45 protein-coding genes (2 of these 45 cut by a window edge) are annotated in these 57671 nt (G+C 59.5%); 23 read left to right on the forward strand and 22 right to left on the reverse strand.

What is annotated here, in order from left to right; translation table 11 throughout:
• The 3 genes from ICA16_RS17475 to ureC all read left to right on the forward strand — a co-directional run.
• Positions 1–26, forward strand: the final stretch of a protein-coding gene (locus ICA16_RS17475) for a GNAT family N-acetyltransferase (RefSeq protein WP_210701140.1). 508 nt of this gene lie to the left of the window's left edge; 26 of the gene's 534 nt are visible here — the last part of the coding sequence; its start codon lies off the left edge, out of view; its stop codon occupies positions 24–26.
• On the forward strand, positions 26–331 hold the full coding sequence (locus tag ICA16_RS17480; protein WP_150602591.1) for an urease subunit beta: 306 nt from the start codon (positions 26–28) through the stop codon (positions 329–331). Before ICA16_RS17475 ends, ICA16_RS17480 begins: the two co-directional genes overlap by 1 nt.
• A 139-nt stretch (positions 332–470) precedes the next feature.
• A complete protein-coding gene (gene ureC, locus ICA16_RS17485) occupies positions 471–2171 on the forward strand; it encodes an urease subunit alpha (protein ID WP_150602592.1) in 1701 nt (566 codons plus the stop codon).
• Between the two features lie 202 nt (positions 2172–2373).
• Here the strand turns inward: ureC and ICA16_RS17490 are convergent, their stop codons facing one another.
• Both ICA16_RS17490 and ICA16_RS17495 read right to left on the reverse strand, forming a co-directional pair.
• Positions 2374–2679, reverse strand: a complete 306-nt coding sequence (locus tag ICA16_RS17490) for a chaperone modulator CbpM (protein WP_150602593.1) — start codon at positions 2677–2679, stop codon at positions 2374–2376.
• A 23-nt stretch (positions 2680–2702) separates the two neighbouring features.
• Positions 2703–3653, reverse strand: a complete 951-nt coding sequence (locus ICA16_RS17495; RefSeq protein ID WP_042557436.1) for a DnaJ C-terminal domain-containing protein — start codon at positions 3651–3653, stop codon at positions 2703–2705.
• 292 nt (positions 3654–3945) lie between these two features.
• Between ICA16_RS17495 and ICA16_RS17500 the strand changes: the two genes are divergently transcribed.
• Entirely contained in the window at positions 3946–5220 is a 1275-nt protein-coding gene (locus ICA16_RS17500; protein WP_210701141.1) for an Hsp70 family protein, read from the forward strand.
• Between the two features lie 133 nt (positions 5221–5353).
• Here the strand turns inward: ICA16_RS17500 and ICA16_RS17505 are convergent, their stop codons facing one another.
• The 3 genes from ICA16_RS17505 to ICA16_RS17515 form a co-directional block, all read right to left on the reverse strand.
• Entirely contained in the window at positions 5354–6367 is a 1014-nt protein-coding gene (locus tag ICA16_RS17505) for an AI-2E family transporter (protein ID WP_150602595.1), read from the reverse strand.
• 249 nt (positions 6368–6616) lie between these two features.
• Positions 6617–6922, reverse strand: coding sequence for a PsiF family protein (locus tag ICA16_RS17510; protein ID WP_042557433.1), 306 nt, complete (start codon positions 6920–6922; stop codon positions 6617–6619).
• Between the two features lie 63 nt (positions 6923–6985).
• Positions 6986–7780: an AraC family transcriptional regulator gene (locus tag ICA16_RS17515; protein ID WP_210701142.1), complete on the reverse strand. Its 795-nt coding sequence runs from the start codon at positions 7778–7780 to the stop codon at positions 6986–6988.
• A gap of 96 nt (positions 7781–7876) precedes the next feature.
• On the opposite strand from ICA16_RS17515, the gene ICA16_RS17520 reads away from it, so the two are divergent.
• Entirely contained in the window at positions 7877–8764 is an 888-nt protein-coding gene (locus ICA16_RS17520) for a DMT family transporter (RefSeq protein ID WP_210701143.1), read from the forward strand.
• A gap of 146 nt (positions 8765–8910) precedes the next feature.
• Here ICA16_RS17520 and ICA16_RS17525 read toward each other — a convergent pair whose 3' ends face one another.
• Together ICA16_RS17525 and ICA16_RS17530 are read right to left on the reverse strand one after the other, a co-directional pair.
• Positions 8911–9789 carry an esterase/lipase family protein gene (locus ICA16_RS17525; RefSeq protein ID WP_210701144.1) on the reverse strand — a complete coding sequence of 293 codons (879 nt, stop codon included), beginning with the start codon at positions 9787–9789 and terminating at the stop codon, positions 8911–8913.
• A gap of 120 nt (positions 9790–9909) precedes the next feature.
• The gene (locus tag ICA16_RS17530) at positions 9910–10557 is read right to left on the reverse strand and encodes an FMN-dependent NADH-azoreductase (protein WP_210701145.1); all 648 of its coding nucleotides are present in this window, start codon (positions 10555–10557) and stop codon (positions 9910–9912) included.
• 120 nt (positions 10558–10677) lie between these two features.
• On the opposite strand from ICA16_RS17530, the gene ICA16_RS17535 reads away from it, so the two are divergent.
• Together ICA16_RS17535 and ICA16_RS17540 are read left to right on the forward strand one after the other, a co-directional pair.
• On the forward strand, positions 10678–11604 hold the full coding sequence (locus ICA16_RS17535) for a LysR substrate-binding domain-containing protein (protein WP_210701146.1): 927 nt from the start codon (positions 10678–10680) through the stop codon (positions 11602–11604).
• 100 nt (positions 11605–11704) lie between these two features.
• Complete coding sequence (locus tag ICA16_RS17540; RefSeq protein ID WP_150602601.1) at positions 11705–12238, forward strand: ferritin-like domain-containing protein; 534 nt, start codon at positions 11705–11707, stop codon at positions 12236–12238.
• Between the two features lie 184 nt (positions 12239–12422).
• Here the strand turns inward: ICA16_RS17540 and ICA16_RS17545 are convergent, their stop codons facing one another.
• Positions 12423–14498 (reverse strand): AsmA family protein, encoded by a 2076-nt coding sequence (locus ICA16_RS17545; protein ID WP_210701147.1) that lies wholly within the window; start codon positions 14496–14498, stop codon positions 12423–12425.
• Positions 14499–14884: 386 nt separating this feature from the next.
• On the opposite strand from ICA16_RS17545, the gene ICA16_RS17550 reads away from it, so the two are divergent.
• From ICA16_RS17550 to ICA16_RS17580, 7 genes are all read left to right on the forward strand, one after another.
• Positions 14885–15262 carry a hypothetical protein gene (locus ICA16_RS17550; protein ID WP_210554235.1) on the forward strand — a complete coding sequence of 126 codons (378 nt, stop codon included), beginning with the start codon at positions 14885–14887 and terminating at the stop codon, positions 15260–15262.
• Positions 15263–15433: 171 nt separating this feature from the next.
• A complete protein-coding gene (locus tag ICA16_RS17555) occupies positions 15434–16066 on the forward strand; it encodes a TetR family transcriptional regulator (protein WP_150602604.1) in 633 nt (210 codons plus the stop codon).
• Between the two features lie 240 nt (positions 16067–16306).
• Entirely contained in the window at positions 16307–16807 is a 501-nt protein-coding gene (ureE, locus tag ICA16_RS17560) for an urease accessory protein UreE (RefSeq protein WP_210701148.1), read from the forward strand.
• Positions 16804–17478 (forward strand): urease accessory protein UreF, encoded by a 675-nt coding sequence (locus ICA16_RS17565; RefSeq protein WP_150617982.1) that lies wholly within the window; start codon positions 16804–16806, stop codon positions 17476–17478. The genes ureE and ICA16_RS17565 overlap by 4 nt, the downstream gene beginning before the upstream one ends.
• A 38-nt stretch (positions 17479–17516) precedes the next feature.
• Positions 17517–18131, forward strand: coding sequence for an urease accessory protein UreG (gene ureG, locus ICA16_RS17570; RefSeq protein WP_150594068.1), 615 nt, complete (start codon positions 17517–17519; stop codon positions 18129–18131).
• A gap of 27 nt (positions 18132–18158) precedes the next feature.
• Positions 18159–18731 carry a HupE/UreJ family protein gene (locus ICA16_RS17575; RefSeq protein ID WP_210701149.1) on the forward strand — a complete coding sequence of 191 codons (573 nt, stop codon included), beginning with the start codon at positions 18159–18161 and terminating at the stop codon, positions 18729–18731.
• A 199-nt stretch (positions 18732–18930) separates the two neighbouring features.
• Positions 18931–20064, forward strand: a complete 1134-nt coding sequence (locus tag ICA16_RS17580) for an AGE family epimerase/isomerase (RefSeq protein WP_210554239.1) — start codon at positions 18931–18933, stop codon at positions 20062–20064.
• Positions 20065–20265: 201 nt separating this feature from the next.
• Here the strand turns inward: ICA16_RS17580 and ICA16_RS17585 are convergent, their stop codons facing one another.
• The 9 genes from ICA16_RS17585 to amaB form a co-directional block, all read right to left on the reverse strand.
• Entirely contained in the window at positions 20266–21171 is a 906-nt protein-coding gene (locus ICA16_RS17585; protein ID WP_150602608.1) for a cation diffusion facilitator family transporter, read from the reverse strand.
• 215 nt (positions 21172–21386) lie between these two features.
• On the reverse strand, positions 21387–22151 hold the full coding sequence (locus ICA16_RS17590) for an SDR family oxidoreductase (RefSeq protein WP_150617986.1): 765 nt from the start codon (positions 22149–22151) through the stop codon (positions 21387–21389).
• Positions 22152–23080: 929 nt separating this feature from the next.
• The gene (locus tag ICA16_RS17595) at positions 23081–23797 is read right to left on the reverse strand and encodes an ABC transporter ATP-binding protein (protein ID WP_150594063.1); all 717 of its coding nucleotides are present in this window, start codon (positions 23795–23797) and stop codon (positions 23081–23083) included.
• Positions 23794–24666 (reverse strand): ABC transporter ATP-binding protein, encoded by an 873-nt coding sequence (locus ICA16_RS17600; protein ID WP_016985385.1) that lies wholly within the window; start codon positions 24664–24666, stop codon positions 23794–23796. The genes ICA16_RS17595 and ICA16_RS17600 overlap by 4 nt, the downstream gene beginning before the upstream one ends.
• On the reverse strand, positions 24663–25964 hold the full coding sequence (livM, locus tag ICA16_RS17605) for a high-affinity branched-chain amino acid ABC transporter permease LivM (protein WP_210701150.1): 1302 nt from the start codon (positions 25962–25964) through the stop codon (positions 24663–24665). The genes ICA16_RS17600 and livM overlap by 4 nt, the downstream gene beginning before the upstream one ends.
• A gap of 3 nt (positions 25965–25967) precedes the next feature.
• Positions 25968–26882, reverse strand: a complete 915-nt coding sequence (locus ICA16_RS17610) for an ABC transporter permease subunit (RefSeq protein ID WP_042557415.1) — start codon at positions 26880–26882, stop codon at positions 25968–25970.
• Between the two features lie 240 nt (positions 26883–27122).
• Positions 27123–28256 (reverse strand): ABC transporter substrate-binding protein, encoded by a 1134-nt coding sequence (locus ICA16_RS17615; protein WP_042557414.1) that lies wholly within the window; start codon positions 28254–28256, stop codon positions 27123–27125.
• 368 nt (positions 28257–28624) lie between these two features.
• A complete protein-coding gene (gene amaA, locus ICA16_RS17620; protein WP_150617989.1) occupies positions 28625–29908 on the reverse strand; it encodes an L-pipecolate oxidase in 1284 nt (427 codons plus the stop codon).
• Between the two features lie 146 nt (positions 29909–30054).
• Entirely contained in the window at positions 30055–31545 is a 1491-nt protein-coding gene (gene amaB, locus ICA16_RS17625; protein ID WP_042557412.1) for an L-piperidine-6-carboxylate dehydrogenase, read from the reverse strand.
• Positions 31546–31708: 163 nt separating this feature from the next.
• Between amaB and ICA16_RS17630 the strand changes: the two genes are divergently transcribed.
• The 3 genes from ICA16_RS17630 to nadE all read left to right on the forward strand — a co-directional run bounded on the left by ICA16_RS17630 (position 31709) and on the right by nadE (position 34885).
• Complete coding sequence (locus ICA16_RS17630; protein WP_150602614.1) at positions 31709–32608, forward strand: LysR family transcriptional regulator; 900 nt, start codon at positions 31709–31711, stop codon at positions 32606–32608.
• A gap of 221 nt (positions 32609–32829) precedes the next feature.
• Positions 32830–34053 carry a nicotinate phosphoribosyltransferase gene (gene pncB, locus ICA16_RS17635; protein WP_210701151.1) on the forward strand — a complete coding sequence of 408 codons (1224 nt, stop codon included), beginning with the start codon at positions 32830–32832 and terminating at the stop codon, positions 34051–34053.
• A 4-nt stretch (positions 34054–34057) separates the two neighbouring features.
• Complete coding sequence (gene nadE / locus ICA16_RS17640) at positions 34058–34885, forward strand: ammonia-dependent NAD(+) synthetase (protein ID WP_150602616.1); 828 nt, start codon at positions 34058–34060, stop codon at positions 34883–34885.
• Between the two features lie 211 nt (positions 34886–35096).
• Here the strand turns inward: nadE and azu are convergent, their stop codons facing one another.
• The gene (gene azu, locus ICA16_RS17645) at positions 35097–35543 is read right to left on the reverse strand and encodes an azurin (RefSeq protein ID WP_042557408.1); all 447 of its coding nucleotides are present in this window, start codon (positions 35541–35543) and stop codon (positions 35097–35099) included.
• Between the two features lie 344 nt (positions 35544–35887).
• Between azu and ICA16_RS17650 the strand changes: the two genes are divergently transcribed.
• The gene (locus ICA16_RS17650; protein WP_150602617.1) at positions 35888–36475 is read left to right on the forward strand and encodes an LOG family protein; all 588 of its coding nucleotides are present in this window, start codon (positions 35888–35890) and stop codon (positions 36473–36475) included.
• Positions 36476–36543: 68 nt separating this feature from the next.
• Positions 36544–36741, forward strand: a complete 198-nt coding sequence (locus ICA16_RS17655; RefSeq protein WP_150617990.1) for a hypothetical protein — start codon at positions 36544–36546, stop codon at positions 36739–36741.
• Positions 36742–36923: 182 nt separating this feature from the next.
• On the opposite strand, the gene ICA16_RS17660 is transcribed toward ICA16_RS17655, so the two are convergent.
• The 4 genes from ICA16_RS17660 to ICA16_RS17675 all read right to left on the reverse strand — a co-directional run bounded on the left by ICA16_RS17660 (position 36924) and on the right by ICA16_RS17675 (position 46256).
• On the reverse strand, positions 36924–37814 hold the full coding sequence (locus ICA16_RS17660) for a transglutaminase family protein (protein WP_210701152.1): 891 nt from the start codon (positions 37812–37814) through the stop codon (positions 36924–36926).
• Positions 37814–40300, reverse strand: coding sequence for a circularly permuted type 2 ATP-grasp protein (locus ICA16_RS17665; RefSeq protein ID WP_210701153.1), 2487 nt, complete (start codon positions 40298–40300; stop codon positions 37814–37816). The genes ICA16_RS17660 and ICA16_RS17665 overlap by 1 nt, the downstream gene beginning before the upstream one ends.
• Before the next feature lie 88 nt (positions 40301–40388).
• Positions 40389–43664, reverse strand: coding sequence for a transglutaminase family protein (locus ICA16_RS17670; RefSeq protein ID WP_210701154.1), 3276 nt, complete (start codon positions 43662–43664; stop codon positions 40389–40391).
• Positions 43665–43943: 279 nt separating this feature from the next.
• A complete protein-coding gene (locus ICA16_RS17675) occupies positions 43944–46256 on the reverse strand; it encodes a YgiQ family radical SAM protein (protein ID WP_150617994.1) in 2313 nt (770 codons plus the stop codon).
• A 218-nt stretch (positions 46257–46474) separates the two neighbouring features.
• Between ICA16_RS17675 and ICA16_RS17680 the strand changes: the two genes are divergently transcribed.
• From ICA16_RS17680 to ICA16_RS17695, 4 genes are all read left to right on the forward strand, one after another.
• Positions 46475–49045 (forward strand): beta-propeller fold lactonase family protein, encoded by a 2571-nt coding sequence (locus ICA16_RS17680; RefSeq protein WP_210701155.1) that lies wholly within the window; start codon positions 46475–46477, stop codon positions 49043–49045.
• Between the two features lie 98 nt (positions 49046–49143).
• Complete coding sequence (locus tag ICA16_RS17685) at positions 49144–51888, forward strand: leucine-rich repeat domain-containing protein (protein WP_210701156.1); 2745 nt, start codon at positions 49144–49146, stop codon at positions 51886–51888.
• A gap of 95 nt (positions 51889–51983) precedes the next feature.
• Positions 51984–52793, forward strand: coding sequence for a leucine-rich repeat domain-containing protein (locus ICA16_RS17690; RefSeq protein WP_210701157.1), 810 nt, complete (start codon positions 51984–51986; stop codon positions 52791–52793).
• A 395-nt stretch (positions 52794–53188) separates the two neighbouring features.
• Positions 53189–57671, forward strand: partial view of an NEL-type E3 ubiquitin ligase domain-containing protein gene (locus ICA16_RS17695; protein WP_228734197.1) — the 5' portion only. It continues 14 nt past the right edge of the window; 4483 of the gene's 4497 nt are visible here — the first part of the coding sequence; the start codon lies at positions 53189–53191; its stop codon lies beyond the right edge, outside the window.

The raw sequence follows: 57671 nt of genomic DNA on the forward strand, positions 1-57671 counted from the left end.
ACAAAGTTCTGCAAGGAGCCCAGTGATGATTCCTGGCGAATACCAGATCCAGCCCGGCGACATTGAACTCAACGTCGGCCGCCGTACCGTCAGCCTGAAAGTCGCCAACAGCGGCGATCGGCCGATCCAGGTCGGCTCGCACTATCACTTTTTCGAAACCAACGACGCCCTGACGTTTGATCGCGCGGCCAGCCGTGGCATGCGCCTGAACATCGCGGCCGGCACAGCGGTGCGCTTCGAGCCGGGGCAAAGCCGGGAAGTCGAGCTGGTGGATTACGCCGGGCATCGGCGGGTGTTCGGTTTTGCCGGGCGGGTCATGGGTGATCTCTAAGTCATCAGGTGACTGCAAGAAAGCCATCGCGAGCAGGCTCACTCCTACATGAGACCGCGATCAAATGTAGGAGCGAGCCTGCTCGCGAAAGCGAGTAATGCGAGCGATTTCAAAACCAATTGAATCCCAAGGCGAGCACATGAAGATTTCTAAACAGGCCTACGCCGACATGTTCGGCCCCACCGTCGGCGACAAGGTGCGCCTGGCCGACACAGAGCTGTGGATCGAAGTCGAACAGGACTTCACCACTTACGGCGAGGAAGTGAAATTCGGTGGCGGCAAAGTCATCCGCGACGGTCAGGGCCAAAGCCAACTGCTGGCTGCCGAAGTCGTCGACACGCTGATCACCAATGCGCTGATCATCGATCACTGGGGCATCGTCAAGGCTGACGTTGGTCTCAAGGATGGGCGCATCGCCGCAATCGGCAAGGCCGGCAACCCGGACGTGCAGCCCAACGTGACCATCGCCATCGGCGCCAGCACCGAAGTCATTGCCGGCGAAGGCATGATCCTCACCGCGGGCGGCATCGACACGCACATCCACTTCATCTGCCCGCAGCAGATCGAAGAAGCGCTGATGAGTGGCGTCACCACCATGATCGGCGGCGGCACCGGCCCGGCCACTGGCACCAACGCCACAACCTGTACCTCCGGGCCGTGGCACCTGGCGCGCATGCTTCAGGCGGCCGACGCGTTCCCGATGAACATCGGCCTCACCGGCAAGGGCAACGCCAGCCTGCCGGAGCCGTTGATCGAGCAGGTCAAGGCCGGCGCCATCGGCCTCAAGCTACACGAAGACTGGGGCACCACCCCGGCGAGCATCGATAACTGTCTGAACGTCGCCGATCAGTACGACGTGCAGGTGGCGATCCACACCGACACGCTCAACGAATCCGGTTTTGTCGAAACCACCCTCGGCGCGTTCAAGGGCCGCACCATCCACACCTATCACACCGAAGGTGCCGGTGGCGGCCATGCGCCGGACATCATCAAGGCCTGCGGTTTCGCCAACGTGCTGCCGAGCTCGACCAATCCGACCCGACCGTTCACCCGCAATACCATCGACGAACACCTCGACATGCTGATGGTCTGCCACCACCTCGACCCGAGCATTGCCGAAGACGTGGCGTTCGCCGAAAGCCGCATTCGCCGCGAGACGATTGCCGCCGAAGACATCCTCCACGACCTCGGCGCATTCTCGATGATCAGCTCCGACAGCCAGGCCATGGGCCGCGTCGGCGAAGTCATCACGCGCACCTGGCAGACTGCCGACAAGATGAAAAAGCAGCGCGGCCCGCTGCCACAGGACGGCGCAGGCAACGACAACTTCCGCGCCAAACGCTACATCGCCAAATACACGATCAACCCGGCGATCACTCACGGTATCAGCCATGAAGTCGGCTCGATCGAAGTGGGCAAATGGGCGGATCTGGTGCTCTGGCGTCCGGCGTTTTTCGGCGTGAAACCGACGTTGATTCTCAAGGGCGGCGCCATTGCGGCAAGCCTGATGGGCGACGCCAACGCCTCGATTCCTACGCCGCAACCCGTGCATTATCGGCCGATGTTCGCCAGCTATGGCGGTTCACTGCATGCCACCAGCCTGACGTTTATCAGTCAAGCGGCGCAGGCAGCCGGGTTGCCGGAAGCCTTGGGTCTGAAAAAGAAAATCGCGGTGGTCAAAGGTTGCCGCGAGGTGCAGAAAACCGACTTGATCCACAACGATTACCTGCCAAACATCGACGTTGATCCGCAGACGTATCAGGTCAAGGCTGACGGTGTGTTGCTCTGGTGTGAGCCTGCGGAAACATTGCCGATGGCGCAGCGCTATTTCCTGTTCTGACAAAAAAGGCCCATCCGGGCCTTTTTCATTCTGTCTGTCGTACCGCTTAATCGTTCATCGCGAGCAGGCTCACTCCTACAAGGGCCTGCGTACACCAATCCCTGTAGGAGCTGTCGAAGACTGCGATCTTTTGATCCTGCTTTTAAAAAACAAGGTCAAAAGATCGCAGCCTTCGGCAGCTCCTACAGGGGCCGCGATTCGGTTATTCGACCACCAACCGTCCCAACCGCTGGCGCAACATACTGTTCTCGGCGCGCAGTTCGCGAACCTCTTCAAGCAGGTCCAGCGCCAGTGCGACGCCTTCCCATTCCAGATCGAGATCGCGCCGCAGCTTCGCGGCGCGCTTGGCCAGGGCCAGTTCGTAATCGGTGAAGCGCCATTCCCGGGGCTGCGCGCCCTGAGGTTCGAGGATGCCGTGTTCGACGATTTCGATCACGTAGACGTCCGACAAATCGGCCGCCTCGCAGAATTCTGCCATGTCCAGTTGAACGATCAGGGGGCTGCTCATGATGGGCTACTCCGTCGCTGGGTTCAGAAGTTCTCTCGCGGATTGAAAGCGGCTTTCTTCGCCAGTTCCTGCCACAGCGCCTTGACCTCGTCGTCGGCGGTCTTTGGCATGACGGCTTTGAGCTGCACGAACAGATAACCACGCTCACCGGCCTTGTTTTTCAGACCATGGCCCTTGGCGCGCATGCGCTGGCCGTTCTGGCTGCCGGCCGGCACCTTGAGGTTGATCTTGCCGGTCAGGGTCGGCACGGCCACTTCGGCACCCAGCGCCAGCTCCCACGGTGCCAAAGGCAGCGTGATGATCAGGTTCTCGCCTTCGACATCAAATTTTGGGTGCGGCGCCAAACGGATGGTCAGGTACAGATCGCCACTCGCGCCACCACCCACACCCGGTGCACCCTGGCCCTTGAGGCGGATGCGCTCGCCGTCGGTCACACCCGCAGGGATCTTCACGTTCAGGCTTTTGCTGGTGTTGCTGACGTGCTGGCCCGCCGCGTTGTATTGCGGCACCTGGAAGGTGACCTTTTTCGATTCGTTCGAAAGGGTTTCTTCGAGGAAGATCGGCAGTTCCATTTCCACGTCTTGCCCTCGGCGCCCTGCACTGCGTTGTTGCCGACCGTCACCGCCACCGAAACCGGGGCCGCGATTGCCGAAGATCGAACTGAAAAAGTCCGAGAAGTCGCCGGTGTCCTGACCGCCGCCACCAAAACCGCCACGGCTCTGCCAGCCCGGCGGTCCCTGGAACGGCTGACCGTGCTGGCCGTAGCGGCGCAGCTCGTCGTATTCGGCGCGTTTGTCGGCGCTTTTCAGCGCTTCATAGGCTTCCGACGCGTCCTTGAATTTGGACTCGGCGTCTTTTTCCTTGCTGACATCGGGGTGGTACTTGCGCGCCAGCTTGCGATAGGCAGCCTTGATGGCCTTGTCGTCTGCTGTCGGCTCCACGCCGAGTATCTTGTAATAGTCTTTGAAGTCCATTGAAGGAATCACCATCCGTTATCGATTTCGCGCCCATGCCAGCATGCGCCGATTCGCGCGTGCCGGGTTGACCGATCTCAAGTTTGTGACCGGGTGGCGCTGCAGAAGTTTATCGGCAGTGGACGGCGGTTCTTGCGACCGCCGGTGTATCTGCCGGCCCATGCCAGCAAGTTTGGGGCAAAGCTGCGAGTTTCAAGCAAGATTAGTCATCAAATAGCAGATGACCGGCCTACGAATCTGCCGCGCACTGACATACACTGCGCGGCCGTTTTTTTGACCGGAACCGAAAGACATGAAAGACGCCTCTCCAGCCCGTGCCTGCGGCATCGACTTCGGCACGTCCAACTCCACCGTCGGCTGGCTGCGCCCCGGCATGGAAACGATGATCGCGCTGGAAGACGACAAGATCACCCTGCCGTCGGTGGTCTTCTTCAACTTCGAGGAGCGCCGCCCGGTGTACGGTCGCCTGGCGCTGCACGAGTACCTGGAAGGCTACGAAGGCCGCCTGATGCGCTCGCTGAAAAGCCTGCTCGGCTCCAAGCTGATCAAGCACGACACCAGCGTCCTTGGCACGGCGATGCCGTTCAAGGACCTGCTCGGCCTGTTCATCGGCCAACTGAAGAGCCGCGCCGAAACCGCCGCCGGTCGGGAGTTCGAGCAAGTGGTGCTCGGCCGCCCGGTGTTTTTCGTCGATGACGATCCGCTGGCCGACCAGGAAGCCGAAGACACGTTGGTGGACGTGGCGAAAAAGATCGGTTTCAAAGACGTGTCGTTTCAGTACGAACCGATCGCTGCGGCCTTCGACTACGAGTCGACCATCGAAAAGGAAGAGCTGGTCCTGATCGTCGACATCGGCGGTGGTACATCCGACTTCTCGCTGGTCCGCCTGTCGCCCGAGCGTCGCGGTGTGGATAACCGCCACGACGACATTCTCGCCACCGGCGGCGTGCACATCGGCGGGACCGACTTCGACAAACAGCTGAGCCTGCAAGGCCTGATGCCGCTGTTCGGCTACGGCAGCCGCATGAAGAGCGGCGCCTACATGCCGACCAGCCATCACATGAACCTGGCAACCTGGCACACGATCAACTCGGTGTACTCGCAAAAATCGAGTCTGGCGCTGGGCAGCATGCGCTACGACATCGAAGACACGGGCGGCATTGATCGTCTGTTCAAGTTGATCGAACAACGCGCCGGGCACTGGCTGGCGATGGAAGTCGAGGAAACCAAGATCGAGCTGACCCACGCCGACAGCCGCCACGTGCCGCTGGACCGCATCGAAGCCGGGTTGAGCGTGGAGCTGACGCGGGCGTTGTTTGAATCAGCGATCGATGCCCTGCTGGAGCGGGTGCGCGGCAGCGTCACGAACCTGCTGAACGATGCCAATGTGCGCGTGGATCAAGTGGATACGGTGTTCTTCACCGGTGGTTCCAGCGGCATCCCGGCGCTGCGCAACAGCGTTTCGGCGATGTTGCCGAAAGCGCGGCACGTCGAGGGGAATATCTTCGGCAGCATTGGCAGCGGTTTGGCGATTGAGGCGATGAAGCGCTACGGCGCCATGGACTGATCAGATACCCAGTTGCGCCTATCGCTGGCAAGCCAGCTCCCACAGAACTGACACCGCTTTCGAAAGCGGCGCATGACCTGTGGGAGCTGGCTTGCCAGCGATGGCGTCAGATCAGGCAACCCAGGCCCATCGGTCAGACCATCCCGCCCAGCTTCAACTCACTCTTCAGATACGCATAATAAATCGGCCCCGCCACTACGCCCGGCAGGCCGAATGCGGCCTCGAACACCAGCATCGCCAGCAGCAATTCCCACGACTTGGCACTGATCTGCCCGCCGACAATGCGCGCGTTGAGGAAGTATTCGAGTTTGTGGATAAAAATCAGATAACCCAGTGCGGCCATCGCCACCCAGATCGACAGCGACAGGCCGACGATGGTGATCAGCGTGTTCGATATCAGGTTGCCGATCACCGGCAACAGGCCGAGCAGGAAGGTCAGGACGATCAGTGTCTTGGTCAGCGGCAAATGGACGCCGAACATCGGCAGGATCACCGCGAGGAAAATCCCGGTGAAGAAGGTGTTCAGCAGGGAGATCTTGATCTGCGCGAAAACAATGTTGCGAAAGGCCTGAACCAGCAGGTGCAGACGATCGAACAGCGCGGCCGCCAGCGGTTTGCGTTTGGTCACGTCCGGTATGCGCTGCAAGGCGATGATCGCGCCGAGCACCATGCCGATCAGCAACGTCACGAACATGTGCGCCGCATCTTTGCCCACCAGTTGCAGATCGGACAGGTGTTTGCTCATCCATTCGCCGATGGCCACACGAAATTCAGCGGCGCTGGCCGGCAAATAGGCGTCGATGAATGGCGGTAATTGACCGCGCGCACGGTCGACCACGCCCATGAATTTGTCCAGAGAGGCGCCGGGGTTTTCCGCTTCGTGCAGGAGGAAACTGATAGCCCCGGCGAAGAGCAACGCCAGCACACTGACCACCAGCGTACCGAGCAGTGCCACCGCCAGCCAGCGAGCGCGGCGACCTTCGATCAGCCGTTGCAGTTGTGGGGTGAGCATGTTGACCAGTTCGAACACCAGCAACCCGGCCAGCAGGCTGGGCAACAAGCGCAGCGGCAGGACGAGCAGCAACCCGCCGAAAATGATGATGCAACTGACCCAGAACACAACATGACGCTCAGAAAACGTTGGCATACAGCCTCAAAACGAACGGCGTAAAAGGATTGGCAGTCTGCCAGCGTTCCGGGGGGAGCACTAGGGATATGCTGGGGCAAGCCTGATCGGGGCCATGAGTCAAAAGCTCAGAGGGCTATCTGGCCTCATCGCTGGCAAGCCAGCTCCCACAGTGATTGCGTCGTACACAAATTATCTGAGCCGACCAAAACCCTGTGGGAGCGGGCTTGCCCGCGATGAGGCCGGCACGCTCACCACAAGGTCAGAGGATCACTTTTTCTTCAGGCACTCACTCATGAACGCCTTGCGCGCATCGCCGCTCAGGGCTTTGGTTTTCGCGTCGGCGTTGCAGGTGGTCATCTTCTGCTGTTGCGGGGTCAGGGCCTTGGCATCATTGGCCGCCGGCGCTGCCTTGAGGCAAGTGCTCATGAAGGTTTTGCGCTCATCGCCTTTCAGACTCTTGGCGGTCGCATCGGCATTGCAGGTGGTCATTTTGTTCTGTTGCGCCGTGGCGGCGAAACCCTGGGAACACAGGAGCAAACCAATCATCAACAACGGGACACGCAACATCTTCATGGAGTTTTCTCCTTGTCGCCGCTTCGATGGAGGCGGCCTCTGCTGGAGTGTAGCCAAATCCTGTTACATCTTCCTGCCTTCCAGGTGGCTGCGGCGGTACTGCTCCGGCGTGCAACCGGCCTGCCGCGCGAACATGGCGATAAACGCCGAGCCGCTGCTGTAGCCGAGATCAAAAGCGATTTCCTGCACGCTGTGCGACGTTTCCAGCGCTTCAATTGCGGCGAGATAGCGCAGACGCTGGCGCCACTCACCGAAACTCATCCCCAGCTCTCGAACAAACTGCCGCGCCAACGTGCGCTCGCTGACATGCACCTGCGCAGCCCAGTGCGCCAGCGGCTGGTTGTTGCCTGGCTGCGCTTGCAGCGTTTCAAGAATCGCCAGCAATCCGGGGCTGCTTGCATACGGCAGATAACACTCATGCACCGGCGCCTGTTGCAGTTGATCGACCAGCACCTGAGCCAGACGCTGATCAGCATCCAGCTCGGGAATCTTCACGTCACGGGCGGCGAAGTCTTTGAGAATCGCCTTGAGGATATCGCTGATCGCCAATGTGCAGGCCCGCGCCGGCAACTCGGCGCAAACCTTGGGATCGAGACAGACCGCCCGGTAATTGACCGGTTGATGACTGTAGAAACTGTGTTCGACCTGCGGCGGCACCCACACCGCGTATTGCGGCGGCGACATGAAACGACTGCTATCGACGTCCATGTGCAACACCCCGTGAGCGGCGTATTCCAGAGTGCCCCACGGATGGCGGTGCGGCGCGGCAAACTCATGGGCGTTGAAATCGGCGTAACGGAAGTACACCGCTGACGGCAGTTCGCTGAAATCGAGCAGATCGATGTGTTTACTGTTCATGCTGTCCGCTTTCAGTGCCAGGTTGTCTGGTTCGAAGTATAGGGCTGCATCCAGACAGGGGATAATCACGTTTCATCAACGTACTGGTTTCAACGCATGCAATACGCTTTTCCCCTGCTGGCGATCTTTATCTGGGCCGGCAACACCGTGATCAACAAACTCGCGGTCGGCGCGATCTTTCCGGCCGAGATCGGTTTCTACCGCTGGCTGTTAGCCGGTTTGCTGTTCACCCCGTTCATGCTCAAACAAGTGATCGCGCACTGGCCGCAGATCCGCCCCAACCTGGGCAAGATTTTCGTCCTCGGCGTGCTCGGCATGGCGGTGTATCAAAGCCTCGCCTACTTCGCCGCGACCCTGACCACGGCAACCAACATGGGCATCATCCTGTCGCTGATGCCATTGATGTCGCTGGCCATGGCAATCATCAGCCTCGGCCAGCGCCTGACTGCCGGTGCGTTGGTGGGTGCGGTGCTGTCGTTTGCCGGTGTGCTGGTGGTGGTGTCGTCGGGCAGCCTCGGCGCGTTGCTGCAACACGGCGTGAATTTGGGCGATGCGATGATGCTGATCGCCACGCTCGCCTATGCGATTTACAGCACCTTGCTGAAGAAATGGCAGCTGCGCCTGCCCCCGCTGGTGTTGCTGTATTTGCAGGTGCTGGTAGCGATTGTGGTGTTGTTTCCGCTGTATGCCGCCTCACCGAAAACCGGGCTGACGCTGCAGAATATTCCGCTGGTGTTGTATGCGTGCCTGCTGGCATCGATGGTCGCGCCGCTGGCGTGGATGCAGGCGGTGATGCGCCTCGGGCCGAGCCGGACCACACTGTTCTTCAACTTGCTGCCGTTGATTACCGCGCTGATTGCGGCGCTGGTATTGAAGGAACGACTGGCGATGTATCACCTGGTGGGTGGTTTGCTGACGTTGGGCGGGGTGATTCTTTCCGAGCGCTGGACGACGGTGTTGGGCCGCAAACTCAGCGTTGCCTGATGTGACCTTTTGTAGGGTTTGTGGTCTCTGTGGCGAGGGGATTTATCCCCGATGGGTCGCGCAGCGTCCCCCGCTTTTTTGGGGCCGCTGCGCGACCCATCGGGGATAAATCCCCTCGCCACACCTAATTCACTGCACCTCAACGGTTACAGCCCGGCAGCCTTCAGGCGCGCCGCATGCTCGACAAACAACCGCACCGGATCCGCGCCCTTGCCCACCAGCCCCAGCGACTGGTTGACGATGTCGAAGTGATCCAGCGGATAGTCGTCGCCAATCACCGTGCCCAGATGCGAGCTGTAACGCCCGACCATCCCGTCGCACTGTCCCGGCTCACGGACAAAGGTTTTCGCAAACAACCGACAGCTGCGATTGGTCCCGTCGAACAGATTGCCGCCACGATCCGTCTTGCCCGGCTGCAACGTCCCCGACCACGAGTAATAGCGCACGCCGTTGACCTCTTCCGGCCCGTGGCCACCCCAGGTTTCAGGCAGGCCCTGTGGATAACGCTGATTGAACAGCGCCACGCCTTCAGTGGTCAGCGAATGATGCGAGGCGTGGATATCCACGGGCAGTTTCGGCCCGTGATAACCGGTATCCAGCAACGCCATCAGCCAGCCGACAAAACGCAGCAGCACTTCGAGGATACGACCCTTGGCGCTGTCTGCGGGGTAGTGTTTGTGCAGATAGTCGGCCAGTTCCGAACCATGATTGGGCCCGGCCACCGAAGTGACCGACGCCACCAGATCCGGGCGTTTCGCTGCGGCATAACGCGCCGTCAACGAGCCCTGACTGTGGCCAAACAGATTGACCTTCTGCGCCCCGGTTTCGCGCAAAATCTCGTCGATGAGCGCGAGTAACTGCTCGCCACGCACCTCGGTCGAATTGAGCGGCGACACCTGCACCGCAATCACAGTTGCACCACCACGGCGCAACGCCTTGATAATCCCGTACCAATACGGATAAAGCACCAGCCGGATAAACCCGAGCATTCCCGGCACCAGCACCAATGGATAACGCGTCGACATGGGCAAACATCCTTGTGGTCGGTAAGTGGATGCAAGGCGTGCAAAACACCCGCCAAGCATCCGCTGTAATGATGACAACGCAGCGTTCAGCCTACTTCAGCCCTGCAACCCCCGCCACAATCAGGCCACCTGGAACTCCCTCGCGAGTTCAAGCAAGCGCTGCTCAGCCTCGGCCACCGATACCGCGAAAGTGCGTTCGGCAGACTCCTCACCTTCGGCCGCGACCACCGTGACGTCGTTGATGCCGATAAAACCCAGCGCCGTGCGCAGCCATGGGTCGGCGTGATTCAGTGCCTCCAGCTCACCGCCCGGACCGAACCCGAAACCGCCGCGACTGGTGACGATCAACGCCCTCTTGCCCTGCAACAACGGTGTGTACTGGGCCACACCGTTGTCGAGCGTGTGATCGAAGGTCAGGCCCAATCGCACAATCTGATCGACCCAGGCCTTGAGGCCGCTGGGCACGCTGAAGTTGTACATCGGCGTGGAAATCAGCAACAGATCGTGGTCGAACAACTCGCCAACCAGTTGATCGCTGAGTGCCAGATCAGCCTGCATCGACAGCGACCGAGCATCGGGCTCGGGATGGAATGCCGCCGCGACAAAGGCCTCGTTGACCGCCGGAATCAGCGCCCGGCCGACTTCACGACGCGTCACTTGAGCCTGTGGATGACGCACCTGCCAGGCGCTGAGAAAACCTTCCGCCAGACGCCGCGAGTGCGAACGGTCGCCGCGCGGGCTGGCATGGATCACAAGAATTTTGCTCATCTGTACTTCCTCCGGACTAGAATCCAACTGCTTGTGGCTTGCAGCTTGAAGCTCGTAGCCGCCCGACTTCAAATGAGCAAAAATCAGTCGGGATGAATCCATTTCATCCATGGAGTTTCAATGTTCGCTTCCTTGCCGTTGACCGCCCTGCGCGCCTTTGAGTCCGCTGCACGCTTGCTGAGCTTCAAGGCCGCAGCCGAAGAATTGTCGGTAACGCCAACGGCGGTCTCCCATCAGATCCGTGTGCTGGAGGATTGGCTCGGCGTGGCCCTGTTCGAACGTCTGCCGCGCAAGGTGCGCCTGACAGAGGGCGGCGAGCGGCTGTTCCGCAGCCTGCATGGCGCGTTGCTGGACGTGGCGCAAAGCGTCGACACCTTGCGCCCGCAACGCAGTGGCAGCAGCCTGATGCTGTCGACCACTGCCGCGTTTGCCGCGCTGTGGCTGGTGCCGCGCCTCGGGCGGTTTTATGCCAGGCACCCGAACATCAATGTGCGCCTGGACACGCATTGCGAAGTCATCGATCTGCATCAGGACGCCAGCGTAGATCTCGTGCTGCGCTACAGCCTCGACGATTACCCGAATCTCTACGGTTTGTGCCTGTTCGATGAATCGTTCGGGGTTTACGGCTCGCCAGAACAAGTGGCGCTGGCGGCGCGGCGCACGCCGGCGCTGATCAGCGTGCGCTGGCACAACTCGAAACTGTATGCCCATGGCTGGGACGCGTGGTGCGCAAAGTCCGGTGCGAACTGGCTGAATCAGCATCCGGCGATTCGCGAATACGATGAAGAGCATTACGCGTTGCAAGCGGCGATCGCCGGGCAAGGCTTGGTGCTGGCGAGCAATATTCTGGTCTCGGAAAGCATCGCCAGCGGTTTGCTGGTGCCATTTCAAGGCGATGTGCAGGTCGACGGTGCCGGCTACAGCGCGCTGTGTGTGCCGGGGCGCGAGCGGCATCCGCCGGTGCGGGCGTTTTTTGCGTGGTTGCAGGAAGAAGCACTTTTGTCTGGCCTGGCGCCAAGATCGCAGCCTTCGGCAGCTTCGGTGTAGATCCGATAAAACTTTTCCGCTCGCGCATCACTCACAACCTGGGTAGGCGATCGCGCCTGTAGAGCGTGGCGCCAATCGGATTAGCCTCCAGGAGACTGAAATGAGCGACGACCTGCATCTGTCAGATGTCAAAACACTGCGCGAACGCGCACGGCTACACGTGGAAAACGGCGCAGTGACCGAGAGTTACAGTGCCAACCGTGAAGAGGTGCTGCGCTTGCTCAACGAATCGCTGGCCACTGAACTGGTCTGCGTCTTGCGCTACAAACGTCACTACTTCATGGCCAGCGGTCTGAAGGCCAGCACGGCCGCCGATGAGTTCCTTGAGCATGCCGTTCAGGAAGCCCAGCACGCCGACCGACTGGCCGAGCGCATTGTGCAATTGGGCGGCGAACCGGAGTTCAATCCGGACATGCTGTCGAAACTGTCCCATGCACAATATGTAGCCGGCAACAGCTTGAAGGAGATGGTCTACGAAGACCTGGTCGCCGAGCGGATCGCGATTGATAGTTATCGCGAGATCATTCAGTACATCGGCGAGAAAGATCCGACCACCCGCCGCATCTTCGAAGACATCCTCGCGCAGGAAGAAGAGCATGCGGATGACATGGCTGACATTCTGAAAGATCTGTAAACCTTCAAAATCGCCATCGCGGGCAAGCCCGCTCCCACATTTGGAACGCATTCCAGATGTAGGAGTGAGCCTGCTCGCGATGGGTCGAAAATCAGAAACAAAAGATCGCAGCCTTCGGCAGCTCCTACAGGGAAATGCGTTCCTCTGTAGGAGCTGCCGAAGGCTGCGATCTTTTGATCTTGGCCTACTTGGTTGGTTTGACGGTAACCGGTGCCTTGCCGGCCTTCATCTGCTCCAGCAACGGCGCGCACTGATTCGGCTCGCCACCGCTCGGCGCCACCAACGCCAGCAGCCCCGCCGCCGGTGCGGCAATCACGCCCAACGCCACCATCCCCGCGCCGCGCAACAACAGCGGGACTGGTTTGACGCCGGCGCTGGGTTTGATGAACTTGCCGCGCACATACAGCGGCGAACGTAGCGAGATCAAACGCCAGCCCTTGGATTCTGGCGTCACCGTCAGGTCCAGTTGCTCGGTCGCCATGTTCGCCGTGCCGTCGATATAGATAATCGCGTTCTCGGTATCGAAGACAAACAGCTGCGTAGTCGCCAGACCAGTCTTGATATCGAAGTCCGCCGCTGCGCAGTTGATCTTCACTTCCTTGTCGCCAAAGATTTTGCCGACCACGTAGTTGCCGACGTTGAGGCCTGCCAGTTCCATCAGTTCACGACTGATCGCGCCGTCATTGATCAGCATCTTCAGATTTCCGTTGGCGCCGCCCAGCAACTTCGCTACCGAGTTACCGCGTCCGCTGATATTGGCGTCACCGTTGAGCTCGCCGAAACTGGTTTTCATCGGCTCGAAGGTCGGGAACAGCTCCTTGAGTTTGAACCCGCGCGCCGTCAATTTGGCCCGGCCTTCAAGCGGCTCGGTGCGACCATTCAGGCGAATTTGCGCATCGAGTTTGCCGCCAGCCACGCCGAAGCGCAGCGGCTCCAGACTGAGTTCGCCGTCGTTGAGTATCAAGTGGGTATAAAGGTCGGTGAACGGCAGTTTTTCGCTGTGGACGATACGCTTGCCGGTGAACTCGACATCGGCGTCCATCGCGCGCCAGCGGTCAGTTTTGAACTCGTCTACCGGCAACACTTTGTCTGCCGGTTGCTTGCTCTCGCCGCTGCCAGTCTTTTGCTTGTCGTTCGAGTCGGCGCCGATCAACGGCCCGAGGTCAGCGAACAGCAGTTGGTTGGACACCAGCGCGCCGCTGAGTTTTGGCCGTGGCTGGCTGGCGACGTAGGTCAGGTCACCGTGAATGTCACTGCTGCCGATCTTGCCGTTGAATTTCTCATAAGTGAATTTTGCGCCGGCCTCGTCATGCAACCTGGCGATCAGGTGACCGTCGGTGGCGTACGGTGGCGTGTCCGGCAGGGTCACACCGGTCAGCGGGTAGAGGTTGCCGAGGCTGTCACCGGCCAGTTTCAGACGCAGGTCGAGGGCGCCCAGGTTGAGCGGGTCGGTCAGGGTGCCGGCCAGCTCAATGCTGGTATCGCCAATTTTCGCTTGGGCTTGCAGCGGGAACGGTTTGCTCGAGTCCTGCAAGGCCAGCAGCCCGCCGACCTTGCCCTGGCCGCTGAGTTTCTGGCCGTGATACTGACCTTTTACCTTTAAGGCAAACGCATAGTCCTGCGGTGCGCCGACCTTGTCCTGCGTGGTTTTCGCCGCTTTGTCGCCGACGATATCGCTGTACGGAATCGGCTTGCCCAGAGGATCGATCAGCACATCAAGGTTGGTCTTCAAGGTCTGGTCATCAAGGGTGACGTGGCCCTTGTCGAACTTGATGGCGCCGATATCGACGACCCAGTTCGACGGCTCGGCATTCGGATCCTTGGGATCGAACTTAAACGTCCAGTTGGCGCGGCCGTCGGCCAGACGTTGCAACTCGGCATTGGGTTCGGTCAGGTCGATGCGCGGGATCACCACGCGCTGCCCCAGCAAGGCCAGCGGCGAAATACGCAACTCGACGCGCTTGAGCGTGACCATCTGCGGCTGCTTCGACCAGTCCGGGTTGCCTAGGCTCAAATCCTCGGCGACCACATGCGGCCAAGGCACCCAGGCGCGCCAGCCGCCTTCATCCGGCTCGCGCTGCCAGACCACCGCGAGGTTGCCGTTGATGGCAAACGGTCGGTGCAGTTCTTCCGAGACTTTGGCGTTGAGCGGCGGTTTGATCCGGTTCCAGTCGAAGAACACGATGATCAGTACCAGTACGGCCAGAAGCAGTACGAGGATGGCGAAGGTCCAGCTGAAGATTTTTCCGGTGCGCGTCATGCACATAACTCCTGATCACCACCGCACGCCAAACACACGACGCACAGCTGAAACGGCGGGCCAAAGCGGCCCAATATGAAATCTGTGACTGGCAAAAGGCCCGCAGGTTTAATCGAAAGACCGATTAAGACGCAAAAAGCCGCGCCAAATCCGACCGATCGGTCAGGCAGCGTTACCGCCACCCGCACTTTTGCGAGGCGCGAGTGGGTCGAAAATACCCACTGCGGTGCAAAAGCGCCCCTCTGGAAGGCCCGTTCTAGAGCCTTCCGCCAGAACAATCAATTCTGTTGATTATTACCATTGCGTTTATGAACTTTTATATCGACTTATCGAGAGTAGCATTGCCCTCGTACCCACTTTATCGCCCTCCCAAGGAGCAACCCATCATGAAACGCCAATTACTGCTTAGTCTTACCCTTTCGATGCTAGCCAGCACTGCCTTCGCTCTGCCCGCTGCCGAACAAGCCACTCCGCAAGTCAAAGACAGCCACTCGGTGTTCAGCCAAACCCTGGCCGAAGACGGCTACGACAAAACTCCACAAGGTCAACTTGCCGAGAACGGTCGCAATCGTCTGGAAGAAAAAGGTCTGGTTGAAGACGGCTACGACAAAACCCCACAAGGCCAGGCTCTCGCCGAAAACGGTCGCAATCGCCTGGAAGAAAAAGGTCTGGTCGAAGACGGCTACGACAAAACACCACAAGGCCAAGCTCTCGCCGAAGGTGGTGGTGACCGTGTGATCGAACGCAACAGCGCTGTGAGCTAAGCCCATGGCGGCCCTGAAAAAAAGCCCAGTCCCCGGATTGGGCTTTTGCCTTTTTGGCCGCAGCCATTAATAAGTCGCTATTTCCCCGCTACCTGCCCCGCTGCCGTTCGACGCCGATAAAGCCGATTTGCTAGAGTGCGGCGCTTGTCTTGCCAAAGAACACACCTTGCGATGCTGCCCCGCGCCGAACAGAAACAACAGACCCGCAACGCCCTGATGGACGCTGCCCGCCATTTGATGGAAAGCGGCCGAGGATTCGGCAGCCTGAGCCTGCGCGAAGTGACGAAGACCGCCGGCATCGTGCCCACCGGTTTCTATCGGCATTTTGCCGACATGGACGAACTCGGTCTGGTACTGGTCAGCGAAGTGGGCCAGACCTTCCGCGAAACCATCCGTTTGGTGCGCCATAACGAATTCGTCATGGGCGGCATCATCGATGCGTCGGTGCGGATCTTCCTCGATGTGGTCAGCGCCAACCGTTCGCAGTTCCTGTTTCTGGCGCGCGAGCAGTACGGTGGTTCGTTGCCGGTGCGCCAGGCGATTGGCCGTCTGCGCGAGAACATCAGTTCCGACCTCGCGGCCGATCTGACGATGATGCCCAAGCTCCAGCATCTGGACGCCGAAGGCCTGAGCGTGGTGGCCGACCTGATCGTCAAATCGGTGTTCGCCACCCTGCCGGACATCATTGATCCGCCAGCCGAGGCCTTGCCCGAGCATTTGACGGCGCAGGCGAAGATCACCCAGCAACTGCGCTTCATCTTTATCGGGCTCAAGCACTGGCAAGGGCTGGGCAGTACCGAGTAAAAATCAAAAGATCGCAGCCTTCGGCAGCTCCTACACCGATCTATGTAGGAGCTGCCGACGGCTGCGATCTTTTCTTCGCCGCAAATTGGTGCATGTAAAAATCTTCATGCACCAAAACGCTTCAAATCCCCGCAACATCCTGCAACACCATCTACGATCCGACAGGGATTTCCTACAGATCGCCCGATTGGCAAGCCCCTTGCTCTAGCCTGAGTATTGTCCACTGCTGGAAGCTTTCCGATGCTGGTGATTCATCGCAGAATCGACCCTCAACCCTTCTGGGCCGCCGAGTTGCACCTGACCTTCGAAGCGCGCAGCAAGAGCCGTTTGCGCTGTTTCAGTGCCGAGAACGAAGACGTCGGGTTGTTTTTGGAGCGCGGTCAGCCGCCCCTATATGACGGCGAATGCCTACAGGCCGAAGACGGCCGCATCGTCCGTGTCTGCGCCCGCGCCGAACAACTGCTGCATGTCACCTGTGCCAACGCCTTTGAACTGACCCGCGCCGCGTATCACCTGGGCAATCGCCACGTCGCCCTGCAAGTCGGCGATGGCTGGCTGCGTCTGCTCGACGACTACGTGCTCAAAGCCATGCTGGAACAACTCGGCGCGCAGGTCGAAGCGCTTGAAGCGCCGTTCCAGCCGGAACACGGCGCCTACGGCGGTGGCCATCACCATTCGCGGCACGGCGACGAAGACTTCAACTACGCGCCAAAACTGCACCAGTTCGGCGTGCGTTTATGAACCCAGCCTGGGCGCTGCTGCGCCTGGCCAGTCCGCAATTGCCGATTGGCGGCTACAGCTATTCGCAAGGCCTGGAAATGGCTGTGGATAACGGCCGCGTCAACAACCCGGACAGCGCCCGCCGTTGGATCAGCGATCAGTTGCTGCTCAACCTCGCCCGGTTCGAAGCGCCGCTGCTGCTTGCCCATTGCCAGGCAGCCGCCGAGGAAAACTGGGGCGAATTATTGCAAATCTGCGAAACCCACCGTGCCAGCCGCGAGACTCGCGAGTTGCATCTGGAAAGTCGGCAGATGGGTTATTCGCTGCAGCAGTTGCTCAACGGCTTGCCAGAACTCGACGCGCCGGCCCGAACCTTTCTCGAACAATGCAGCGAACCGCATCTGGCGCTCGGCTGGGCGCTGGCTGCTCGCGCCTGGGGGATCAGCCCGCAGGACGCCCTCGCTGCGTGGCTGTGGAGCTGGCTGGAAAACCAGCTCGCCGTGCTGATGAAAACCTTGCCGCTGGGCCAGCAAGCCGCCCAACGCCTGACCAGCGAATTGCTGCCGTTGCTGCAACAGGCGCAGCAAGACGCGACCCACATCAAACCCGAACACATTGGCAGCGCCGCGTTCGGCCTGTCCCTGACGTGCATGGCCCATGAGCGCCAGTACAGCCGTCTGTTCCGTTCCTAGGGCCCGTCATTTTGAGCCTTTTATTTTGGAGAAGCTGTATGAACACACAACCTCTGCGCATCGGTATCGGCGGCCCGGTCGGTTCCGGTAAAACCGCGTTGACCCTCGCCCTGTGCCTTGCCTTGCGCGAGCGCTACAACCTCGCCGTGGTCACCAACGACATCTATACCCGCGAAGACGCCGATTTTCTGGTGCGCAACGAAGCGCTGGCGCCGGAGCGGATCATCGGTGTGGAAACCGGCGGCTGCCCGCACACGGCGATCCGCGAAGACGCCTCGATCAACCTCGAAGCGGTCGATCAGTTGAACCGGCGTTTTCCGGGGCTGGACCTGATTCTGGTGGAGTCCGGCGGCGACAACCTGTCGGCGACGTTCAGCCCGGAACTGTCCGACCTGACCATCTACGTGATCGACGTCTCGGCCGGCGACAAGTTGCCGCGCAAGGGCGGGCCGGGGATCTGCAAGTCCGACCTTCTGGTGATCAACAAGATCGACCTGGCGCCGCTGGTCGGTGCCTCGCTGGAAATGATGGATAGCGACACCAAACGCATGCGCAACGGCAAGCCGTTCGTGTTCAGCAACCAGAAGACCGGTCAGGGTCTGGACGCAATCATCGCCTTCATCGAACGCCAGGGCTTGCTGACCGCAGCCTGATTCACTTATCAACAAGGAAGCTTATCCATGACACTCAAACGTATTCTCGGCGCCGTTGCGCTGCTGCTGACCCCGGCACTGGCCTTCGCACATCCGGGCCACGGCGACAGCGGCTTGATCGCGGGCATCAGCCACCCGATTGGCGGCCTCGATCACCTGTTGGCGATGGTCGCCGTCGGCTTGTGGGCTGCGCAGCAACAAGGCGCGGCACGCTGGGCGCTGCCGTGCACCTTTGTCGGCACCATGCTGATCGGCGGCATGCTCGGTTTTGAAGGGCTGGAACTGCCGGCGCTGGAAAGCGGGATCGCCGCATCGGTGCTGGCGCTGGGCCTGGCCGTGGCGCTGGCGGTGCGTCCGCCGCTGGTTATGGCGGTGGCGGCGACGGCGCTGTTTGCGTTGTTCCATGGTGTTGCGCATGGGCTGGAATTGCCGGAGATGAGCAATCCGTGGGCGTATGCGGCAGGTTTTGTAGCTGCCACTGCTGCGCTGCATGCCGCCGGTTATGGCGTGGTGCGCTTGTTGCCGCAAGCGGCAGCGCCGTTGGTGCGGTTGGCGGGTGCGGCTTCGGCCATGACTGGTGCCTGGTTGCTGGCCGGCTGATCTCTATTGCCTGATCCGGCCTCATCGCTGGCAAGCCAGCTCCCACAGGTTATTTGGTGCATCCACAATCGTGTAGACACCCAAGATCACTGTGGGAGCTGGCTTGCCAGCGATGACGACCGATCAGACTCCGAGCCTCTAAAGGCTGCCGCTCTGCTACCATGTCGCGCAATCGCCCCAGCCGTGACGACGTCCGCCAATGCCCCATGCTTCCCGCTCCAAATCCCTGCCTGAATTGACCGCCCTGTTCACCGAGGTGCAGCAGCACTTCGTCAACGTGATCGTGCCGCTCTGGCAAGGCCCGGGCTGGAATGCCGACATGGCACTGCCCTACGAAGCACTCGACGCCGCGCACCATCCGTTGCCAGCGCAACGTTATCGGGCGATGGCCTGTGCGCGGCAGCTGTATCTGTTTTCCAGCCTGATCGGCGTTGTGGATAACGCAGCAGAACGCGCGGCCGCGCTGTTCCGTTCTCTGCAACGACACTTCCACGATGCCGAGCACGGCGGCTGGTTCTACAGCATCGATGCGCAGGGCAAACCGCTGGATCAGCGCAAGGATCTCTACACCCACGCGTTCATCCTTTTTGCCTGCGCGCATTACTGGGAAAAGTCCCGCGAGCCGCTGGTGGAATCGACGTTGAACGCCGCGCTGGAAGTCATCGGTCAGCGTTTCGCCACCGGCGATGGCTTGTACGAAGCCTGCCTCGACCGCGACTGGATGACGTTGCAAACCGGCCCGCTGCAAAACCCGCTGATGCACCTCGCCGAAGCCTTCCTCGCCACTCTGCAAGTTCGCCAGGACAGCGCGACGCAACAGGCGCTGCTTGAGTTATGCACAGCCATGCACAAGCGTTTCATCGACCCGCAACATGGTGTGTTGATGGAGAAACCGTTGGGCGTTGTGGATAACTGGTACGAGCCCGGGCACCAGTTCGAATGGTATTTCCTGCTGCAATCGTCAGCGCTGCTGCGCGGTTCGAAATTGCATGCGGCGCTTGATAAGGCCTTTGCCTTCACCGAGCAATTCGGCGTGGAGCAGCCGTCCGGTGCGGTGCGCGCAATGCTTGATCTGGAAATGGACGAACGTGCGAAAGATTCAACCCAGCGCATCTGGGCCCAGGCCGAATACCTGCGTGCGCTGACCTTGCGCCCCGACAGCGAAGCCGTGGTGCTGCATCAATTGCAGGCGTTGCAACAGCGCTTTCTGCATGCCGGTGGCTGGCATGAGTGCCGCGATGAGCAGGGCGAGGTCAGCCGCAAGGACATGCCCTCGACCACGCCGTATCACTTGGCGACGTGCTATCGCGGATTGGCTGACTATCTTCGCTGACGTTTCGCGCAAAGGGATCTGCTGTTGCAAAGGGAATCTTTGTGGAACAGGGGCCTTTGTGGCGAGGGGATTTATCCCCGATGGGTTGCGCAGCAGCCCCGGCTTTTGGGGTCGCTTCGCAACCCATCGGGGATAAATCCCCTCGCCACAGTAAACCCCTTCAGCACAACATTCCCTTACACAATTCCCATCAGCCGTTCTTCAGGCAATCCACTTCTTGTCGCCCGTGAAGCTGATGGTCAACCATCGCGCCGCATCCGGTTTGCCCAGCTTCGCGGAAATCTCTTCACGCAGCGCATCGAGTTGCCCGACGTGCTCCAGTCGGTAATCCGCCGGCAACACCACATGAATCTCGATAAACCGCGCCCGCCCGTGCTTCTGCACGTAGGACACATAATCGTCGAAACCATGCTCGACCTTCACCTCGTCCATTACCTGGCGCACGTGGTCATTCAGCGTGTCCGGCGCGATGCCAAGCACATCGCGTAGCGCCGGGCCGAGGATCTTGAAGGCCGGCGGCAGCATGGTCAGGGCCAGTACGATCAGGATCAGCGGATCGACGTAAACCGCCCACTCGCCATAGCCCTGGGACTTGAGCAGCAGCGCCGTGAGAAAACTGATCAGCAGGCCCACAGAAAGCATCGCATCCACCAGCCAACTGATGTTGTCGAACTGGATCAGGCTGGATTTGAGCTTGCGATTGCGCCGGCGTACATAGAAGAAGTAGGCGAACTCGACCACGGTAAACACGGCGGCATAGATGATCACCAGACCCAACTCAATGTCTCGGCCACCGTCGATGATGCCGAACACGCCGTTGAGAAACGCGTAGATGGCAATCAACAGCAGAAAACTGCCTTCAATCAGCAGCACCATGGGTTCCAGATGCCAGAAGCCGAACTGGAAACGGTGATTGCTTTCCTTGGCGATCAGCTTGGCAGTGATCAGCATCAGTACTTTGATGAATGTTGCGATCAGCGAGAAAAAACCATCGAACAGGATGGATTGGGAACCTGAAACAAAACCGGTGACGATCCCGGCAATCGACACGGCGAACATCAGGATGGTCGATTGTTTGAGCAGCGACTGCTCACCTCGGTTACTCACGTAGCCTCCTCTGAAAACCTTGAAAACCGCGGGGTGCGGTGGGGTTGTTGGGAGAGGAGTCTACCTTATCGGGATTTATTGGCTGTTATGACCCCATCGCTGGCAAGTCGAATCGTCGCACCGCAGCTCCCACAGGTATCGAGTCGGTCACAAGATTATGTCTAGGCCGAAGCCCCTGTGGGAGCTGGCTTGCCAGCGATGGCCGTTATGCGGTCTTAAGCCTTGTTACGCTCGATGGCAAACCCGGCCCAGGTCTGGCTCACCGGCATCAATTCCAGGCTATTGATGTTGATATGCGCCGGCGCATTCATCACCCAGAAAATCGTCTCGGCGATGTCCTGCGGCTGGATCGGCTCGGCTCCGGCGTAGGTGGCGTTGTAGCGCTCCTGATCACCGGCGAAACGCACCAGCGAGAATTCGCTCTCGCACAGCCCCGGCTCAATGTTGCTGACACGCACGCCGGTGCCCTGCAAGTCGCAGCGCAGGTTCAGCGAAAACTGTTTAACAAACGCTTTGGTCGCGCCGTACACATGACTGCCGGGGTAAGGGTAGTTGCCGGCGATGGAGCCGAGGTTGACGATGCCGGCGCCACGACCGTGGGCGATCAGGCGCGGCAGCAGCAAGCGAGTGGCATACATCAGGCCTTTGACGTTGGTGTCGACCATGGTGTCCCAGTCATCCAGATCGCATTTCGGCGCAGGATCAACGCCCAGCGCCAGGCCCGCGTTGTTGATCAGGCCACGCAGTTTGGCGAACGATGGCGGCAGGTTGGCAATCGCCTCCTCCATTGCCTTGCGGTCCCGGACATCAAGCACCAGGCCATGCACTTCGGTCTGTTTCGACAAATCGGCGCACAGAGCGTTGAGGCGTTCTTCACGACGACCGGTCAGCACCAGTTTCCAGCCAGCCTCGGCAAAACGACGGGCGCATGCTTCACCAAAACCGGACGTCGCGCCGGTGATAAACAGGGTGTTGGACATCGTGTTCTCCTTGCTTCGACCGCGAGGGCAGCCATTGGAATAGAAAATCAGCAGGCAGCATGCCCGGCCCGAGATTAACCAGCAACCGTTGCCCGTCCAGGAGCTGCCGCAGGCTGCGATCTGTTGATCTTAAAAACAAGAATCAACAGATCGCAGCCTGCGGCAGCTCCTACAAAAGCGTAAACACTGTATGAAATTTGATCAGTCGTCGCTACGCCATATGCACCGTGGCCTGTAGCCATGTGCACGCATGTTATCCACAGTCCCTTCCACAGTTTCCGGGGGCAAGTGGAAGCGCGCAAAGCCACGCCACACAAGGCTTTGCGGGCGAAATAGAAAGTTTTTTGCTTGACCCTGGAGCGATACCTGTGCGGGACATGGCATTTTGCACGACAGCCCGGTTGGCGAAGTGATTGCGCGAGGCCAGTAACTACGGCCCTTAGCGGGGTCTTTCCAGAGTTTAATCACAGACTTATCCACAGGCTTGTACGCATCAAACCTGCTGCCATGCTGCGCCCACAAAAAGGTTGACAAAGACGTCTGTCGCTCCCGCAAAAACGCCTGATCAAAAAACAACCACACGCCTGCACGCCACGGTTTTAAAGGGCTTCAGCCAGCTACTCCCACGTTATTCACAGCCAGTTCCACAGCAAACGGGGACAAGTCAAAACTGTGGAAAAACAGCCATTTGCAGCGTCTATATGTCGCGCTTTGGCAGGTTGCGGAATTTGTTTTCCACAATTTCAAAATCCGCTTGATGTCACGGCTGGATTCCATGTAGGAGCTGCCGCAGGCTGCGATCTTTTGATGTTGTTTTTAAAGATCAAAAGATCGCAGCCTGCGGCAGCTCCTACAGGGGATTGTGTTGAATTTGAGGAATAAAAAAGCCCCGAGGCTTTCGCGTCGGGGCTTTTGTATAACGATGAGAATCAGTGCCCGCCCAGATAGGCGTTACGCACCTCCTCGTTCACCAGCAACTCCTTACCGGTACCCGTCAGGCGAATCTCGCCGTTGACCATCACATACGCGCGATCCGACAGCTTCAACGCATGGTTGGCGTTCTGCTCGACGAGGAAAATCGTCATGCCGGTTTTCGCCAGTTCCCGCAGGGTCGCGAAGATCTGCTTCACCACGATCGGCGCCAGCCCCAGGCTCGGCTCATCGAGCAGCAACAGCTTGGGTCGGCTCATCAATGCGCGAGCAATGGCGAGCATCTGCTGTTCGCCGCCGGACATGGTCATCGCCCGTTGCGTGCGCCGCTCTTCAAGCCGTGGGAACAGCTCGAACATGCGCTGCATATCCTCTTTGGCGTACTTGTCGCCAATCGGGATGGTGCCCATCAGCAGGTTTTCCTCGACGGTCATGTCAGGGAACACCCGCCGTCCTTCCGGCGACTGCGCAATGCCGTTGGACGCGATGTAGTGCGATGACTTGTGGGTAATGTCGACGCCTTGATAGATGATCTGCCCGTTCGCCGCCCGCGGCTGGCCGAAGATCGACATCAGCAATGTTGATTTCCCCGCGCCATTGGAGCCGATCAGGCTGACGGTTTCCCCTTCATTGATCTGCAGCGAAACGCCTTTGAGTGCCTGGATCGGGCCGTAAAACACGTCCAGGTTTTTCAGTTCGAGGATCGGTTGGCTCATACCAGCTCCTCTTCGTCGGCGCCCAGGTAGGCGGCAATCACTTTCGGGTCGTTGCGGATGGCTTCAGGTCCCCCTTCAGCGATAACGATGCCGTGGTCCAGTACCACGATGTGGTCGGAAATGCTCATTACCATGCCCATGTCGTGTTCGATCAGCACCACGGTCAGATCATGCTCGTCACGCAGCAACCGGATCATTGCGCTCAGCGCTTCGGTTTCCTGAGGATTGAGGCCGGCGGCCGGTTCGTCGAGGCAGATGATCTGCGGCCGCGTGCACATGGCCCGAGCGATCTCCAGACGGCGTTGCTGACCGTACGAGAGCTCACCGGCCAGACGGTTGGCGCAGTCCACCAGATCGACCACTTCCAGCCAGTAGAACGCGCAATCCAGCGCGTCACTTTCAGCCTTGCGATAGCCCTTGGTGTTGAGGATGCCGGCGAGCATGTTGCGGTTGACCCACATGTGCTGGGCCACCAGCAGGTTTTCCAGCACCGACATTTCCTTGAACAGACGAATGTTCTGGAAGGTTCGAGCCAGGCCTGCGCGGTTCACCAGATGGGTACCGCCGAACATTTTGTAGTACATCCGGCTGAGAAAGCTTTTCGGCGAAACGAAGTCGGTCGGTTTGAACGACTCGCCCAGCAGTTGAATCACGTTGGTCTGCTGGCCGCGCACGTTGAGCTCGATCTTGCCGCCGGAGGCTTTGTAGAAACCGGTCAGGCAGTTGAACACCGTGGTCTTGCCGGCGCCGTTGGGGCCGATCAGGGCGAAGATCGAGTTGCGTTTGACCTTCAGGCTGACATCGCTCAACGCCTTGATGCCACCGAAATGCATCATCAGTTTTTCAACAGAGAGTACGACTTCACTCATGGCGCAGTCCTCTCGTAGTGAATGACACCTTTGCGTGGTTTGACCCCGGTACGGCTGATGCGAATCAACCCGCGTGGTCGCCAGATCATCATCAACACCATCAGAATGCCGAACAGCAGCACGCGATATTCAGCAAATCCGCGCAGCAGTTCCGGGGCGACGGTCAGCACGAACGCTGCAATCACCACGCCGATGGTCGAGCCCATGCCGCCGAGGACGACGATGGCAAGGATCAGCGCCGATTCGAAGAACGTAAACGAGGTCGGGTTGACGAAGCCCTGATAAGTCGCGAAGAACACACCCGCCAGACCCGCCGTCGACGCGCCGATGGTGAATGCCGAGAGCTTTACCAGTACGTGGTTGAGGCCCATCGAACGGCAGGCGATTTCATCTTCACGCAAGGCTTCCCAAGCGCGACCGACCGGCATTTTCACCAGTCGATGCTTGATGTACAGCACGGCCAGCACCACGAGAAACAGCACCGCGTAAATGAAGTAATACTTCACGTCCGGGTTGTAAGCGATGCCGAAAAACTCATGAAACGGCACCCCGCCATCCTTCGCCCGCTTGCCGAGCTCCAGGCCGAAGAACGTCGGCAGCGGCGCCGCCATGCCGTTCGGGCCACCCGTGAGGGACAGCCAGTTGTTGAGGACCAGACGAATGATCTCACCGAAGCCCAGGGTCACGATCGCCAGATAGTCGCCATGCAGGCGCAGCACCGGGAAACCGAGGATGCAGCCGGCAAGCCCCGCGGTGATCGCCGCCAGCGGCAGCACCGTCCAGAAACCCAGCCCGAGATACTGATAACCGAGCGCCAGACCATAGGCGCCGATGGCGTAGAACGCCACGTAACCAAGGTCGAGCAGACCGGCCAGGCCGACCACGATGTTAAGCCCTAACCCCAGCAGCACGTAGATCAACCCGAGGATGACCACGCCCAGCAGGTAGGAGTTGGAGAAGAACGGTACGGCCACGGCCAGCAGAACCACCAGCGGAATAATCCAGCGCAGGCTGGATTTGTGATTGGCGGGCAATACATGCACGCCCGATCCGGAGCTCTCGAATCCGTCGAGAATCTTCAGACCCTTGGGCGTTTGCAGGAACAGGCTGAGGGCAAAGCGGCCGGCCATGACGATGGCAATGATCCACGCCACGCGGGTCACTTCAAGGTTGAAGCTATAACCGTCGAGCACGACACCGACGATCGGCCCGAAAACAATCAAGGCAATCAGGCCGGCCAGAATCGCCTCAACCAGGCTTTTTTTGACATCAATGGATTTTTTAGTGGTTGAAGACATCGCTTACACCTTCGACACAAGAGGACGGCCCAACAGGCCCTGCGGCCGGAAGACCAGAACAAGTACGAGCAGCGAGAAGCTGAACACGTCTTTGTAGTCGGAGTTGACCAGGCCGGAGAACAGCGACTCGGAGATGCCGAGGATGATCCCGCCCAACATGGCGCCGGGCAGCGAACCGATCCCGCCGAGTACCGCAGCGGTGAACGCCTTGATGCCGATGATGAAGCCGGCGTAGAAGTCGAAGGTGCCGTAGTTCATGGTGATCAGCACACCCGCGAGTGCCGCCATGGCTGCACCGATGATGAACACGTAGGAAATCACCCGGTCGGTGTTGATCCCCAGAATCGAAGCCATCTTGCGGTCTTGCTGGGTAGCGCGGCACATGCGGCCGAGCTTGGTGTACTTGATGATATAGGTCAGCAGCCCCATGCCGACGAATGCGGCCACCAGAATGAAGACTTTGGTGTAGGTCAGTTGTACGAAGCCGGTACCGACTTCAACCCGCCATGCACCGGTGAGCAGCGTCGGAACGCCCTGTTGTTTGGCGCCTTGGGCGATCTGTGCATAGTTTTGCAGGATCAGGGAAATACCGATGGCGCTGATCAGCGGCGCCAGCCGTGTGGAGTTACGCAGGGGTTTGTAGGCAACACGCTCGATGACCCAGCCATACACCGCCGTGACGACGATGGTGAAGATCAGGGTGCCGAGCATCAGCAGAGGGAAAGATTCGATACCGAAGTACGCCAGCAGAGCCAGACTGATTGCCGCCAGGTAAGCGGAAATCATGTAAACCTCGCCGTGGGCGAAGTTGATCATGCCGATGATGCCGTAGACCATTGTGTAGCCGATGGCGATCAGGCCATAGACCGACCCGAGGGTCAGGCCGTTGACCAGTTGCTGCAGGAAAATACCATCCATAACGCAATCTCACGCAGTGAGAACCTGCACACCCTGGGTGTGCGGTTCTTCTAGGAAAAATACAGATTTACGTCGGAGCAATGTCAGCCACGATCAGCCTGATTACCCCCGCCCCTGTAGGAGTGAGCCTGCTCGCGATGACGGACTCACAGCCAACAGATTTGTTGAATGTTGAACCGCTATCGCGAGCAGGCTCACTCCTACAAGGGATCGGTGGTGATTAACTGATCGCGTCAGCCCTTACTTCTGTTTTTCCAGCTGGTGGTATTTGCCGTCCTTGTCCCATTGGTAAACCACGTAGTCGGAGACTTTCAGGTCGCCCTTGGAGTCCCAGGCTTTCTCGCCCATGACGGTTTTCACCGGGTTTTTCTTCAGCCAGGCAGCAGCTTCTTCGCCCTTGTTGGACTTGGCGCCATTGAAAGCGGCGGCCAGGGTCTGAACCGAAGCGTAGGCGTACAGGGTGTAGCCTTCAGGCTCGGTGCCAGCCTTGCGGAAGGCATCTACCACAGCCTTGCTGTCGGGCAGCATGCGAGGGTCGGCGCCGAAGGTCATCAGCACGCCATCGACGAATTGCGGGCCGCCAGCGGTGGTCACCAGTTCGTCGGTAACGATGCCGTCATCGGACATGAACTTGACGTCTTTCAGGCCTTGCTCACGCAGTTGGCGAACCAGTGGGCCGGCCTCCGGGTGCAGACCACCGAAGTAGACAACGTCGGCGCCAGCGCCGCGGATTTTGGTGACGATGGTGCTGAAGTCTTTTTCGCCACGGGTCAGGCCTTCGTACAACACTGGGGTCACGCCGCGCTTGACCAGTTGGGCCTTGGTGGCATCCGCCAGGCCTTGGCCGTAGGTGTCTTTGTCGTGCAGCACGACGACTTTCTTGCCCTTGAGCACGTCGACGATGTAGTCGCCGGCAACGATGCCCTGCTGGTCGTCACGCCCGCACATACGGAACATGGCGCTCAGGCCGCGCTCGGTCACTTGCGGGTTGGTGGAACCCGGGGTGATCGCGATGATGCCCGCTTCGTCATAGATTTCCGACGCTGGAATGGTCGAAGAGGAGCAGAAGTGACCGACCACGCCGGCAACTTTCTGGTTGGTGAGGTCCTTGGCGACCGTCACGGCCTGCTTCGGTTCGCAGGCGTCATCGCCCTTGACCAGTACGATTTTTTCCCCGTTGACGCCGCCTGCGGCGTTGACCGCGTCAGCCGCCGCCTGTGCACCCTTCATGTACTGCTCGCCAAATGCCGCGTTGGCGCCAGTCATTGGACCCGCTACACCGATTTTCACATCAGCTTGAGCAAACGCAGAAACACCCAACGCAGTAGCCACTGCGAGGGCCAGAAAGCCTTTCTTGTAAAACGTCTGGGACATGAGGTGGTGCTCCAAGGTTTTTTTTAGTTGGCACTGCGACTTCACTTCTCTTGATGCTCAGAGCAAGGGCCGTGCCATCGGTTTTTTATTCTTCAAAAAGTCGCTGCTTTCTTGTTATTTCGACTGTTTCGTTCCCATTTTCATTGGGCGTGCAACCGTCTAAACCGCGGAAGGTGAAACCATTTATTTTTTCAGGCGCAACCCGCTTGCGCCATCATTGCAACCGCGGCACCAATCGACGTGCAACCAGCCTGTAACAGCCCGCGTCACCGAACTGCACACTGCTGGTGCGGGACTGCTACAACCCGCACCATTACAGGCTAGTCGCTAAGCGAAAAAGCGCCGCTTCACGCAACATATTTCAACACTCAAATGACGATGCGCAGGCACTGGCCCGCGTGATACAGCGAGAACCCGGCTTCGTAAAGACAACTGCGCAAGCCCACGCCTGCCAGCGGCTGCATCGGTGCAAAGGGAATCGGCAGGGCCTGAGGGTTGCCATTGCACAGGTAATCGGCGAAGGCCTTGCCGACCACGGTGCCCGTCGTCACGCCACGGCCGTTATAACCGGTGACAGCGACCAGACCGGGCGCCGGTTCGAACAGGCGCATCAAGTGATCGGGCGTGAACGCAATACGCCCGGTCCAGGTGCATTCCCATTCGACAGGTTTCAGATTGGGGAAGTAATGCTGTTGCACCCGATCGGCCCAGGCCTTGAGAAACCAGGCCGGTTTCTGATTGCCATTACCGAGACTGCCCAGCAATAACCGCCCTTCTTTATCGCGACGGATGCTGCTGAGAACCTGGCGCGTATCCCACGACCCCTGCCCGCCCGGCAGAATGTCCTGCGCGGCGTCTTCGGTCAGTGGCACCGAGGCGACCTGATAGTAGTAACCGGGGAAGAAGTTGCGTTTGAGTTCGGTCCAGTCGCCTTCGGTATAGGCGTTGGAGGCGATCACCACTTGCTCGGCCAGCACCGAACCGTGCTCGGTCTGCACCGACCATTGTTGCCCCACGCGCTCAAGTCGAGCGACCGGAGAATGATCAAACATCTGCCCACCGAGGCTGACCACGGCATTCGCCAGACCGGTGACATAGGCCATCGGATTGAGCGTGCCGGCGCGACGATCAAGCAGGGCGGCAGCGATTTTCTGCGTACCGGTGGCTTGTTCACAGGCTTTGCCGGTCAGTAATTCGACCGGTGCGCCACGGCGTTTCCATTGTTGCTCACGACTGCGCAGATCGGCCTCGCCCTTGGCGTTGTGCGCCATGTGCAACGTACCTTCGCGGCGTAGCTGGCAATCGATGTTGTACTTATCCACAAGGCTGAACACCAATGAAGGCGCTGCCCCGAGCATGCGGTTGAGCTGACTGCCGACCGCCTCGCCGAAACCGGCTTCGATCTCGTCCGGCGGGATCCACATGCCAGCGTTGACCAGCCCGACATTGCGCCCGGAACCGCCGTGACCGGCACGATGAGCTTCCAGCACGCAGACGGTTTTGCCTTTTTCCAACAGATGCAGTGCCGCCGACAACCCGGTGAACCCGGCGCCGATCACGCAGACATCAACCTTGACCTCACCCTTGAGCGCCGTGTTATCGGGCCTTAGTGGCGTGAGCTTTTCCCACAGACATTCTTCGCGTAACGGCATTGCCAGACTCCAACAGAAACCTAACCAAATGCGTATGTGGGCCTGCCAAAAGATCGCAGCCTTCGGCAGCTCCTACAAAACCGCAGCCAACCGCAGCCCTGTAGGAGCTGCCGAAGGCTGCGATCTTTTGAGCTTTTCCTCGATCCTCAGTCGAACGTAATGCCCTGCGCCAGCGGCAACTCCAGCGAGTAGTTGACGGTGTTGGTCTGGCGGCGCATGTACCCGCGCCAGGCATCGGAGCCCGACTCACGACCGCCTCCGGTCTCCTTCTCGCCACCAAACGCGCCGCCGATTTCCGCGCCGCTCGGGCCGATATTGACGTTGGCGATGCCACAGTCGCTGCCGACCGCCGACATGAACCGTTCGGCCTCGCGCACATCCGTGGTGAAAATGCACGATGACAGGCCTTGCGGCACAGCGTTGTTCAGGCGCAGCGCTTCCTCGAAATCGCTATAGCCAACCACGTACAGGATCGGCGCGAAGGTTTCGCTGCAGACCACATCGCTCTGCTCCGGCATTTCAACAATCGCTGGCGAGACGTAGTAAGCGTTGGGGAATTGATCCTGCAATTGACGCTTGCCGCCGAACACCCGGCCGCCCTCGCTCAACGCCTGCTCCAGCGCATCCTGCATGTTTTCGAAGCTGTGTTTATCGATCAGCGGGCCGATCAGATTGCCTTCCAGCGGATGGCCGATACGCACTTTCGCGTACGCAGCCTTGAGGCGAGTGACGATTTCTTCCTTCACCGACTCGTGGGCAATCAAGCGACGCAGGGTGGTGCAACGCTGGCCAGCAGTGCCGACCGCGCTGAACAGGATTGCGCGCACGGCCATGTCGAGATCGGCACTTGGACCGAGGATCATTGCGTTGTTGCCGCCCAGTTCGAGAATGCTGCGGGCGAAACGCGCGGCGACCTTCGGCGCCACTTCGCGGCCCATGCGGGTGCTGCCGGTCGCACTGATCAGCGCCACACGCGGGTCATCGACCAACGCCTCACCGGCGTCACGGCCACCGATGATTACTTGGCAGAGACTCGCCGGAGCATCGCTGAAATTCTTCACCACGCGATCAAACAGCGCCTGACAGGCCAACGCCGTCAGCGGGGTTTTCTCCGAGGGTTTCCACACCACCGGGTTGCCGCAGACCAGTGCCAGCGTGGTGTTCCACGCCCACACGGCAACCGGGAAGTTAAAGGCGCTGATGACGCCGACCACGCCCAGTGGATGCCAGGTTTCACGCATGTGGTGGCCCGGGCGCTCGGAGGCGATGGTCAAGCCGTACAGTTGGCGGGACAGACCGACGGCGAAGTCGCAGATGTCGATCATCTCCTGCACTTCACCCAAGCCTTCCTGGGTGATCTTGCCCGCCTCCCACGACACCAGTTCGCCGAGATCGGCTTTGTACTCGCGCAACACTTCACCGAATTGGCGCACCAGTTCGCCGCGGCGCGGGGCCGGCACCTTGCGCCACGCTTCGAACGCATGATCTGCGCGACTGATGTGCTGCTCGACTTCGGCCGGGCCTTCCCAGTTCACGGCGGCAATGCGGCTGCCGTCGATCGGCGAATGCACCGGCACTTTGCCGTTCTGATAAAGGGCCGGGTTCACACCAAGACGATCAAGCAATGCGGCAACCATGGGTCACTCCTCAAGCAAAAAACTGAATGTGTGCGGTCGGTTTTTCACGACCGGGCAGGCCTTTAGTTGTAGCGTCAGTACGGCGAGGCAACAAACGACCTTTACGCGAGATATCATTCCGTTTATTCATGCTGCGCATAGAAAGACAAGAAAAGGATCGGCCATGCTGAACAAACGCCACTTGCCTTCGATCACCGCATTGCAGTGCTTCGAGGCCGTGACCCGGCACCTGAGTTTCACCCGGGCCGCCGAGGAACTGAACCTCACTCAAAGCGCCGTCAGCAAACAGGTCGCGCAACTAGAGGAATTGTTGCAGCACTTGTTGTTCCGCCGGATACGCCGGCGTTTGCAGATGACCCCGGCCGGGGATTTGTATCTGGTGGAAGTCAGAAAAATCCTCACGCAGGTAGAGATGTCGACCCACTACCTGCGTTCCTACGGCGGCGAGACCGAAGTCCTGCGCGTCTCCACGCCTTCGACCTTCGGCGCCCGCTGGCTGGTGCCACGCCTGAAAGGCTGGCGCTTGCGCCATCCGTCGATCCATCTCGACATGTGCAACGAGCAGGAGGCCGACGATTTGCTGCAAGGGCGCAGCGATCTGGCGTTCTATTTCGGCCAGGGTTCACGCCCCGGCACTGAATGCCTGAAGCTGTTCGGCGAAGAGCTTGTGCCGGTGTGCGCGCCCGGCAGCTTGCCCGACAAGCCTTTCACTGATCCGACGCAACTCACCGACCTGGTGCTGCTGCAGAACGCTTCACGGCCACAGGCCTGGCACGACTGGTTCGACAGTCAGGGTTACCAGACCGAACATAGCTACCACGGCCCGCGTTTTGAAACCTTTTATATGTGCATCCGCGCCGCACAGGTCGGCTGCGGTGTAGCGCTGCTGCCACGGTTTCTGGTGGAAGAGGAATTGGCCGACGGCAAACTGGTCATTCCCTGGCAGCATGCAATGCCCAGCACCGACGCCTACTACCTGGCCTACCCGGAACATTCTGCGGAAGTGCCCAAGGTGAGGGATTTTGTGAAATGGATGCTGGAGCAGATCGACAATCCAGGCTGAAATCAGCCCCTTGTGGCGAGGGGATTTATCCCCGATGGGTCGCGCAGCGGCCCCAAAATTTCAAGAGCGACGACTGCTTCGCAGCCGGTCGGGGATAAATCCCCTCGCCACAATTGACCTCACTCAGAATAGAAATCGCTGGCAATCCCCACCGCTGATATGCGCCACTAGCGCCATTGTTCGAGACCGCGCCACGGCGCGGCGCACCTGGAGACCCCGTTATGAGCGAGAGTGTGTTTGCCGATCGCATCGTGCAGAACCTGCTCGACACCGACTTCTACAAGCTGACGATGATGCAGGCGGTGCTGCACAACTACCCCAACGTCGAAGTCGAATGGGAGTTTCGTTGCCGTAACAGTGAGGACTTGCGTCCGTATCTGGCCGAGATCCGCTTTCAGATCGAGCGTCTGGCCGAACTGAGCCTGAGCGCCGATCAACTGAGTTTTCTGGAGCGCATCAGTTTCCTGAAACCGGATTTCCTGCGCTTCCTCGGCTTGTTCCGCTTCAATCTGCGCTACTTGCACACCGGCATCGAAAACGGCGAACTGTTTATCCGCCTGCGCGGGCCGTGGCTGCATGTGATCCTCTACGAAGTGCCGCTGCTGGCCATCGTCAGCGAAGTGCGCAACCGCTATCGCTACCGCGAAACCGTGCTCGAACAGGCGCGAGAACAGCTCTATCGCAAGTTCGACTGGCTGACCGCCAATGCTTCGGCCGATGAACTATCGCAATTGCAGGTCGCCGATTTCGGCACCCGTCGGCGGTTTTCCTACCGAGTACAGGAAGAAGTGGTGAACGTGCTCAAGCACGATTTCCCCGGCCGATTCGTCGGCACCAGCAATGTCCACCTGTCTCGCGAACTGGACATGAAACCGCTGGGCACCATGGCCCATGAATGGATCATGGCGCACCAGCAACTCGGCCCAAGGTTGATCGACAGCCAGATCGCCGCCCTCGATTGCTGGGTCCGCGAGTACCGGGGATTGCTCGGGATCGCCCTCACCGATTGCATCACCACCGATGCTTTCCTCGGCGATTTCGACCTGTTCTTTGCCAAGCTTTTCGACGGCTTGCGCCACGATTCCGGGGATCCTGTGGCATGGGGCGAAAAATGCATCGCCCACTATCACAAGCTCGGCATCGACCCGATGAGCAAGACGCTGGTGTTCTCCGACAGCCTGACATTACCCAAGTCGCTGGAGATATTCCGCGCGCTGCACGAGCGGATCAACGTGAGCTTCGGCATCGGCACTAACCTGACCTGTGACATTCCGGGTGTCGAACCGATGAGCATCGTGCTTAAAATGACCGCCTGCAACGGCCAACCGGTGGCGAAGATCTCCGACGAGCCAGGCAAGACCCACTGCAAAGATCCGAATTTTGTCGCCTATTTGCGACACGTTTTCCAGGTTCCTGCCGATTCCAGTCTATCTAGCAAGGAGTGAATTCATGCAAGCCGTACAGCGTGAGATTGCTGAACAGCTCAAGGTGCAACCGCCGTTTGCTGACCACCAGGCCCTGCAAGCCGAAGTCGCCCGGCGCATTACCTTTATTCAGGACTGCCTGGTCAATTCCGGGCTCAAGACGTTGGTGTTGGGCATCAGCGGCGGCGTCGACTCGCTGACAGCCGGGCTTCTGGCCCAGCGCGCGATGGGTGAATTGCGCGAACGTAGCGGCGACAATGCGTACAAATTCATCGCCGTACGCCTGCCGTATGAAACACAGTTCGACGAGCACGACGCTCAGGCTTCGGTGGATTTCATCAATCCGGACGAACGCCACACCGTCAACATCGGCCCGGCGGTGAAAGCGCTGGCCAGTGAAGTCGCGGCGTTCGAAGGCAAGCACGCGGCGTCAGTGGATTTCGTGCTCGGTAACACCAAGGCGCGGATGCGCATGGTTGCGCAGTACACGATTGCTGGCGCGGCGGGTGGTCTGGTGATCGGTACCGACCATGCAGCGGAAGCGGTGATGGGGTTTTTCACCAAGTTCGGCGACGGCGCCTGTGACCTCGCCCCACTCAGCGGTCTGGTGAAAAACCAGGTACGGGCGATTGCCCGCAGCTTCGGCGCGCCGGAGTCGCTGGTCGAGAAAGTCCCGACGGCGGACCTCGAAGACCTGTCGCCGGGCAAACCGGACGAAGCGTCCCATGGCGTGACCTACACCGAGATCGACGCGTTCCTGCACGGCGAGCCGCTGCGTGAAGAGGCGTTCAAGATCATTGTTGATACGTACAACAAGACCCATCACAAACGCGTGATGCCGTTCGCGCCGTGATAAGCAGCGCCTTGAACGTCTGAGATCCCAGCGATCCGCTGTGATCGCTGTGATCGTTGTGATCGCTGTAGGAGCTGTCGAGTGAAACGAGGCTGCGATCTTTTGATTTTGCTTCCAACAAACAAGATCAAAAGATCGCAGCCTTCGGCAGCTCCTACACAAGAGCAAAAAAAAGCGTCCCTCGCGGGACGCTTTTTTTGTGCCTGAATGATTACTTCAGGGTCACAGTGCCTTTCATCATCGAGATGTGGCCAGGGAACGAGCAGAAGAAGCCGTATTTCTCGCTGGCATTGAGCTTCGACACATCGAAGGTCACCGAGTCGGTTTCCTTGGCGCCGATGATTTTGGTGTGAGCGATGACGCGTGCATCACCGTCCTTCAGGTAGTTCTTGTCGATGCCGGCGGCCAGGCCATCGGTAGCGATCGGCTGCATGTCAGCTTCTTTGCTGATCACCAGGTTATGGCCCATGACGTTCTTCGGCAGGCTGCCGGAGTGGGTCAGTTCGATGGTGAAGGTCTTGCAGCTCTTGTCGATTTCGATGGCCTTGGTGTTGAAGGACATCTGGTCGGTGGAGTCAACGGTGGTTTTGCACTCGGCAGCCATCAATTGGCTGCTGGCCAGCGCCAGCAGGGATACCGCAACAACTTTGGAAAACATGGTGAATCTCCAAGGCAGGGTTAACAAAAACACTAATGGTTGAAAGACTGCCTGAAATCTTCGCAAGTTCCTATGACTTGAGTCAAAAATTGTATACAACTTTCAGGCTATGACACTCATCGACACAATCTAACGGCCAGATCATCCGGCTGAACCTATGATCGGCGCATCTCACTGAAACGGAGCGTCTGTCATGATCTTTAACGGCCTGTTGTGCAGCTTGCTCGCCGCCTATGCCTGTGGCGCCAGCGGTACCTTTGAATCACCGGAGCGCGAACTCTAAACCTTGGATCGAGGCGTGCCAGCCAGTACCCTGTGCGACTGATTCGATACCGGAGAAAGGCATGTCTCTCACATCCGTTTGTGTATTTTGCGGTGCCAACGCCGGCACTGACCCAGCCTATACCGAAGCCGCCGTGGCCCTTGGTCGCGCATTGGCCGAGCGCAAGTTGACGCTGGTCTATGGCGGCGGCGCCGTCGGTTTGATGGGCATCGTTGCCGATGCCGCACTGGCCGCCGGTGGCGAGGTGATCGGCATCATCCCGCAGAGCCTGATGGACAAGGAAATCGGTCACAAAAGCCTGACGCGTCTGGAAGTGGTCGACGGCATGCACGCCCGCAAGGCGCGGATGGCCGAACTCAGCGATGCATTTATCGCGCTGCCCGGTGGCCTCGGCACCCTGGAAGAACTGTTCGAAGTCTGGACCTGGGGCCAGCTCGGCTACCACGGCAAGCCGTTGGGCCTGCTGGAAGTGAACGGTTTCTACAGCAAACTCACTGCTTTTCTTGACCATATCGTCGGCGAAGGCTTCGTTCGCGGGCCACACCGTGACATGCTGCAAGTGAGCGAATCGCCGCAAACGCTGCTCGACGCCCTGGATAACTGGAAGCCGACCGTCACGCCAAAGTGGGTCGACCAAAAACCCGGCTAACTGCCGGGCACCGATACAGGGCAGAATATGCGCCGCTCAACCTCACCTTCGACCCAAGAGGATCGCCCATGGCCAAACCCAATTACTCCTTCGCCAAACGTCAACGAGACCTGGAAAAGGAAAAGAAGAAAGAGGAAAAGCTTCAGCGCAAGAAACAAGTAGCTGAAGAAGCGGCACTGAACCCTGACGGTGAAGTGGCGACAGACGACGCTGTAGATGCAGAAACACAAGCAGATGCACCGAAAGAGCAGGCGCCTGACGCCTGATTGATTGCTTGATCCGCTCCCTCAGGGAGCGATCTGTGGCGAGGGGATTTATCCCCGTTGGGTCGCGAAGCGGCCCCCCTGCGTCCCGCCAATCCGATTGAGTTGTCTGGACTGGGCGACTGCTTCGCAGCCGAACGGGGATAAATCCCCTCGCCACAAAAGCTCCCCACAATAAAACGTCCTTACTCGACTGGCATCACCGTGACCCGCACTTCCGGATCATGGCTTCCCCCGCCCAGAATCACCCCGCGCAACGGCGACACATCAGAAAAATCCCGTCCCCATGCCAAAGTGATGTGCTCCAGCGCCGGCTGCACATTGTTGGTCGGATCAAAATCCACCCAGCCCAGCACCGGACAAAACACCGAAACCCAGGCATGCGACGCATCGGCGCCGATCAACCGTGGCTGCCCTGGTGGCGGCTGAGTCAGCAGGTAGCCGCTGATATAACGTGCCGCCAGGCCTCTTGAGCGTACACAGGCCAGCATCAGGTGCGCGAAGTCCTGACAGACCCCACGACGGCGCTCAAGCACTTCCACGAGCGGCGTCGCCACTTGGGTAGCTTCGGCATCAAAGGTGAATTCACTGAAAATCTTCTGCATCAAGGCCTGCACGCCCAACAGCAACGGCTGACCCGGTGGAAAACAGCTGTGCGAGAACTCGACGAAACTGCGTTTCAAATGCACGTACGGTGACTGGAAACGATAACGGCAAGCCTCAAGCAATTCGGCAGGTAGTGGCTGGCTGCTGTAGGTCAGTGCATTGCGCGTCAGCTCCCACGCCGGAGACTGATTGAAATCGAGCGACGGTCGCGCCAGCACTTCAACGGTAAGCCGGGCGTTGACCTGCAACTCATCGTGCGGTCGCTCAAACGCCAGCCGCGTCAGCGGATTGCCGAACACATCCAGCTCATCGCGTCGTGCCGATGGTTGTGGGCTGATCAGCAATTGTTGTTCAGTGCAGCGCTGCCAACTGCACTCACGCGGCCACAGGTGTGCCAACTGCTGCGCCAGCGAGACCGGGCTGTCGTAGTGATAACAGGTGTCGTGGAAGATCTGGTAATGCGCGCTCATCAGACGGACACCGTGCGCTGGCTGACATCATCGACATGGGCGAAATGGCGCAGGGCCAGTCGATCCGAGACTTGCCCGCTGGCTTCGGCGATCTCTTGCAGCAGATCCGCCAGACCATCGAGCGCTGCGCGTACGCTGGATTCACCGAACAGCGGGTTCTCCAGACAGCCCAGATCAAATCGTGCCAATCGTTCGACCAGTTGCGGCAGTCCGGCCTCGCGTGGCACACCGAAATCATCGTTCAGGCGTTTCAACGTGCGAGTCACCAGTTTCAACTGGAACAACACCGCGTGTGGGTTCTGTTCATCGAGCAACAGCAGGTCGAGCACCGGGATCAACTGCGCCACCGCCAGATAACGTGAGCGGTAAGTGATGCTGCTGTTGCCTAATTCCAGCAACCACTCAAGCCCGGCCTGATCGAACGCACCGGCGCCACGCAGAAACCCCGCCAGACTGCTGCTGAGGAATTGCAGCCGTTCGATACGCCGGCCGATCATCAGGAAGCGCCAGCCTTCGTCTCGGGTCATGTCGTCCAACGCGAAACCTGACAGCGCTGCCAGCGACATCACCAGACGGTTGAGAAAATCCAGCAACTCGCCAAAATCCGGCTCGTCGGTCTCCAGCTCCAGCGCTTCACGCTGCAACTCGACCAGCGCCTGCCAGTTTTCCCGTGAGAGCTTGCCGCGCACCTGCGAAGCCGCCCACTGCAAGCGTTGCAGGTTGGAGCGCAGGCTGAACGACCAGTCTTCGCCGAGCAGCGCAGCCAGCAAACGCTCCGGTAGTTCACCTTCGTCCGGCAACAGCGACAGTCGCTCGCCGAGATCGACCGCGGCTTGCAGCGCTTGCGGGTCGTCGCCGTCGACATACCGCGCGAGCATGATTCGCAGCAGCCGCGCACTGTCGTCGCAACGCTCGCAGTAACGGCCGAACCAGAACAGGTTTTCCACCACCCGCGACGGCAGATAAGGATCACGCCTGACCAGATCGTGCACGCCGACGTTGCGCTGGGTCTTCCACTGTTCGCCGCTCGGCGGACGATCACCCAGCACCCAGGTGTCCTTGCTCGCCCCGCCGCGCTGCATCGACACCACTTCGGCGTCAGCCTCGGCCGCCACCCGGGTCAGCCCGCCCGGTAGCACTCGATAGCCGTCACGGCTGGCCGCCGCGTACACACGCATACCGATCGCCCGGGGTTGCAACTGACCGTCTTCGGCTTGCCAGATTGGCGCCTGGGAGAGCTGCGCCAATTCTTGCGCAACATAGGCGTAAGGGCGCGCCTGCATGCGCTCCGCGAGGGATTGGCGCTGCTTTTCACTCAGATCGCGGCCAAATACCGGCGCGAAGCTTTGTGAAGGAAAGGCCGGTTTTATCAACAGTTCAGGGAGTTTTTCCAGCGCCTGGGCCAACACCGGCGCTTCACCGCACCACCACGTTGCGATGGACGGCAGGATCAGTTCTTCGCCAAACAGGAATTGGTTGATCCTCGGCAGAAAACCCAGCAAACCCGGCGACTCCAGCACGCCGCTGCCCAGCGCATTGGCGACCAGCACCCGCCCCTGTCGCACCGCCTCAAGCAGACCGGGAACGCCGAGTGCCGAGTCCGTGCGCAGCTCCAGCGGATCGCAGAAGTCGTCGTCGAGCCGCCGCATGATCGCGTGCACCCGGCGCAAGCCGCTGAGGGTTTTCAGGTAGACGGTGGCATCGCGCACTGTGAGGTCGCCGCCCTCCACCAATGGATAACCGAGCTGACGCGCCAGATAGAGGTGTTCGAAATAGCTTTCGTTGAACCGCCCCGGCGTCAGCAACACCACCAGCGGCGCCTCGTCATCAGTGGGCGCCTGGCGGGCCAGTGTTTCCTGCAACGTACGGAAGAAACCGGCCAGATGCTGCACCTTCAGATCACGGTACAACTCGGGGAAGGCGCGGGACACGATGGTGCGGTTTTCCAAGGCGTAACCGGCACCCGAAGGTGCCTGCGTGCGATCTGCCGTCACCCACCAGCGCCCGTCCGGCGTGCGCGCCAGATCAACCGCGTATAGATGCAGAAAAGCACTGTCCGGCGGCACAATGCCCTGACACGGCCAGAGAAAATTGTTGTGGCCGAATACCAGCTCCGCCGGCAGCAAACCTTCGCTGATCAAGCGCTGAGGCCCATACAAATCGGCCAGCACGGCATTGAGCAATCGTGCTCGCTGGCTGATCCCGGCCGACAATTGCTGCCACTCATCCGCCGCAATCACATGCGGCAGCAAGTCCAGCTCCCATGGACGATCCGCGCCTTTGGGATCGGCATAGACGTTGTAGGTGACGCCGTTTTCCTGAATCTGCCGGGCCAGCAATGCCTGCCGCTGCACCAGTTGCGCCGGTGTGCTGCGCTGCAATTGGTCGAACAGCCGTTGCCAATGCGGGCGCACCGCACCGCTGGCATCCAGCAGTTCGTGATAAGTGCCCGCCGTCAGCGGGTAGCGGTCTAGCAGGTCAGGCATGGAAAGCTCGGCAGACAGCAAGGAAAGGTCAGACTAACGCAGGCAGATGACGCCCGGATAGACGAAAAATCCGGGCGCTGCGTACGATTCAGAAACGGCGCAAATCGATTGTCATCGGTAGCTCGTCGTTTATTTCCACATTCGGTATAGGAAGTTTCCCCGGCGTATGTCCGATGCGGAAGAAACGCGCCATGCGCCGGCTCTCCGCTTCGTTGGCGTTGACCGGTAGCGTCTCGTAATTGCGCCCACCCGGATGCGCCACGTGGTACTGGCAGCCGCCCAGCGAGCGCGCCATCCACGTATCGAGCAAGTCGAACACCAGCGGCGCGTGCACCGGGATATTCGGTTGCAGGCAGTTGGCCGGTTGCCAGGCGCGATAACGCACACCCGCGACAAACTCGCCGACTCGCCCGGTCGGATGCAATGGCACCGCGATGCCGTTGCAGGTCAGCAGGTAGCGTTGCGGTGGCAGGCCTTTGAGCTTGACCTGCAAGCGCTCCAACGATGAATCGACGTAACGTACCGTGCCGCCCGCCGTGCCCTCTTCACCCAGCACATGCCACGGCTCAAGGGCCTGACGCAGTTCCAGTTCGATACCGTTGACCGCGTAATCGCCAACCTTGGGAAAACGAAACTCCAGATGCGCCGCGAACCACTCGGCCCGCAGCGGATAACCGGCACTGTTGAGTTCAACAATGACGTCGGCGAAATCCTGTTCGATGAAGTGCGGCAACAGGAACCGATCGTGCAGTTCAGTGCCCCAGCGCGCCAGTTTCGGCGGCGCATACGGCTCGCGCCAGAAACGTGCGACCAGCGCCCGCAGTAACAATTGCTGGGCCAGGCTCATGCGCGCGTGCGGCGGCATTTCAAAGGCGCGCAGCTCCAGCAAGCCGAGGCGCCCGGTGGCGCCGTCCGGTGAATAGAGCTTGTCGATGCAGAACTCTGCGCGATGGGTGTTGCCGGTGACATCGATCAGCAAGTTGCGCAGCAATCGATCCACCAGCCACGGCGCGCACTCCTCGCCCGGCTCCGGCATCTGCGCGAAGGCAATTTCCAGTTCATACAAGGCGTCGTTACGCGCCTCATCGACTCGCGGCGCCTGGGACGTCGGACCGATGAACAAGCCGGAAAACAGATAGGACAGCGACGGATGGTTGTGCCAGTAGCTGATCAGGCTGCGCAGCAGATCCGGACGCCGCAGAAACGGCGAATCGGCCGGCGTCGCGCCACCGAGGACGAAGTGGTTGCCGCCGCCAGTGCCGGTATGGCGCCCGTCGATCATGAATTTTTCGGTGGTCAGTCGGGTTTGCCGCGCTTCTTCATAGAGAAACTCGGTGCGCTCGACCAACTCGTCCCAGGTCGCCGACGGCTGCACGTTGACCTCGATCACGCCCGGGTCCGGGGTGATGCGGAAATTGCTCAGGCGCGGATCGCTCGGCGGCTCGTAGCCCTCCAGCAGCACCGGGCAGTGCAGCTCTTCGGCGGTGGCTTCGATGGCTGCGACCAACTCCAGATAGTCCTCGACCCGCTCCAGCGGCGGCATGAACAGGTACAAGCGCCCTTCTCGTGCTTCAGCGCAGAACGCGGTGCGGGTCAGCCAGTCGGCGGATTCGTCGATTTTCGGTTGGCGCTCGTCAGCCGTGGCCGGTTCGCCGTGACTGTTGAGTTGCGCAGTCTGCGGTAGCTCCGGGAAGTCCTGGTTTGGGTCCTGCGGATGGATAAACGGATACTCGGCCGCTTTCACCCAAGGCTGCGCACCCAACGGCAAACGATAGCCCAGCGGCGAGTCGCCCGGCACCAGCCGGCAATGTTCATCGCGCAGATACCAGCGCCCGCTCTGCCATTGATCGCCCTTGGCGGTACGCGCCAGCGGCAGTACCTGGCCGATGACTTTATCGAGTCCCTGATTGAAGACTTTGCGCAGCCGCGCACGCTCCAGCGGTTCTTCCAGACGCGAGTCTTCGGCGCTGACGTTGCTCGGCAAAGTTCCTTCACGCCAGAGGTAATAGAAATTGTCCTCGTAGGCCGGGAACACAAATCGCGTGGGAATTTTCAGGCGTTCGGCGACACTCGCCAGAAAGCGCCCGGCGAGTTCACCATCGGCGCGGTAATCCTGCTGCTCGTCGGCGATTAGCGCGTCGTTTTGCCAGATCGCCACACCGTCGCGGCGCCAATAGCAATTGAGCGACCAGCGCGGCAGTTGCTCACCGGGGTACCACTTGCCCTGGCCGAAATGCACCAGACCTTTCGGCGCGTAATGCTTGCGCATGCGCTGGAACAACTCGGCGGAGAGCCGACGCTTGTCCTCGCCGAGAGCGGCGGTGTTCCATTCGGCGCCGTCCGGGTCATCGATGGAAACGAAGGTCGGTTCGCCGCCCATGGTCAGGCGCACGTCGCCCTCCAGCAGGTCGGCATCGATCTGCCGGCCCAGCGCCTGAATCGCCAGCCATTGCTCGTCGGTGTAGGGCTTGGTGACCCTTGGCGCTTCCCAGATTCGCTCAACCGACATTTCGTGGCTGAACTGCGTCTCGCAGGGTTCGACCATGCCGCTGATCGGTGCCGCCGAGGACGGATCGGGACTACAGGCCAACGGGATATGCCCTTCACCGGCGAACAGCCCTGACGTGGCATCGAGGCCGATCCAGCCGGCGCCCGGCAAATACACTTCGCACCAGGCATGCAGATCGGTGAAATCCACCTCGGTGCCGGATGGCCCGTCGAGACTTTTCACGTCGGCGGTCAGTTGAATCAGGTAACCGGAGACAAACCGCGCCGCCAGTCCGAGGTTGCGCAGCAATTGCACCAGCAGCCATGCAGAGTCGCGGCACGATCCAGAGGCCTGTTCGAGGGTGTGCTCCGGGGTTTGCACGCCCGGCTCCATGCGAATCAGGTAATTGATGTCTTCGCTCAGACGCTGGTTAATCGCGACCAGAAAGTCCACAGCGGGCAGCGGCGTACGGTCGATGCCGTCGAGATAGGCTTTGAATGCCGGCGTCAGCGGCAAGGTTTCGAGGTACGGCGCCAACTCCTTGCGCTCATCGGCGGCATAGGCGAAGGGGATTTTCTCGGCGTAGGGTTCGAGGAAGAAGTCGAACGGGTTGAACACCGCCATTTCCGCCAACAGGTCGACTTCAATGCGCAGTTCGTCGGTTTTCTCCGGGAACACCAACCGGGCGAGGTAGTTGCCCTGTGGGTCCTGCTGCCAGTTGATGAAGTGCTGCTCGGGCGAGACTTTCAGCGCATACGAGAGAATCCGCGTGCGGCTGTGGGCAGCCGGGCGCAGGCGAACGATCTGCGGGCCGAGTTCGACAGCGCGGTCGTAGCGGTAATGTGTGACGTGATGCAATGCGACATGAATCGACACGGCGTGCCTCCTGCGAGCCCTAAGCGTATTCGAAAGCGCGCAAGACTTATGCCATGCACAGGCTCGGGCGCTTTTGCGGAATGCTCAGGGCAGTACAGCACCAAAATCGGGCGATGCGAGGAAATGGTTTGGCGAAGTTGCGCCTAATTGTGGCGAAGATCAAAAGATCGCAGCCTGCGGCAGCTCCTGCAGGGAAACGCGAATCCCACTGTAGAAGCTGCCGCAGGCTGCGATCTTTTGACTCAAAAAAAAACGCCAACCCGAAGGTTGGCGTTCTGTTTAGCGTGGCACGACCGGTTTGCGTGTCGGCTTCGGCCCTTTGCCCTTGGCCGCGTCCTTGCGCTCCTTGGCGGCCTGCTGGTTGCGGGCGAACGCCGCAGCCTTGGCCTGTTCACGCTTGTCCCACGGATTACCGCCATCACTGGCACGCGGCGGCAGGCCGGTGTGCTGAGTGAGGATCTTGGTGGTCTTCTCTTTGCCTTCCTTCGCCACTTTATGGCTGCCAGCCGGCGTCGAGTTCTTGCGACGGGCGCTCTGGTAGCTGTCAGTGGACGGCTGATGCAGCGGAATCAACTGATCCTTGCCCGGCCCGATCAAATCGGCGCGCCCCATGCGTTGCAGCGCTTCACGCAGCATCGGCCAGCCTTTCGGGTCGTGATAACGCAAGAACGCCTTGTGCAGACGACGTTGCTCCTCGCTCTTGACGATGGTCACACCGTCACTTTTGTAGGTGACCTTGCGCAGCGGATTCTTGCCCGAGTGATACATCGCGGTGGCGGTGGCCATCGGCGACGGGTAGAACGCCTGCACCTGGTCGGCACGGAAGCCATTGCCCTTGAGCCACAGCGCCAGGTTCATCATGTCTTCGTCGGTGGTGCCCGGGTGCGCGGCGATGAAGTATGGAATCAGGTACTGCTCTTTCCCGGCTTCCTTGGTGTACTTCTCGAACATGCGCTTGAACTTGTCATAGCTGCCAATGCCCGGTTTCATCATCTGGTTGAGCGGACCTTCCTCGGTGTGTTCCGGGGCGATCTTCAGGTAACCACCCACGTGGTGGGTCACCAGCTCTTTGACGTACTCCGGCGACTCGACCGCGAGGTCATAACGCAGGCCGGAGGCGATCAGGATCTTCTTCACACCCGGCAACGCGCGAGCGCTGCGGTACAGCTGAATCAGCGACGAGTGATCGGTGTTCAGGTTCGGACAGATCCCCGGGAACACGCAGGACGGCTTGCGGCACGCGGATTCGATTTCCGGCGTTTTGCAGGCGATGCGGTACATGTTCGCGGTCGGGCCGCCGAGGTCGGAAATGACGCCGGTGAAGCCTGGCACCTTGTCGCGGATCTCTTCGATTTCGCGAATGATCGACTCTTCGGAACGGTTCTGGATGATCCGGCCTTCGTGCTCGGTGATCGAGCAGAAGGTACAGCCGCCAAAGCAGCCGCGCATGATGTTCACCGAGAAACGGATCATGTCGTAGGCCGGGATTTTCTCCTTGCCGTACGCCGGGTGCGGGACACGTGCGTAAGGCATGCCGAACACGTAGTCCATTTCTTCAGTGGTCATCGGAATCGGCGGCGGGTTGAACCAGACGTCGACTTCGCCATGCTTCTGCACCAGCGCACGGGCGTTGCCCGGGTTGGTTTCCAGATGGAGTACGCGGTTGGCATGCGCATAAAGAACCGCATCGCCACGGACCTTTTCCACCGACGGCAGACGAATCACGGTCTTGTCGCGGGTCATCCGTGGGCTGGCCAGGATCTGCACGACCTTGGCTTCTTCCGGATCATCAACCGGGCCCTTTTCCTGCTCGATGGCGCAGGCCTGGGTGTCCTGGGTATTCACGTACGGGTTGATGATCTTGTCGACCTTGCCCGGACGATCGATGCGCGTGGAATCGACTTCGTACCAGCCCGCAGGCGTGTCACGACGGATGAACGCGGTGCCGCGCACATCAGTGATGTCTTCAATCTTGTGACCGTAGGACAGACGCTGGGCGACTTCGACAATCGCCCGCTCGGCATTGCCGTACAGCAGGATGTCGGCGCAGGCGTCGATCAGGATCGAGTTACGCACGCGATCCTGCCAGTAGTCGTAATGCGCGATGCGGCGCAGCGAAGCTTCGATGCCGCCGAGCACGATCGGCACGTTTTTGTAGGCTTCCTTGCAGCGCTGGCTGTAGACCAGACTGGCGCGATCCGGACGCTTGCCGGCCATGCCGCCCGGGGTGTAGGCGTCATCGGAACGGATTTTCTTGTCGGCGGTGTAGCGGTTGATCATCGAGTCCATGTTGCCGGCCGCGACGCCGAAGAACAGGTTCGGCTCGCCGAGCTTCATGAAGTCGTCTTTGGACTGCCAGTTCGGTTGGGCAATGATCCCGACGCGGAAGCCTTGCGACTCCAGCAGCCGGCCGATGATTGCCATGCCGAACGACGGGTGATCGACGTAGGCATCTCCCGTAACAATGATGATGTCGCAGGAATCCCAGCCAAGCTGATCCATCTCCTCCCTGCTCATCGGCAGGAATGGCGCTGGCCCGAAACATTCGGCCCAATATTTTGGATAGTCAAATAACGGCTTGGCTGTTTGCATGTCGACGACCGGTGTTGAGATGAAAAATCGCGGGCGCGGAATATAGCACAAAAAATAACCAATTCCGACGGCAATGGTCGGTTTCTCTTTATCGTTGCCCGGGATCGTTCGCGACATGCCCCGCGAACGTCCCACGCGCGCGAACCGGCAACGCCGTCAGATTTTTCAAGCCCTGCATCATGCGGGGCAGACATGAAAATACTAAAGGATGAGTATTCATGATCGGCAAGACCAGCAAGGGCGCGAACGGCGCCACCACGACAAGGCCTGCGATGAATGGCACATCGGGAACAGATGCCCTCACGCGGGTTGATGTCCCCGGCATTCACTCTGCGGGCCCGGCAAACCGGTTAGTGACGACGCACCCGGCCGGCGTCGACCTTGACGCAATCACGCCCGCCCCCACCGTCAGAGCGATACCAACGGCTATCGACTCGCCAGCATTGCCCGTACACCGTGCACTGCAGGATTACTGCATCACGCCCCCGCCGGAATGGGACAGTTCCTCTACCCAGAGCCCGCGAATCATTAAAGGACGCATGTACGTCACCTTGCCCGATAACCAGATCGTGCAGATCGCGATGGACATTGAAACCGGGTTTTACCGGGCCAGACGCCCAAGCGAGCGCGATCCTTCCGGGCCGATACTGCAACCCGATCCCGACGGCAGGTTCTGGCGCGAAGCAGGCAATGTCGAAGCGCTGCCGCTGACCCTGAGTGACACCCGGCTGGAGGCCTTTCGCAGCGACATCGATTTCACCGGCATCGAACCCGGCAGCGACGGTCTGCACCGTTTTGACGGCAAGCTCTACGCGGTGATCCGCGACCATGCTTATCAGGTCCTGCATGACCTGGATGCTTCTACGCCGACAACCGCGGTACTGCGTATCGTCCGCGCGGAAGACGCCGTGGCCCATGACGCCAACAATATCTATGTGGGTACCCGGCCGGGACGTTCGGAGGCCGTTGTTCTCGATCCGCAGCACGGCTGGGTCGGCACCAGCGTAAAAGGGGCCGGCGGGATGCGGCGCGTAAACCCTGCCCCTCTTCTGCCTGATCGCATGCTCGTTTCGCCCGCCCTGCTGAATAACGGACGAGCCAGGTGGGATGCGGCCAAGGAACGTAGCGAAAAAGCCGAAAAAAAAAGGCTCGAACAGGAGCCGGGAAGCCAAGGTGAAAGAGGCGCACTGGCGTTACTGGAAGGGTACGCTCGCCAAGAACAGGAGCTGCTCACGCCCCTCATCAGCCTTTATGTGAACGAACGTGACGCGATCATCCTGTATGAAAAAGACAGGTACCTATCCGAACTGCACGAAATGCGGGCGCGCAGCATCGAACTTTGTGAGTACCAGATTTATGCAAGGGAAAGTCGCATGACCATTGAGCGCGCGGGCTTGCACAACCTGCACCAGTTCTACAACGCCGATGCAGAATACCTGTGGAAGAAGCGCGAGCTTCTCGAAACGCGTCAGCAACTGATCAATGACTTCGTCAGACAATCGCGCTCGTCCGCGTTCGAAATCGCTTCACGCAATACATTAGCATTGGATTTGCACGTGGCATCTGCCTGGTGGGTCAGCTTCAAAAGCCGACTGCTGAGCGGCAGACCCGCCGACAGCCAGTCCGCGCTGGCGCAACTGGGGAGCTGGCACGTTGAAACGACTTCGGCTTTCTATGACATCGACAGTATTCCTCAGCAAGCGCGCCTTGCGGTCATTACCGACTTGCTGGATGAGACCGCAGCCATCAGGGCCTCCTACGAAACCCTGGTGCTTGCGCCGGAGTCTTCCGAGGCCGGCGTCCGTCGGCAAATCGTCGAGGTCGTGCAATCTTTTGAAAACGTACTGGAAGAGCGGGCGAGTCGCTATCACCGCGAGTCGCTGACTACGGCGGCGCTGCCGGCGCAGGATCAGGTGATTGATTTCGACTTCGTGCCTGCGCAGGAAGTCTCCGGCCCGGCGCCAACACGCAGGCGTTTGTTTCGCGCCAGACACCATAACGTCTCCAGGATCAGCGTCGGTCATCCACGCCGCACCGCTTCGGGGGAAGAAGTCATTGATGTCACAGACCCCATCAGTAATCAGGTCTGGCAAACGTATGAGCGCCGTGATGGCGAATGGCGCCGACAGACGCCGCCGCGAAACGATGCCTTGCCTACACTGGTGGCATTGGCCAACGAGCGACTGGGCCAATGCGATACACACCTCAATAGCGCCAGACAGGATGAAAAAGCCAAGCGAAACGCCACCAATATCGTCGAATCGCTGGGCGCAAAAGCCGAACAACTGGACGACGTCGCCTCGCAACTGGAGCGCCTGCCGAATGCGCTTGACGAGAATATCGTTCCGCTCGTTCGACAGTTACGTCATGACAGTCAGCGGCTGCGTACTGAGGGCGAGAATATCCGCGTCCGGCTATACAAGGACAAGTCGTTCCTGAGCGCGAACCGAGTGGCGTACCTGCTCGACCAGAATCAAATCCTCGCAGTGAAAACCCATACCCGGCTGGAACGGGGCAAGGGCAGCAACAAACACTATCTCGATATCTACTCGCTCAATGACAGGCTCAGTGGCGAGCCGCTGTGGCACGCGCATTTTCACTACGACAGGAAGGACAGCGCAGCGCTCGATTTCACCGTACAGGGAGGCCACCTGAAAACCCTCGAGCAAAGCGGCTTGGGGCTGGCATCCCAACAAAAGGATCAGCAGGCCGGACGCGTGCACGTGCCGATCTGGCGTGAAGCACTCGACAGCAGGACGGCGCAGAGAATTTTTGATATCGCGCGGTGATCGCTCGACTGTCGCGGCAAACGAACAACATACAACCGTTCAACATCAGTCGTTGCAGCCGCGCTATTGATACAACAATCACTCAAGGATGAGTACACATGAAAGGCAAAACTCCCACAGGCACATCGGCTATTACTCCACCGCGACAACCCGCCATACACTCTGACTGGACTGAGACGCCCTCGCGCATCGATGTATCGCCACTTCCCCATCTGCGCGAATCCAACATCGCCGCAAGCACAACGGCTACCAACGTCAACGTTCAGGCAGGCCCCTCAACTACGCCGCTCACCGTCACCCCGCTGCCCCCCTCAACGCTAGCCGCGATGGTCACAAGCGCATCACGACTCTCAGTGGCAGATTTCCATGTCACGCTCCCGGATAACCTTCAGGCCACCATTGACAGTCAGGGCGTACGAACGATCAAAGGGCGCAAGTTCGTCAACTTGCCGGATGGCAAGACGGTGGAAATCGCCAGTGATCCGGACACCGGCCTCTACCGTGCCAGATGGCCGACCCAGCGCGAGCCTGGGCCGGTGCTGGTGCCCGATCCTGGCGGCGAGTACTGGTGGTCGCCCTCCGATGTCCTGACAGACGCCCGTCTCGAAAGCTATCGCACGCAAATAAATCTGGAGGGTGTGCAACCTTACATCAACGGCGTGTACCCGCTCGACGGCAACACTTACATCATTATTCGCAAGAAAGTTTATCGGGTGATGTGGGATCAGCATGGGGCCCAAATGATGCACATCGTGCATCAGAGAACCGCAAATGACGTGGACAACCATGCTTTTTTTCAGCCCGAACTGATCGCTCAGGGGGAGCCGGTGATTTTCGATGCGCGACTCGGCTGGATTGACGCCGGGATCCGACGCGGCGACAACGAGGTTCTTTCCCTTCCTTCCCCGGAGCGTCGCCTGCGTGAACTGTTTCCCACCATCGAGGATGACCTGGTGCGCCTGACGATCGAGTCGCTGGGTGTTGACCTGCCGCGCAAACTGACTCAGTTCGAGGTGGGTCTGAGCAGGCTGCAAACGCGATTGTCCCGATGGCAGGAAATCGCCAACGCCACGCCTGGTATGCCTGCCTCGAACAATGCCATCGAAACTGCCAGTCAGCGCCTGCTGAGCATCTGGCGCAGGACAGGGCCGCTGCATCTGGATGCAAACGGAACCCCCTTGGGCATGGAGCTCAATCTCAGTGGTCTGGGAATTACCAATCTGCCGTCGCTGGACGGGATTGAATTCAGCCATGTCACTTCACTGAAGTTGCGCAGTAATAATCTGGATCGAAACATCAATCTGTCCGCCTTCAAAAATGTGCTCGACCTGGACCTGTGGGGTAACAAAATCGAAGGTTCGATTCACCAGCTGAGCGCAATGCAGCATTTGACTCACCTTAATCTCGACTACAACCCGTCACCCATAAATCCAGGTGAGCGGCTGGTTTCCAACACACTGCAAGTGCTGAGTCTGAACAACTGCGCGATTGCTGACGCTCCAGACTTCAGCGGCCTGCCAAATCTTCGCAGGCTGGAAATGACCTACACGAATCTTGCGCGATGGCCAGCCAGCCTTGATCAACTGCCACTGCTTGAAAGGGTGGATCTGAGATACAACGCCCTCAGCGAATTGCCCGACGCCCTGATTGCACCAGCATTCGAGCATCTGGCGAATACGCGACTGAGCAACATCGTCAATGTGGATGGCAACCCGTTTTCTCTGATCACGCTCGAGCGCGCCAGCCTTTATCGTCTGCGCCTTCTGGCCAGCGGATTGTCGCTGTCCAATCCGGAGAACCTGTTAAGCACCATGAGATGGCTGGAGCCACTGCCGGTTCGACTTCCGGCACACAGCGACTATGGCAGCGGCGCGGCATCTGCTCTGCTGGTTCGGGTACGCGAGTTGTATCCCACGATGGGAAATAATGCCGATGCGTTTCTTCAGTCCATGGGCGTGGATGCTCCCAACGTCCTGACACGGCTGGAATATGAGTTCGAGGTGCTTAAAACCCAGCTCAACGCATGGTCCAAAGGACAATTCAATATTGCCTCACAAAAAATCTTGAAATGCTGGCGGCGGGAGGGGCGAATGCTGCTTGGGGCAGGGGGAGAGCATTTAGGCCTGAAATTGAATCTGACCAGTTTGAATCTGGAGAACATGCCGAGCCTGGATGCTGATTTCAGTTTCGTCGCCTCGCTCAACTTGAAACGTGCCCGCTTGCATCACAATCCTGACAGTTTCCTGGGGCGATTCCCGAATTTGCACGAGCTCGATATCTCGCAGAACCAGCTGCGCAGCGTGCCTTCGGCATTGGCGAAAATGCAGCATCTGACACGCTTGAACATGAGCGACAACTGTCTGGGGCCTGACGCAGCGCAACTGATCCAGGACCTGGGGCCAAGGACGTCCCTGCGGGAGCTGAACCTGAGCAGGAACAGGTTCGTGCACACGCTTGATTTGAGCTTGTTGCCAGCGTTGCGAAAACTGAATATTTCCCGTACGCAAATTGATTCCTGGCCGCCCGGACTGGAGAGAATGCCGGCACTGGAGGAGGTCAACCTGTCACATAACGGGTTCAAAGACCTTCCCCTTTTCCTGCTTGCGCCTGGTGATCAGGATCTCGCCGGGTTTGTCCGTCTCTATGACAGCCTCGACATCACCGGCAACCCGTTGTCGTCCGACACTCAATCCAACTTAAGGCTACTCGCAAGCAGGCTTCAAGCCGCTGGCATAACACTGCAACGGCCGCGAAACCTGCTGACCGCCGTCAACCCTGAGAATCAGGAGTTGCCTGTCAGCTTCCTCCCCACCCGCCCCGCACAGCCCAGCCCAGCGTCCTGACGCCCGCTCGACGCGTCCAGGAAATTTTCCCTTCCTACAATGAACAGTCGATCAATCACCTGATCCAGTCGCTGGAGCCCGACGTTCCAGGAAGGTTGGCTGCGCTGGAACACGAGCTCAATACGCTGAAATCCCAGCTGCAGGACTGGGGCGGGAACAATAAAAAACCAGCATCGGAGCGCATCTTGAGCTGCTGGCGGCGTGAAGGTATTACGCAATCGACATCGGCCACGCCGGATGGAGCATTCCTTGACCTGACCCTGGACTTGAGCGGTCTCAACGTGGAGGTGCTGCCAAATCTTGATGCCGACTTCAGCCATGTCGGTTCACTGCTGATGAAAAACGAGGGACTGTACAGTCCTCCCGAAGGCTTCTTGAGCCGATTTACCAACCTGCGCACACTTGATCTGACGAACTCGTACCTCACCGAACTACCTCAAGCATTGCGCAACATGAACCATCTGACACGTCTGATTCTCAACGGCAACAGCATCGCGTTGACTGATGCGACAGCGCGAATCCTGTCGCAACGCACAACCCTTCAGGTGTTGGAGATGAATAATAATCCACTGCAGTGGTTGCCGGACCTCAGCCAGATGACCCAATTGCGCGCGTTGGCCCTGTCGCGCACAGGCCTGCGGGACTGGCCACCCGGGCTCGAAGCATTGACTTCGATGCAGCGGATCAATCTCAGCCGCAATAACCTCACCAGTATTCCCGACTATTTGATCAATCCTGCGCAGCAACATCTGGCAGCTTCGGCGCGGCTCACCAACGTGATCAACGTGTCCCATAATCAATTCGACGAAAGTGCCCGGCAGCAGGCGCTGATTTATCAAATGCGCCTTGAAGCAGCCGGAATACGCTTATCCCGGCGTAACCTGCTGCTCACGATTAACGAATAATGAAGAGATCGCCCTGGCAGGAATGATGATTCGATAGCAAGGCGCCTTTTCACTGAGCGAGGCGCAGGCCCCGCCAATCAGACCTTTTCCCCGTCATCATTGTGCAGGGAAAAGGTCAGTGCTCAAGGATGAGCAACCCGGTCAATCATGGCGCTCTTTCAATCCGCAACAGAACGCTTGACCTGATCGTAAAACACCGACCCCGGCAATGACGCCGAACGCTGCCCTGCCAGCATTTACCGCCCCAGGTGCAGCAAGTCTCAAGGAAGAAAAACTCAATGCCCATCAAAACACCTCCGCGCAACACTGTCACAGTCGACATCCACACGCGTCCTGTGCAGCCGGACAGTCTGCAGGTGCGACAGCCCGAGCTCCCGCACTCTCTGGATCCGGGTATGTCGAACATCGCAAGACCCCACAACCCCAGGGATTCGGCAAGCACTTCGGGGCGGCCCGACCTCGATGCCATCAGCCCGGTAGTGGTGACGCCCACGCCTGTTTCCGCTGCCTCAGGAACAACTTCCACACCGGTGATCCGAACACTGGAGGACTACCGGATCAGCGTAGCGGTGCATCTGCCGAATGCCGACGCCGAGGGTTTCATCATGTTCAAGGGACGCCGCTACGTTGAAGTGGCCGAGGTCGGCATTATCGCTGTCGCGACGGACGCCACCGGTCAGCACCGTGCCAGATTGCCCAGTGAGCTGGAGCCTTCCGGACCGCTGCTGGTACGCGACTCAATCAGCAGGCTCTGGCATCAAGTCGACGAATCGCCCATCACTTTTGCCCTGAGCGAAAGCAGCTTGCAAGGATTCCGGACACCGCTGGACTTCGCTGATGTCGAACCCGATGTCAACGGACTGCACCGCTTCGACGGCAAGCTTTACGTGGTGATAGACAGCCACACCTACCAGGCCCTGCACGACCTTGATGCGTCGACGCCGCTCACCCCGGTGATGCGTATCGTGCGCGCCGCGGATGCGGTGGCTGGCGACGTCGATAACCGCTATGTCGCGACACGCCCAGGCAGATCGCAGCCGATTGTGTTCGACGCCGTAGAGGGCTGGGTTGGCGTCAGTATCCCGGGCGCCGGCGGCATGCGGCGGGCGGGGGATCCCCCGCCGCGCACATTGAAAGAGCGTCTCAGCGCCGCCCTCAATCGCTTGAAAAGCCCGGAGTCTCGCGCGCGCAAGTTGTATCCGGCTCTCACCGAGAGGCAAGTCACAGCCCTGCTCACATCACTTGGCGACGATGTTTCGGGAGGATTGGCTCGCCGGGAAGCCGAGTATAAAAATATGGAAAAGGCATTGAAGGCCTGGTCGCTTGCAAGTAGCCAGGATCTGATAATTCGCTTGAACTCGATCAAAATCAAACAATGCTGGCAGTCCCCCACAACAAAGAAACTTGAGCTTAGAGCTGAAAATTTTACCCTGCCGCTGCTCAAGGCCGACTTCAGCCATGTCCGCACGCTCGAGCTGGACCAGGTCAACTGGTCAGTCGCAACCGAGACATTCCTCAGCAATTTCACCGGCCTGACCCGTTTGACAGTGACACGTTCCACGCTGAAAAAGCTGCCGGACTCCTTGGCGACCCTGCACAACCTGACCGAGTTGAATCTGCGCAACAATCAGCTCCGGCTTGATGAGCAGGCTGCGGTCAGCCTGGGGAAACTCACGAAACTCAAGTCCATTGATCTGTCCGAGAACCCTCTGGGGCGAACCCCGGACTTCAGCGCGATGAGCGATTTGCAGACCCTGAACCTGAGCAAAACCGGTCTTAAACGATGGCCTGAGGGCTTGCAGCATCAGTCGAGGCTCAAACTCGTTGATCTGCGCGGCAACGATCTGCGTGAAGTGCCAAATGCGGTCCTCAACCCGCCAGCGGAGCAGTTGTCCGCTCGCGCCAGGATCAATGGCGTCACGCAACTTGAAGACAACCGCTTTGAAGCGGACCTGTGGCGGTCGCTCGACGCGTTCTGGGTGCGGGTAGCCGCGGATCATCCGGAGCTGGCCGCCCAGGCACTGCCGGGCGCGTTCCGTCTGGACGGCCACGTTCCAGAGATCGCCATGGTGCGCCGGATGTACCCCGACAAGGATGTGCAGACTGCCAAGGCCTACTGGAACGCAATGGACGATGCCACGCAAAAGGCGCTGCCCGACCGCATGCAGAAATTCGACCTGATGGCGGCACAATTGGAGCGGTACGTTCAAAGCTCGTCCACGGCCAACGTACAGACCCGCCAATGGGTACAGCAGGTTGCGAGGAGCCTCAAGGAGTGCTGGTTAAACGATACCTTGACCACGCTGAAGTTGCCGAAAGGACGCGGGCCGCTCCCGGCACTGGAGGCGGATTTCAGCCATGTCCGTTCTCTGGAAATGAACAACATTGCCTGGTCGGACGCTGGCGACCGGTTCCTGTCGAGTTTCACCCACCTGAAAAAACTCTCCATCACTCAAAGCGACCTCGGCAGGCTGCCGGCCAGCGTGGAGCACATGCAGCAGCTCACGCACCTGGATCTGAGTAATAACAGGATCGCTCTCGATGAGCACACCACTAACGTCATCACTGGCCTGCACCAGCTGTCAGACCTCAATCTGTCGGGCAATCCACTGGATGGCATCCCTGACTTCACCGACATGTCGGGGCTTGAGTACCTGCGGCTGCGTAACACGGAAATCGAACACTGGCCGAGTGGATTGCAAAATAAGACAGCACTGAAAGTCGTTGATTTGCGCGATAACCGCTTGAATGAAGTACCGCATGCACTCCTTGAACCGGCGCCTGATCAGTTGCTCGCCATCGGCAAGATCAACAGCGTCATCCAACTCGACGGTAACGACTTCCCCACCGAGTACTGGCGCAAATTCGACGAATTCTGGCAGCGCCTGAACGAAGCTCACCCCGAACTGACGCCCGCTGCCGAGGGCGTAATCTTTGATAGTGGCGACTCCCCCGCCCAGCGCTATCAACGACTGTATCCAGGCAAGGACATCAATCAGTGCAGAAAATATCTTTGGAGCCTTGAGGGGGATACGGCGGTCACGACACTGCGCAACCTCGAACAGGAGTTCGGAAAACTGAAGCAACAGCTCGACGACTGGGTGTTCTCTGGACGGGGAGCTCGTTCGGCTTACGCTCGGGCGAACCAGGTGGCCCTCAACGCGCAGGCCCGCCCTGACCGTGAGATCGCTGCCGCCAGGATTCTCAGTTGCTGGAGACGGGAAACACCGCAGAAACTGGCCTTTGATCGCACGCCCATCGGGCTTGAGCTGGATCTCAGCGGCCTGTGGCTAGGAAGCCTGCCGGATCTCGACATTGACTTCAGCCATGTCGGTTCACTCAAACTGAGCCACATGAACCTGAGTATTTCGCCGGAGGGCTTTCTGACCCGCTTCCGCCATGTACGCTGGCTCGATCTGTCGCACAACCAACTGCACACACTGCCGCCCGCCATCGGAGAAATGAACGGGCTGACCCGACTTTTTCTGCAGAACAATCAGTTAATGCTGACGGCTGACACCGCCCGGGTCATTTCAGAACGTAGAACGCTACGAGGCCTGGGCCTTCACAATAACCCGCAACTGGGCGTCGTTCCTGACTTCAGTCAGATAACCGACATGCGCTCGCTCAATATGGCCCATACCGGCATCGACACCTTCCCGAGCGGCATTGCCGATCAGCCACTGCTGGACCACTTCGACTTGAGCTCCAACAGAATCGTGGACATTCCTGACGCGGTCATCGCCCCCACGAACGAACGACTTCTGAACACCGCGCGCGTCAACGACTTTACCAACATTGGCTCGAATCCGCTGTCCGAGGCCACATTGGCGCGGATCGACCTTTACGAGGCCCGTTTGATCGAAGCGCAAGTACCTCTGCGCGAAGCATTAAACCTGGTCGACACTGCACGCGTCCAAGCACCTGTGGCAATGCGCGCACTCGCCAATAATTCAATGGCGCGCTGGACTACCGGGATGTCCCCCGACCAGATAAATACCAGGAAAATCCAGTGGCAAACGGTGCGCGAGGAGGAAGGCTCGAACGGCTTTTTCAACATGCTGGAGCTACTTAGAGTCAATAAAGCCGGTCACGCGGATCAACAACGGAGGTTGTGGGCGCTCATCGATTCGATGACCGAGCACTCTGTGGAGTCGAAACGCCTGCGTCGCGAACTCCTGGACCGGGCGGGTGACGCAACCTGTTGTGACCGGGCGGCGTTCACCTTTACCAACCTGGAAACCAAATCGCTGGCCTTCAAGGCGATCGCTCAGGCTACGGATCAAACTCAGGGCCGCAACCTTTCCATGCTCTCTCGGGGACTGTTTCGCTTGCACGAAGTCGACAAGATCGCGTCCGCCGACATCGCACGCAGTGAGGCAATACTCGGCGATCCGGCGACGTCTGAGATCGAAAAACTCGTGCATAGCGAACGTCTGAGAGAGGAAGTGGAGATCAGGCTTGCCTATCGCTATGGTCTAAAGGATCGCCTGCAATTGCCGGCGCAACCCGATCAGGTCTTCTACACCCACATGGCCAAGGTGTCGGAGGGAGCGCTGGAGGCGGCTTATCGAAAAGTGGTGGCACTGGACGACTCGCCCGAAGAATTCCAGGCGCTGTTGTCCGAAGAGTTCTGGCAAGACTACGTGACCAACAAATACCGGGGGCAATTCGAAGACCAACGCCAGCCATTTCAGCTGCGGCAGACAGAACTCGCCGCTGAACACGCAGCCAATAGACTGACGCTTGATGAGTTCAAGGCGCAATCCGAATCGCTGGAAGCAACGAATCGGATCGAGGAAGCGTCGCTCATCGAAACGTTGTCCCGACAGGAACTGGGCATGGTTCCAGTCGGGAATAACGGCGCGGGAGCCGTTG

The sequence above is a fragment of the Pseudomonas anatoliensis genome (assembly GCF_017976235.1).
In the GTDB taxonomy this organism is placed as follows: Bacteria; Pseudomonadota; Gammaproteobacteria; order Pseudomonadales; family Pseudomonadaceae; genus Aquipseudomonas; species Aquipseudomonas anatoliensis.

Excerpts from the sequence above, each read along its gene's own strand:
- ICA16_RS17480 (WP_150602591.1), top strand. The coding sequence starts at position 26 with ATGATTCCTGGCGAATACCAGATCCAGCCCGGCGACATTGAACTCAAC.
- ureC (WP_150602592.1), top strand. The coding sequence starts at position 471 with ATGAAGATTTCTAAACAGGCCTACGCCGACATGTTCGGCCCCACCGTC.
- ICA16_RS17490 (WP_150602593.1), bottom strand. The coding sequence starts at position 2,679 with ATGAGCAGCCCCCTGATCGTTCAACTGGACATGGCAGAATTCTGCGAG.
- ICA16_RS17495 (WP_042557436.1), bottom strand. The coding sequence starts at position 3,653 with ATGGACTTCAAAGACTATTACAAGATACTCGGCGTGGAGCCGACAGCA.
- ICA16_RS17500 (WP_210701141.1), top strand. The coding sequence starts at position 3,946 with ATGAAAGACGCCTCTCCAGCCCGTGCCTGCGGCATCGACTTCGGCACG.
- ICA16_RS17505 (WP_150602595.1), bottom strand. The coding sequence starts at position 6,367 with ATGCCAACGTTTTCTGAGCGTCATGTTGTGTTCTGGGTCAGTTGCATC.
- ICA16_RS17510 (WP_042557433.1), bottom strand. The coding sequence starts at position 6,922 with ATGAAGATGTTGCGTGTCCCGTTGTTGATGATTGGTTTGCTCCTGTGT.
- ICA16_RS17515 (WP_210701142.1), bottom strand. The coding sequence starts at position 7,780 with ATGAACAGTAAACACATCGATCTGCTCGATTTCAGCGAACTGCCGTCA.
- ICA16_RS17520 (WP_210701143.1), top strand. The coding sequence starts at position 7,877 with ATGCAATACGCTTTTCCCCTGCTGGCGATCTTTATCTGGGCCGGCAAC.
- ICA16_RS17525 (WP_210701144.1), bottom strand. The coding sequence starts at position 9,789 with ATGTCGACGCGTTATCCATTGGTGCTGGTGCCGGGAATGCTCGGGTTT.
- ICA16_RS17530 (WP_210701145.1), bottom strand. The coding sequence starts at position 10,557 with ATGAGCAAAATTCTTGTGATCCATGCCAGCCCGCGCGGCGACCGTTCG.
- ICA16_RS17535 (WP_210701146.1), top strand. The coding sequence starts at position 10,678 with ATGTTCGCTTCCTTGCCGTTGACCGCCCTGCGCGCCTTTGAGTCCGCT.
- ICA16_RS17540 (WP_150602601.1), top strand. The coding sequence starts at position 11,705 with ATGAGCGACGACCTGCATCTGTCAGATGTCAAAACACTGCGCGAACGC.
- ICA16_RS17545 (WP_210701147.1), bottom strand. The coding sequence starts at position 14,498 with ATGACGCGCACCGGAAAAATCTTCAGCTGGACCTTCGCCATCCTCGTA.
- ICA16_RS17550 (WP_210554235.1), top strand. The coding sequence starts at position 14,885 with ATGAAACGCCAATTACTGCTTAGTCTTACCCTTTCGATGCTAGCCAGC.
- ICA16_RS17555 (WP_150602604.1), top strand. The coding sequence starts at position 15,434 with ATGCTGCCCCGCGCCGAACAGAAACAACAGACCCGCAACGCCCTGATG.
- ureE (WP_210701148.1), top strand. The coding sequence starts at position 16,307 with ATGCTGGTGATTCATCGCAGAATCGACCCTCAACCCTTCTGGGCCGCC.
- ICA16_RS17565 (WP_150617982.1), top strand. The coding sequence starts at position 16,804 with ATGAACCCAGCCTGGGCGCTGCTGCGCCTGGCCAGTCCGCAATTGCCG.
- ureG (WP_150594068.1), top strand. The coding sequence starts at position 17,517 with ATGAACACACAACCTCTGCGCATCGGTATCGGCGGCCCGGTCGGTTCC.
- ICA16_RS17575 (WP_210701149.1), top strand. The coding sequence starts at position 18,159 with ATGACACTCAAACGTATTCTCGGCGCCGTTGCGCTGCTGCTGACCCCG.
- ICA16_RS17580 (WP_210554239.1), top strand. The coding sequence starts at position 18,931 with ATGCCCCATGCTTCCCGCTCCAAATCCCTGCCTGAATTGACCGCCCTG.
- ICA16_RS17590 (WP_150617986.1), bottom strand. The coding sequence starts at position 22,151 with ATGTCCAACACCCTGTTTATCACCGGCGCGACGTCCGGTTTTGGTGAA.
- ICA16_RS17595 (WP_150594063.1), bottom strand. The coding sequence starts at position 23,797 with ATGAGCCAACCGATCCTCGAACTGAAAAACCTGGACGTGTTTTACGGC.
- ICA16_RS17600 (WP_016985385.1), bottom strand. The coding sequence starts at position 24,666 with ATGAGTGAAGTCGTACTCTCTGTTGAAAAACTGATGATGCATTTCGGT.
- livM (WP_210701150.1), bottom strand. The coding sequence starts at position 25,964 with ATGTCTTCAACCACTAAAAAATCCATTGATGTCAAAAAAAGCCTGGTT.
- ICA16_RS17610 (WP_042557415.1), bottom strand. The coding sequence starts at position 26,882 with ATGGATGGTATTTTCCTGCAGCAACTGGTCAACGGCCTGACCCTCGGG.
- ICA16_RS17615 (WP_042557414.1), bottom strand. The coding sequence starts at position 28,256 with ATGTCCCAGACGTTTTACAAGAAAGGCTTTCTGGCCCTCGCAGTGGCT.
- amaA (WP_150617989.1), bottom strand. The coding sequence starts at position 29,908 with ATGCCGTTACGCGAAGAATGTCTGTGGGAAAAGCTCACGCCACTAAGG.
- amaB (WP_042557412.1), bottom strand. The coding sequence starts at position 31,545 with ATGGTTGCCGCATTGCTTGATCGTCTTGGTGTGAACCCGGCCCTTTAT.
- ICA16_RS17630 (WP_150602614.1), top strand. The coding sequence starts at position 31,709 with ATGCTGAACAAACGCCACTTGCCTTCGATCACCGCATTGCAGTGCTTC.
- pncB (WP_210701151.1), top strand. The coding sequence starts at position 32,830 with ATGAGCGAGAGTGTGTTTGCCGATCGCATCGTGCAGAACCTGCTCGAC.
- nadE (WP_150602616.1), top strand. The coding sequence starts at position 34,058 with ATGCAAGCCGTACAGCGTGAGATTGCTGAACAGCTCAAGGTGCAACCG.
- azu (WP_042557408.1), bottom strand. The coding sequence starts at position 35,543 with ATGTTTTCCAAAGTTGTTGCGGTATCCCTGCTGGCGCTGGCCAGCAGC.
- ICA16_RS17650 (WP_150602617.1), top strand. The coding sequence starts at position 35,888 with ATGTCTCTCACATCCGTTTGTGTATTTTGCGGTGCCAACGCCGGCACT.
- ICA16_RS17655 (WP_150617990.1), top strand. The coding sequence starts at position 36,544 with ATGGCCAAACCCAATTACTCCTTCGCCAAACGTCAACGAGACCTGGAA.
- ICA16_RS17660 (WP_210701152.1), bottom strand. The coding sequence starts at position 37,814 with ATGAGCGCGCATTACCAGATCTTCCACGACACCTGTTATCACTACGAC.
- ICA16_RS17665 (WP_210701153.1), bottom strand. The coding sequence starts at position 40,300 with ATGCCTGACCTGCTAGACCGCTACCCGCTGACGGCGGGCACTTATCAC.
- ICA16_RS17675 (WP_150617994.1), bottom strand. The coding sequence starts at position 46,256 with ATGCAAACAGCCAAGCCGTTATTTGACTATCCAAAATATTGGGCCGAA.
- ICA16_RS17680 (WP_210701155.1), top strand. The coding sequence starts at position 46,475 with ATGATCGGCAAGACCAGCAAGGGCGCGAACGGCGCCACCACGACAAGG.
- ICA16_RS17685 (WP_210701156.1), top strand. The coding sequence starts at position 49,144 with ATGAAAGGCAAAACTCCCACAGGCACATCGGCTATTACTCCACCGCGA.